This window comes from Pontibacter amylolyticus (assembly GCF_014638845.1).
Classification (GTDB): Bacteria; Bacteroidota; Bacteroidia; order Cytophagales; family Hymenobacteraceae; genus Pontibacter; species Pontibacter amylolyticus.
The window spans coordinates 661,417-718,418 of record NZ_BMFP01000002.1; the positions used below are offsets into that span (position 1 = coordinate 661,417).

Genomic DNA, 57,002 nt, shown 5'->3' on the forward strand with positions numbered 1-57,002 from the left:
ACTACTGAAGTGAAGCTTAACGTAAGCAGCGGTGGCAATGCAATAGGTTCTGAAACATTCAAAGTTCGTCCGGTGCCAAGACCATCATTGCAAACTGTAGTAAATGGCAGACCAGTTGACCAGAAGAGAGGCTTGCCGGCTCAAGGCATCAGATCGGTTGAAATTCAGGCGATCGCTGACGAAGGGTTCAAGCAATTTTTGCCTAACGAAGCTCGTTATAGAGTAACGAAGTGGAGAGCCTTCCTGGTAAGAGGTTCAAACCCGGTAGACCAGGCTGAATTTTCAAGCCCAACCGGCGACTTAACACGTTTTGCAGCAAAAGCTGGCAAAGGCGACCGTGTAACCATCGAGGTACTGGAAGTGAAGCGTTTGAACTACCAGGGATCGCCGGTTGATGCGAAACCTACAGGCGACGGTATCTTCACTATCCCACTTAACTAATTAAGATTAGAAGCTTACAGGAGTATGAAACTTATCAAAGTAATAGGTGTAGCAGCTGGTATGATGCTCTCTTACGGAGCAGTAGCACAGCAAGTGTCTACCACGCAGTCCAGTAATCCATCAGCAAGACCTATTCCGGAGTCTGATGTATTGTTTAAGAAAACGGTTTGGCGTAAGATCGACTTGCGCGAAAAGCAAAACAGACCCTTGTTTTCTGAAAACAGAGAGATCACCAAAGTTTTGATCGACGCTGTAAAGAGCGGCGAGCTGGTGGCCTATAAGACAGACTCTGTAAACGTACCTTTATCCAGAGAGGAATTCCTTGCAAACATGACCGGCAAAGATATGGGCGGCGGTTTGACTGAAGAGGAGATTGCTGCTGGTTTTGGTCAGGAAGAGGAAGATGATGATGCCTGGGGCGCTGCCCTTGGTACAACCGCTACGCAAGAGACTGGCCCTGTAAGCAATGAATTCTTTGCAAAGCAGCTATACCTGCTGGAGCTGAAAGAGAACGTAGTGTTCGACAAGAAGCGTTCCCGTATGTACCACGATATTCAGACGATCAGCATTAAGGTTCCCGCTACGCTTAACCCACTGGGTTTTGAGCAGACAGTAGGCAGCTTTAAAATGAGCGATCTGGTGAAAGTTTTCAGAAACAACCCTGAAACTGCTATCTGGTACAACGCGCAGAACGATGCACAGCACAAGAACCTGGCTGACGCGTTCGATCTGTGGCTGTTCAGCTCTTACATTACCAAAATATCTAACCCGAACGACAGAGCGCTGGGTGATATCTACGGTGGTGGTAAGAAAGGCCTGTTAGCCGCTCAGGAAGCGCTTGAAGCGCTGATTGAGTACGAATACAGCCTGTGGAGCTACTAATTGCAAGACAAGCATATAAAAGGGGGAGATCTGACAAGATCTCCCCCTTTTTTGTTTTAGGGCTATGCCAAAAGCTGGTAGTTAGTGATGAAAGCAAGGTATGGCTGAACGGTTGCTATCTGGTGTAAAAAAGAGTGCAAAAGTTACAAGTATTCGATGCCTAAGTTACAAAAGAGCAAATCAAAACGGGGCTGAGCCAGGGGCGGTTCAGAGATTTGACCACAGTATTAATCTAAGGTATAAGAAAGCATAATCACCAGAACTAAGACGCTCCTTCTGCATTGTGGAAGTAATCGAAAAGAATCTGGGCTTTGCGCTGACCCACTTCCTCTGTTAATTCCGCCAACGTAAGCTCCTTGAGTTTCTTTACGGACCTATACTTCTGAAGAAGCGCATCAGCCGTCGTGGGGCCTATACCTTTCACGTCTGTCAACTCAGTCTTCAGTGTACCCGCATCTCGGCGTGAGCGGTGAAATGTGATGGCAAAGCGGTGTGCCTCATTCCGCAAGCGCTGAATCAGTTTAAGCGACTCCGACTTCTTATCAATGTATAGCGGAAGCTTATCACCCGGGTAAAAGATCTCTTCCAACCGTTTGGCTATACCTACAATCGCGATCTTACCCCACAGGTCAAGGTCTTTCAGCGCCTTAACGGCAAAGCTAAGCTGGCCCTTGCCGCCATCTATGATGATGAGTTGCGGCAACGGTTGATTCTCCTCTATCAGCCGCTTGTAACGTCTTGTCACCACCTCGTACATCGACTCAAAGTCATTGGGGCCAACGACAGACTTGATATGGAAGTGACGGTAGTCCTTTTTGCTTGGCTTGCCGTTTTTAAAACACACCATCGAGGCAACCGGGTTGTCGCCCTGAAAGTTGGAGTTATCGAAGCATTCGATCTGGCGGGGCAGCTCAGTAAGGCGAAGGTCTTTCTTCAGCGTCTCTAGTACACGCATTTCTCGCTGCTCACTTAGGCCCTTGTTCTGCTCCTGACGACCTTCGCGCTCTTTGCGGAGGTACATGGCATTCTTCAACGACAGGTTCAGCAGCTTGCGCTTATCTCCTATCTGGGGTTGGGTGATGGTGATGTTATCCAGCGGGAGGGTGAGCTCAATGTTGGTGATGATCTCACGGGAAGTACTCTCGAACTCGTGTCGCAGCTGCACAATAACCGTAGCAAGTAGTTCTTCGTCGCTTTCATCCAGCTTCTTGTGTAACTCCAACGATTGCGTTTGGATAATGGAGCCGTTCATGACTTTGAGGTAGTTCACAAAAGCGCACTTCTCGTTCGACGTGATCGAAAAGACATCGATATTCGAAAGCGTGTTGCTGACTACTGTGGACTTGGCCTGGTAGTCTTCCAGCAGATCAAGTTTCTGCTTGTAGCGATGTGCCTGCTCATACTGATAATCAGCCGCAGCTTCCGCCATTCGCTCCTTGAAGTAAGTCTTCGCGATAGCCAGGTTACCCGAAAGGATACTTCTTATTTGGGTGATGTACTGGTTGTAGGTTGTCTCGTCTATCAGGTCTTCGCAAGGGCCTTTGCAGTTGCCGATGTGATACTCCAGGCATACCTTGAATTTGCCAGCAGCAATATTCTCCGGGGACAAATTATAGGTACACGTACGCAGAGGATATAGCGTCCGGATAAGATCCAGCACGATGTGCATGGTGGTGCCGCTTGGGTAGGGACCGAAATACCGGGAACCGTCGTTTATCTTGTTGCGTGTGCTGATGACCCGAGAGAAACGCTCGTTCACGATGCAAATATACGGATAGGTTTTCCCGTCCTTGAGCAGAATGTTGTACTTGGGCTGGTACTGTTTGATCAGGTTATTTTCCAGCAAAAAAGCGTCGGCCTCCGTGTCCACAATCGTGAACTCGATGTCCTTGATCCTGGAGATGAGCTTAAGCGTTTTTTTATTATGCTGGGCAGAGCGATTGAAATAGGAGCTGACACGCTTCCTAATATCAATCGCTTTGCCTACATAAATGATGCCCTCGTCATCAAAGAACTTGTAAATGCCCGGTTTATGTGGTAAATGGGAAATCTTCTCCCGCAGCTTCTCGTTTGCAGCCATGCTTAATTTTCATTAGAAAGCATCTAAGTCGATCGGGGCAGGAACCTGGTAAAACTCGTCTTGCTGCGAAGAGTCTACCGGCATGCCATTGTTATACTTAGCGCAATCTAATTCTACCGATAAAGGCGTAGAAGGTTTAGGGAACGGGTCTTTTGATCTTTCCAGTGATTTGTCGGCGTATACCTTTTGCATGAAGTTACCATAGATCGGCATCGCCAGTTTGTTACCCTGACCCAGCGCAATGGTACGGAAGTGGATAGAGCGGTCATCGCCACCCACCCAGGCACCTGCCACCAGATCAGGCGTTATGCCCATGAACCAGGCATCCGAGTAGTTCTGGGTCGTACCCGTTTTACCGCCAATCTCGTTTTTGAGTCCGTTGCGGTGGCGCAGGCCGTAATAGGCAGTACCACCCGGCTCAGCAGCCGCTTTTAGCATATGCACCATCATATAGGCAGTTTCTTCGCTGAGCGCATCTACTGTCTTTGGCACAAACTCATGCAACACGTTACCGTGCTTGTCTTCGATACGGGTAATGAAATTTGGTTCTATCCAGGTTCCGCTGTTCACATATGTGCCGTACGCGCCTACCATGTCATAGAGTGTCACGTCGTTTACACCCAATGCGAGTGATGGATTCGCCTCGAGCGGGGTAGTGATACCCATGCGCCTGGCTGTCTTAACCAGTGTTTCAGCGCCGAGCTTGTTTACCAGGAAAGCAGAGATAGAGTTCACGGACTGGGCCATGGCTTTGCGCAATGTGAACTTTTCGCCGGAGAACTTATTATCGGCATTGTTCGGGCACCACATCGTACCGTCGCCCAAAGGTATACACACCTGCGTGTCGAGCGTTTCGTAGCATGGGTAATAGCCGTTTTCGATGGCAGCGGTGTACAGGAAAGGCTTGAACACAGAACCCGGCTGGCGCGCGCCCTGTTTCACGTGGTCGTACTTGAAGTGCTTGTAGTTGATGCCACCCACCCAAGCCTTGATATGGCCCGTTTGTGGCTCCATGGCCATGAAACCGGTGTGTAGGTAGTGCTTGTAATGCTTAAGCGAGTCAAGAGGACTCATCATCACTTCCTTCTCCCCGTCGTAGGTGAAGATCGTCATTGGGATCTTCTTGTTCAGGTAGAAGTTGATAGAATCCTGGTTGCCATCAAATTGCCTGTTCAGGTTGCGGTAGCGGTCGGTCCGCTTAATGGCTGTCTGCAGAAAGTCCGGGATTTCCTTGCCCTGGCGATCGATCCAGGGGTTGCGGCCTTTCCAGTGGGAGAAGAACTCTTTCTGGCGGTCCTTCATGTGCTCCTCCACAGCCTGCTCGGCATACTGCTGCATGCGCGAGTCGATGGTAGTATAGATCTTCAGGCCGTCGGCATACAGGTCATAGCCGTTCTCGCGGCACCACTTCAGCAAAAACTTGCTGGCTTCGGTACGGAAATAAGGTGCCAGACCTACGTTTTGGTTTTCAACACGGTACTTTAGCGCGATATCAGTTTCTTTCAGGCTGTCATACTCAGCCTGCGTCATATAGCCGTACTTCACCATCTGCGAAAGCACCACATTGCGGCGATGCTTCGAGTTTTCCGGGTTGAATTTCGGGCTATAGAAGTTGGGGTTCTTGAACAGACCTACCAGCACGGCTGACTCCTGCACCTCCAGGTCGCTGGCATTTTTACCAAAAAACGTCTTCGAAGCCGATTGTATGCCAAAGGCGTTGCTGCCAAACTCGAAGATGTTCAGGTACATGGTCATGATCTCCTGCTTCGTATAGGACTGCTCCAGCTTCACGGCCATGATCCACTCCTTTGTTTTGTGGATAAGCGTACGAAAGCCCGGCTTGTCGTTGAGGTAGCCGTTGTTCAGTTCTTCGCCACGGGTACGGAACAGGTTTTTGGCCAGCTGCTGCGTGAGGGTACTGCCACCGCCCTTAGAGGCGCCGATCATCAGGGAGCCGGCCACACGTGCCATCGCCTCCGGGTCTATACCTGAGTGTTCTTCAAAACGGATGTCCTCTGTTGCCATCAGGGCATGCACAAAATTCTCAGGCAGGTCCGAAAACTCGATTGGGGTGCGGTTCTCGCGGAAGTACTTGCCCAGTTCCTTGTTGTCGGCTGAGTAAAGCACCGAGGAAAGGGCGCTTTTCGGGTTCTCGAGGGTACGCATGTTGGGCAGGTCCCCGAACAAATTCAGGAAATTGACGCTGACCGCATAAATGTAAAGTATGAACACAGCCAGGCCACTCAGGAAGAGGAGCCAGAGTGTGGAAATGATCTTAGGGAATACCGTTTTTGGTTTTGGGCGGGTGGTTGTTGCCATGTTAATTATTCGTTCTGAAGTAATTCAGATATTCTTCTACATCCTTCTTCTGCAGCAACTTCTGCCAGTTCGCGGATGATATTGCAAAGGTAATGAATTCTACGCCTCGAATTTTGCCTATCGGGGATTGCGGCGCTTTTTGTTTTATGGTATAAGTCTGTGCCTCTTTCATGTTCGGAAATGCCCGCAACAGCAGTACACCTCTGCCAGCATCAAAAGGCTGCTGCTCCAATGCCAGCTTCTGGTTGCGGAAGTAAGTGTTGTTATACTTCTCATACTTAGCCCCAATGTCCTTGAAAGCGGCATGCTCCGTCGGGTATAGCATTACAAAATAGTAAGCCGAATCAGGGACACCGGTATAGGCCATTGGATCAGCGGCAGGCGGCTGTACTGCTGGTGCCTGAGCCCTTGCGGTGTCTTGTGCTATACCTGTTGTATCCAAAGGCGTGCCAGTCTGGGCAGCGGTAGTGGTTGTATCCTGACGGGCAGGTATAGGATCAGGTATAGCATTCAGGTTGAGCGGGCGCGGCTGCTGTGCTGCTGTGTTGCGTTCGCGTGCCGATGCCATTGCGATACTGTTGCTGACCCGTTGCTCTGGTGTGCGCTCGTCTAGTTTGATGGCGGTAGGCGCCGCCGGTGCTTCCTGACGGAGCTGTTGCTTGCTTTCGAGGTCCTGGTAGCGCTTCAGCAACTCGTCGGCGCGCGGGGCCAGCGGACTGGATGGGTGCTGTTGCTTGAAGGCGAGCAGTTGCTGTCGGAGCAACTCGGGTCTTTCGGAACGGGCTGTGATCATCACATGCAGGAAAGCTGCTTTGTCCGGAATGTCGTTGAGCGGGTATACCTGGCTTAGTTCTGTCAGCAACGTGGTGGCCTGCTGGTATTCGCCCTGTTCGTACTGTGCATAAGCAGAGTCATAGAGGGCGTGCGCCTTGATGTTGTTGAGGGCGTTCTGACTCAGGAAGTTCGGGTCGTCTACCAGTTTGGCATAGATCGTATTCGGAAACTGCTGCTTGATCTTAGCATAGTAAATGTCTTTCTGCTCACTGCCTGCCCGGCTATAAATCAGGTATAGACTATAGTGTGCCTCGGCCGCATGCTCGGATTGCGGGAATCGCTGCAGAAACTTCTCGTAAGTAGCCGTCGCGTCTTCCGGTGAGTTGAGCTTTTGTGCATAAATATTGCCCAGTCGGAACATCGCATCTTCCAGCAGTTTCTCGGATTGCTGTAAAGCCAGCGTGGTGGTCGGGATGTTCTGCAGGTAGGTATCGACCTGTGTCTGCAGTCGGGCGGAGCGGCTTTCTTCGGTTTCAGCTGCTGCGGTGTCGGCAGGAGCGTCCATCGCTACCACTTCTTCCTGACCTCCCACAGTCTCGCCACGGCTCAACAGTCGCCAGTTGTCCTGCAGCGGTCGATCGCCCCAGCGCCGCACGAACTCAGAACGGGCTGTGGCCAGGGCGGCCGGGTTATCAAAATAGAATACGCCTCCTGTATTGCCGTTTCCTGCCGCAGCCGCCGGATTATTACGGCCTCCAACGGTTACAGCTGCTTGTTGCTCCTGTGCGCGTCGGCCCTGGCGCTGTTTTTCCTGCTCCAGTTGTTTGGCCTGCTCCTGTAGGCGCGCTTCCTCTTCCTGCTGTACCAGGTTTTGAACAAAAGCCAGGCGTTCGCCTTCGCTTAGAGACGCCAGTCGCTGCAGACTGTCCTGCAACTGGATCGTGTTGTACTGCTTGGTGAAGTCAGCCAGGACGTTGCGGCGCTCGAGTACCTGCTCATATTCCAGGGCCTGCTGCGGGTATACCTGCACGGCGCTGTCGTAGTAGGCTTGCGCCAGATCATACTTGTTCAGGTTCTCAAAATAGATCTCACCGGCCAGCAAATAGGTATAGGCTTTCTGGTTAGGTATAGTGCCCGGTGTTTTCAGGGACTCCTCTATGTTCTGCAGTGCTTTGTCGTAGTGCTGCTGGCGGCGCTCAAACACAGCCATCTCGTAATAGATCTTGTCGCGGTACTCAGTGTTCTTCTCGTCGCGCAGCATTTTCTGGTAGTAACCCGCAATGCGGTTCAGGTCCTGTGCATCGTCCAGCTCTGACACCTGGCCCAGGTATAGGCGGCTGAAAAAGCCCAGGTCGTAAGGCGGGTTGCGGCGCAGGATGCGGCTGTACTGCTGGTAGGCCTCTTTGCTCTGGCCACGGTCCTGGTACAGCCGCGCCAGCGAAAAGCGCACGCGCGACTGGGCATCCCGATTCGTGAAGTTCGGCAGCGACAGGTCCAGGTTCTCGATTACGGCAGCAGTATCGCCTTGCATGAGGTGGTACTCGGCGCGGGTAAGGTATAGCTCACGGGCATTGTCGCGGTTCAGGCGCTCCTTGCGCAAAAACTCCGATACCTGCCAGGCATTGTCTGTCTCCCCTAGTTTCAGGAAAGAGCGCATCAGCCACACTAGCGCCTCGTGTTTCACGTGGCGGTCTTTGCCTGTGGAGTTTACATACCTAAAAGTCTGGGCGGCCTCCGGAAAGTTGAGTTCATAGAAGCGCACCTTGCCGATGACCAGGTAGCTGTCGTCGATCCATTTGCTGTTCGGGTGGTACTGAATCGGGAAAGAAGCCTTTTTGATGACATCCTCCAGGTCGGCGACGTGCGCCTTATAGGTGGCAGAGTCAATGGGCGGGAAAATGGGCAGAGGCCTGTTGTAATCGTAAACGGTCTGGTCCTGTATGCTTTTTTCGATGGCATCCAGTTTCTCTTTCGCTAAAAAGTAGCCATTGTAGCGTGCCGTGGTGTTATGATAGGCTTTGCTGAGCGGATTGTTGCGCTCAGCAGAACAGCCCGCCAGCAAGAGGCAGGCCAGCACGAAGAGAAGGTATGGTGAGTTTTTGCTCAAAGTATCGATTATGTGCCGCATAAATGGCCCGCCCTGCGCTTATCTTATGATAACGGCCTGGCTATACCTGAAAGTATCCAAGCTGAAACGGCGCGCAAGCTGAAAACCATCTACAAAAATACAATAATATGCCAATTATGTAAGGGCCCGGGAATAAAGCCTGAAGTCCGCTATTGAACTATAGAAAATAAGAAATGGTTTCAGGCCTCAGAAGGCTGCGGAAACGCACCGAAAAGCTGGCGAATTAAAGTGGAATTGCACAGAAGCCCATGAAAAAAGTGTAATTTTGTAAATCATTGATAAACAACCCAGCGCAGATAAACAACCCAGCGCATGTCACAGCCAGACGAACAAAAGCCGAAGGGCGAGGACTCTTTTAAAGGCTACCTGAAGTATTCAGGGCTGGCCTTCCAGATGATCGGGGCGATGGTGCTGGCCGCCTGGGGCGGGTCGAAGCTGGACGATTACATGGGCAACGAGAACCCCTGGATGACGATCGTGCTGCTGGTTTTGGCGGTGGTGGCCTCTATGGTGTTGGTAATAGTATCCTTAAATAAAAAGTAAGCGCATTGAAATTCTTTAAAAACCTCCTCATTTTCACAGGTGTTGTGAGCATCGGCATCGGCCTGCTCTCATTTTATACTGGCACAGCACTCCTTCACCCGCTAATCTGGTATATTTTAGGTTTTATGGTCTTTGTCACAGCCCTGGCCTTTTATGTGTCGCGGCTGGGCGTGGGCTACGACCCGGATAACTTCCAGCTGTACTATTTTGGCTCGATGGGCTTCCGGATGATTCTCAGCATCGCTGTGATATTTGTTTACATCTACATGTACTCCGAGAACGAGCTGCAGTTCGTTTTCAACTTCTTCGCGTTATATTTTCTATTTACCGGGTTTGAAATCTACAGCTTAATAACTAACTTCGCACCGCAATTGAAAAAGCAAAGCTAGAAATAGCTTTTGTAGATTTTAACTTTGCTTCTAAATCTCTCTTAATGAAGAAGTTATTTATTTTACTGTTTTCCTTCCTTACGATCTCTGCCCATGCAGAGGCTGCAGCGGAAGGCGGCGAGTTCAAGCCAGGCGACTTGATCATGCATCACATCGCGGATGATTACACCTGGCATTTTGCTGACGGTGTAACGCTATACCTCCCGGTTATCCTGATTGATAACGGGACGCCAAAGGTGTTTTCATCCAGTAACTTCTATGACGAAAACCATGCGCTGGTGCCTTACGAAGGCTATGTGCTGAACCACGGCCATATCTACCGTGCGGATGCCAATGGACAGCCGGCAGCAGATCAGTCTTCCCTTCTGGACTTCTCTATAACGAAAAACGTGGCGTCTCTTTTTGCCAGTGTTATTCTGCTGTTTGCCGTGTTCCTGACCATTGCCGGAAGCTACAAGAAAAACAGAGGGAAAGCACCGAACGGTATTCAGTCTTTCTTCGAGCCGATCATCATTTTCGTGCGTGACGAAATCGCCAAGGGCAACATCGGTCCGAAGTATGAGCGCTACATGCCATACCTGCTGACGATCTTCTTCTTTATCTGGTTTAACAACCTGCTCGGCCTGATGCCGGGTGGCGCCAACCTGACCGGTAACATCGCGGTAACGCTGGTACTGGCCACACTGACGCTTCTGATCACTGTGTTTAGCGGCAATAAGAGTTACTGGTCGCATATATTTGCTACGCCTGGCGTACCTGCCTGGCTGGCTCCCATCATGATTCCGGTGGAACTGATCGGTATCCTGACAAAGCCATTCTCCCTGATGGTTCGACTTTTCGCCAACATCACGGCCGGTCACATCATCATCCTGTCGCTGTTCAGCCTCATCTTTATCTTTCAAAGTGTTGCGGTAGCACCGATAAGCGTGGCGTTTGCCATCTTCATGTTCTTCCTGGAGTTACTGGTAGCCCTGCTGCAGGCGTACATCTTCACCCTGCTGTCAGCGATGTACTTCGGTGGCGCAGTAGAGGAGCATGACCACGTGGGCGATCACGGCCACGGAGACGGCGCACATTAATCTGTTTTTTATTTTTTAACTATATATAACTATAATTATGTTAGCAATTTTGCTTCAAGCAGTAGCAGCTACAACCGACTTCGGTTTGGCTATCATGGGTGCCGGTATCGGTGCTGGTCTGGTTGCCCTTGGCGCTGGTTTGGGTATCGGTAGAATTGGTGGTTCAGCCATGGAGTCTATCGCGCGTCAGCCAGAAGCTGGTGGTAAAATCCAGACTGCTATGATTATCGCGGCTGCCCTTATCGAAGGTGTTGCACTTTTCGGTGTGGTAGTTTGCTTGCTAATCTCTTTCAAAGGCTAATATCCTTTGTATTTGGTCTCTCGTCCGGACGCATGGTCCGGACGGAGAGGTCAAAATAGTTAAATAGTTAAAAGCCCTGCCGGTGAGAGCCGGTGAACTGATTAAAACCTAATTATTCAAATTCATACACAATGGAATTAGTAACCCCAGGTATAGGTTTAATTTTCTGGCAGACGGTGACGTTCATCGTTGTGCTGTTCCTGCTTTCCAAGTTCGCCTGGAAGCCAATCATGAACGCCCTGCATGAGCGTGAAACTTCTATCGAAAACGCATTGAGCGCCGCTGAAAAAGCAAAGCTGGAGATGCAGGGTCTGAAGGCTGAGAACGAGAAACTGCTGGCCGAGGCCCGCATGGAGCGTGACAAGATCCTGAAGGAAGCTTCTGATGCTGGCAATGCCCTGATCGAGACGGCGAAGCAGAAGGCAAACGAAGAAGGTTCGCGCATGATCGCACAGGCGCGTGAGTCCATCGAAAACGAGAAGCGTGCCGCCATCACGGAAGTGAAGAACATGGCTGCCGTGCTTTCAGTGGACATCGCTGAGCGTATCCTGCGCAAAGAATTGAGTAACCCACAGGCACAGCAGGAGCTTGCCAAGGATTACATCAAAGAAGTAACGCTTAACTAATCGTATCAACATAGCCAGACTGCTGACATAGCAGGAGGGCCATAATAAAGCAATATGTCAGAAATTAGAATTGCTTCGAGATACGCAAAGTCACTGATTGAGCTGGCACAGGAAAGAGGCGTGCTGGAGCAAGTGAAGGAGGACATGGATATGTTCGCCAAAGTACTTGACCAGAGCAGAGACCTGAAGCTCCTGATGCGTAACCCAGTTGTGAAGTCAGACAAGAAGCTGGCTGTGATCAATGCGATATTCAAAGGCAAAGTGAACGACCTTACACTGGCTTTCTTTGAGATCATGGCCCGAAAAAGCCGAGAGTCTGTGCTTGTGTTTATCGCTCCTGAGTTTACGAATCAGTACAATGTGTACAAAGGCATCACAACTGCCAGCGTAACCACGGCAGTGCCGCTTTCAGAAGAGCTTCGCAACGAACTTGGCCAGCGCCTGGTAGCCCAGACTGGACAGCGTGTGGAATTAGAAGAAAAGATTGATCCGACCCTGATCGGTGGCTTCGTGCTCCGCGTGGGTGATCAGCAGATTGACAGCTCTGTGAAGTATAACCTGAACAAGCTGAGAAATAAATTTAAAGACAACCCCTATATCAATAAATTATAACCATGGCAGAAGTAAGACCTGACGAAGTATCAGCCATACTAAGAGAGCAGCTATCTGGCTTCCGTTCTGAGGCAGAATTGGAAGAAGTAGGAACAGTACTGCAAGTGGGTGACGGTGTCGCTCGTATCTATGGCCTTTCCAAAGCACAGTCTGGTGAGCTATTAGAGTTTGAGAACGGACTTCAGGCGCTTGTTCTGAACCTGGAAGAAGACAACGTAGGTGCCGTAATGCTTGGCGACTACAGCGAAATCAAAGAGGGCGCCACTGTAAGAAGAACGAACCGTATTGCCTCTGTAAAAGTAGGTGATGGCATCATCGGCCGTGTGGTTAACACACTGGGTCAGCCAATCGACGGCAGAGGGCCTGTTGCAGGCGAACTGTACGACATGCCACTGGAGCGTAAAGCACCAGGCGTGGTATTCCGTCAGCCGGTAAACGAGCCAATGCAGACGGGTATCAAGGCGATCGACTCTATGATTCCGATCGGCCGTGGCCAGCGTGAGCTGATCATCGGTGACCGTCAGACAGGTAAGTCTGCCGTTGCGATTGACACCATCCTGAACCAGCGCGAGTTCTTCGAAAAAGGACAGCCCGTGTTCTGTATATATGTTGCCGTAGGTCAGAAAGCATCTACAGTAGCCCAGGTTGTAAAGTCACTGACTGAAGGTGGCGCGATGGATTACACAGTGGTTGTTTCGGCTTCTGCTTCTGATCCGGCTCCAATGCAGTTCTTTGCTCCGTTTACTGGTGCGGCTATCGGTGAGTTCTTCCGCGATACCGGCCGTCCTGCCCTGGTTGTTTATGACGACCTTTCCAAGCAGGCCGTGGCTTACCGCGAAGTGTCTCTGCTGCTGCGTCGTCCTCCAGGGCGTGAAGCTTATCCTGGTGACGTATTCTACCTGCACTCCCGTCTTCTGGAGCGTGCCGCTAAGGTAAACGCTTCTGACGAGATCGCTCGTAACATGAACGACTTGCCAGACTCTATCAAGCACCTCGTGAAGGGTGGCGGTTCTTTGACTGCCCTTCCAATCATCGAGACGCAGGCTGGTGACGTTTCCGCCTATATCCCAACGAACGTAATTTCAATTACTGACGGTCAGATCTTCCTCGAGACGAACCTTTTCAACTCAGGTATCCGTCCTGCGATCAACGTAGGTATCTCTGTATCGCGTGTGGGTGGTAACGCTCAGATCAAGGCGATGAAGAAAGTATCTGGTACGCTGAAGCTTGACCAGGCGCAGTTCCGTGAACTGGAAGCGTTTGCGAAATTCGGTTCTGACCTGGATGCTGCGACTAAGCTGACAATCGAGCGTGGTCGTCGTAACCTTGAGATCCTGAAGCAGCCACAGTTCTCTCCGGTATCCGTTGCTGAGCAGGTAGCCATTATCTACTGCGCTACAAACGGTCTGTTGGACAACGTGCCTGTGAACGAAGTTAGAACGTTCGAGAAAGACTTCCTGCGCACCATGCGTGCCCAGCACCAGGACACCCTGAACGCGCTGCTGGCTGGAAAGCTGGACGACGAGACGACAGGTGTTATCAAGCAGGTGGCCAGAGAGCTTTCTGCCCGTTACAAAAAGTAATAGTTGGTTATAAGTTAGAGACTGCTGGTTAAAAGCGGTCTCTAACTTTATGCTCATATCATACATAATATGGCAAGTTTAAAAGAGGTTAGAGGCCGCATTACATCTGTATCGTCTACGCAGCAGATCACCAAAGCCATGAAAATGGTGGCGGCTGCCAAGTTGAGACGTGCTCAAGACAACATTCTGCGTATGCGTCCTTATGCGCAGCGTCTGAGTGGCATCCTGGCCAACCTGTCTCAACTGACAGAAGGCTCTGTGTCGAACATTTACTCTGAAAAGCGTGAAGCGAACAGGGTACTTGTGATCGCGGTGACGTCTGATCGTGGTTTGGCGGGTGCTTTTAACTCAAATATCATTAAAGCAGCCAATGTACTGGCACAAGGCAAGTACCGCAGCCAGTATGAGGCCGGTAACCTTACCTTCCTGACGATTGGCCGTAAAGGTGCTGAGGCTCTGAGCAAGCGTGGTTATAAAGTGATTGGTGACTACACCGGCACATTCGCAAACCTTTCTTTTGACACCGTACGCGTTGCAGCGGAGCGTGCCATGGATGGTTTCATAGCCCGTGAGTTCGATCAGGTGGACATCATCTACAACGAGTTCAAGAACGTGGCGACGCAGATTGTGCGCACGGAGCAGTTTTTACCTATCGAGGATAAGCCAGTAGAGGAAACTGCCAACAGCATGGTATCTGACTATACCTTTGAGCCTTCAAAAGAGCAGATCATCGAGGAGCTTATACCGAAGTCGCTCAAGATTCAGGTATACAAAGCGGTGCTGGAGTCGAATGCCTCCGAGCACGGTGCCCGAATGACTGCCATGGACAAGGCGACAGAAAACGCAGGTGAACTGCTGAAAGAACTGAAGCTTACCTACAACAGGACGCGTCAGGCGGCCATCACGAAGGAGATTCTCGAGATCGTGGGTGGTGCAGAGGCGCTTGCTGCAAAATAAATTGAATTACCAGATAGAAAAGCAACGCCCATCACACCTGGTGGGCGTTTTTTTTTGGGGATATAATACAGTGTGTTATATTTTTGTTAAAACATCGAGTACGGGTAAGTATGCTAGCCGGTTAGTCGGGAAGTGTTGCCTATATTTGAGAAACTCAACAACAAACACATGAAGTTAAGCGGTTTTAGATCCGGCATTCAGACTTTAGTTGCAGCAGTACTATTAATTGCTGTGCAGGCTTGTACTACAACTAATACTGGCAACAGCCCGAGCGTAGCAAAAGAACAGGTAAACCAGTTTGTGACAGGCGTAGAAAGTCGGCCGAAGCTGGTAGTGGGTATCGTGGTGGATCAGATGCGCTACGACTTTCTGTACCGCTACTGGGATAAGTATAGCGAGGGCGGGTTTAAAAGACTGGTCAGACAGGGTTTCAACTTCAAGAACAACCAGTATAGTTATGTGCCAACGTATACCGGTCCGGGACACGCGTCCGTTTATACCGGTAGCGTACCTGCCTTAAACGGTATTATCGGAAATAACTGGTATGACCGCACCACAGGCAAGTCAGTGTATTGTGTGGAAGACAAGACCGTGAAAACGGTAGGCAGCACCTCGGATGCCGGCCTGATGTCGCCGCGGAACCTGCTCACGACCACGATCACAGACGAGCTGCGCCTTTCCAACAACATGCAGTCCAAAGTGATCGGTATAGCCCTGAAAGACAGAGGCTCGATCTTGCCAGCCGGCCATACCGCCAATGGCGCCTTCTGGTTCGATTCACCCTCCGGAAACTGGATCACTAGCACGTTTTACGCGAACAGCCTCCCAAACTGGGTACAGGAGTTCAACAACCAAAAGTATCCGGACAAGCTGCTGGGAGAGGTATGGAACACGCTCCTGCCCATTGAGCAGTACACCGAAAGCACAGCAGACGACATGCCCTGGGAGCGTGCGCTGCCAGGCGAAGAAAAACCCGTGTTTCCGCACAACATCCCTGCCCTCCGTGGCAAAGATTATGAATTGATCCGCTCCATACCTGCCGGCAACACTTTAACAACAGAGTTTGCCAAAGCAGCCCTGCGCGGTGAGAACCTGGGCAAGGGGAAGCATACTGATTTCCTGGCGCTGAGCTACTCTACCCCCGACTATACCGGTCACTCATTCGGCCCCAACTCAATTGAAGTGCAGGATGTATACCTGCGCCTCGACCGTGAGATCGAAGAACTGATCAACCTGCTGGAAAAGGAAATCGGCAAAGACAACATCCTGATCTTCCTGACGGCAGACCACGGTGCGGCACATGTGCCATCTTATATGGAGTCGCTGAAGATACCGGCAGGCACAGCCAACTCCGGCGTGATGCGCGACTCGCTGGAGCAGCACCTGAACAAAACGTTGGGCAAAGGCCGTTGGGTAGAACGCTACACCAATCAGCAGGTATACCTGGACCACAGAACGATTGAGGCCAGAAAGCTGAAGAGAGCAGATGTGCGGGAAGCGGTGGCCAACTATGTGATGCGCTTTGAAGGCGTGGCAAGAGCCATTCCGGCTGAGGCGGTACAGCGTGTAGGTGCGTCTGGCGGACTGATGGCGCGTGTGGAGAGCGGCTACAATGCCCAGCGCTCCGGCGATGTGGTGGTGGTGCTGCAGCCAGGCTGGTTCGAAGGCTACGGAAGCGGCCCGCAGAAAGGAACCACGCACGGCTCGCACAGCAACTACGACACGCACGTGCCGCTGGTATGGTATGGCTGGAAAGTGAAGCCGGGCGAAAGCTCCGTTGAAACCGCCGTGGCAGATATTGCCCCAACCATCGCCTCTTGGCTGTACATTCAGGAGCCAAACGGAAGCGTGGGACGCCCCTTGCAAGAATTAATGAAGTAACAATACCTGTCGGGACAATTGGTTGCGACGATTTTAAGAAAGATTATATGATGGAGAATTTAGAAAAGAATAACCCGTGGCACAGCGTGAGCTACGGCGAGGAGGCCCCGGCAGTCGTTACTGCTATCATTGAAATTCCAAAGGGTTCGAAAGCAAAGTACGAGTTGGACAAAGAGAGCGGCATGCTGAAACTCGACCGCGTACTTTTCTCATCGGTGAACTACCCTGCCAACTATGGCTTTATACCTAAGACGTACTGCGACGACAAGGATCCACTGGACATCCTGGTGATCTGCTCGCTGGACGTGGTGCCGATGTGCCTGATCGACGCGAAGGTGATCGGTGTGATGCGCATGATCGACAACAACGAAGAAGACGACAAGATCATCGCCGTGGCCAACAACGACATGTCGGTACGTCACATCAACGATATTTCTGAGCTGCCTCCGCACACCCTGCTGGAAATGCGTCGCTTCTTTGAGGACTACAAGAAACTGGAGCACAAAGAAGTGATCGTGGAGCAATTCCTGGGCCGTGAGCCGGCTTACGAGATCATCCAGGAGAGCATTAGACTGTATGACGCTACCTTTGGCGAAACCGAACCAAAAAGCACAATCTAAACCTTTACTTTTCCTGTAAAGCCTGATGCGGGGTAAACCTGCGTCAGGCTTTTTTATTTACAGCCGGGCGGGGTTTGAAAGCCGTGCCTGAATTGCGAACTTGCAGGTGAGGATGCTAAAAAAAGAACACAGCGACATAAGACGCCAGCAACCGCTGGCCGATTGGCTTAGAGCAGGTATAGAAGCCTTGCTCTATAGTAGTGTGTTCATTTCGCTGTGCGCTTTCGGATTAACGGTTGAAACCTACCTGCTTACTGGACTGAAGGTGTCGTTGCCGATGGCGGGCTTTGTCTTTCTGGCGACGCTCTTTACCTACAACACCAGCAGTTTGCAGCGCATGTGGCGTGGCTGGTGGGCGGGCAAAGAAGACCAGCCCTGGAGCATCCGGCATCAACGGGAACTGGCAGTGTTGGCTTTGCTTAGCCTGGCAGGAGCTGTTATGCTGTTCTTTCTCTACGAACTGCGGATCAATCTGTGGTTTGTGCTGGCCCTTGCGCTGATCTCGGTGGGCTATACCGTGCCGCTGGCAAGCAGCCGCCTCAAACCATTCCGGAGTGTGCCCTTGCTGAAAGTGTTCCTGATCGCGCTGGTCTGGTCGGCCGTCACCGTGCTGTTTCCTTTGATTGATGCTGCCGTTGCGTTAGACAGCTCCGTGATGCTGATCTGGCTACGGCGCTTCCTGTTTATCCTGGCGCTGGCCCTGCTGTTCGACATCCGCGACTATACATACGACCGCCGCACCCGCACCCTTACCTTCCCTGGCTTGCTGGGCGAGAATTATACCCGGCTCCTGTCGCAGGGGCTGCTGTTGCTATACCTGTTGCTGGTGTTGCTGACGGAAGAGGGCGCTGTTCTGGTCAGCTTAGTGAGCGCTGCTCTGGTGGCTGGCCTGATCGTGTGGAATGCTACGGAAGAAAAGCCCCGCATCTACTATGCGCTGCTGGCCGACGGCGCCATGCTGGTGCATTTTGCGTTCGTATACCTGGCCGTCAGCTAAGAGCGACGCAGCTGCTGAAAAGCCTGTGGCAAGTGCTGTATCACATCCGAGGCGATCAGCGCGATCTCTCCCACCGTTCCTTTGGCCAGATCTCCGGCGAGTCCGTGCAGGTATACGCCCAGCAGGCAAGCTTCTTTTAAGGTATAGCCCTGGGCTACCAGGGCTGTCAGAATGCCAGTGAGCACATCGCCTGTGCCGCCTGTGGCCATCCCTGCATTGCCCGTCGTGTTGAAGTAAATGTCTCCTTCCGGCGTGGCGATGGCTGAATGACTTCCTTTGAGCACCATGTAGCATTGGTATACCCGGCAGAATTCCCGCAGTTCCTCCAGCCTTTCGTATTCATTGTTGCTTTTGCAGACCAGCCGCTCAAACTCTTTGGGGTGCGGTGTGAAGATAACCTTGCCTTTGGGGAGTTGGGCTTTGAGCTTTTCGCTGCTGGCAATCAGGTTGATGGCGTCGGCATCGATAACGAGCGGCAGATCGGTGGTGGCCAGCAGCTGGCCGAGCAGCGTTTTGGTGAGTCGCTCGGTGCCGATGCCCGGGCCTATACCGATGGCGTCGTATTTCTCCATGCTCTCCAGTAGCCTGGACAGGTGCTTGCGGTTGTTGTCAGGTATGAGCATCGCCTCGGGCACAGCCGTTTGCAGCACGTCGTAGCCAATGGCAGGCGTCTGCACGGTGAGCAGACCCACACCGCCGCGCAAACAAGCCCTGGCCGCAAGCACCGCCGCCCCCATTTTGCCATAGCCACCGCAAAGCAGCAGCGCGTGCCCGTAAGTGCCTTTGTGCGAAAACTTGGTACGCGGCTTGAGCAGCCCCTGCATCTCTTTCTGCGTCACATACTGGAAGTTCGACTTTGCCTCTGCCAGGTATGCCGGGCTCAGACCAATGGGTACGGTATGCCATTCGCCCACGTACTGCTCGTGCTGGGGCAGAAAGAAAGCAAGCTTGGGCAGCTCGAAGCTCACCGTATGATGCGCTTGTACAATGGCTCCCTCAGCAGGCGTTTGCTTGTCCGTGTACAAACCCGAGGGGATATCGATGGCGACGGTGCAGGGGCTGTATTCGTTGAGCCAGTTGATCACATCGGCATAGAGTCCGGTGACAGGTCTGGAGAGGCCGGTGCCGAACAGGGCGTCGATCACGCAGGCTTTGTCAGGTATAGCGAGCAGATGGTCTTTGCTCGTGATGTCGTGTGGGGGTACCTCGTGTGGCAGGCGCTCCAGGTTGAGCTGAAAATCCGGGGAGGTCTGGCCGCCGTCGTTGACCAGGTATAGCTGCACATCGAAAAGGCGCTGGTGCAGCAACCGGGCCACTGCCAGCCCGTCGCCGCCGTTGTTGCCGGGCCCGCTAAAGATACAGACCGGGCATTCCGGCGTGAACTTGTTCTCAAACCAACCCACAAAGGCCCGTGCGGCCCGTTCCATCAATTCTTCCGAAGCAATTTTTTCCTCGCTGATGGTCTGCGCATCAGCTTCGCGGGTTTGTGGAGCGGATAGGATTTTCATACGTTGTTTTTATACTTCTGAAACCTGAGATAGTTGTGCGCATTTTTCAGGCGAACACCCAGTTACACTCCTTTGTCAGGTATAGCTACTGTCTTGTGGCAGGTATAGATGAGGTTCTTGAGGTATAGACGGGTGCTTTCAGGCATAGAACAGGTCAGCGCTTACTTGCGCAAACTCCCTCTGTTAAAACGCCAGCGTCGCCGTCAGCTTGATCCGGAGGTTGTCCTTTCCCCGCGGCAGGGCATAGGGGCCGTAGCGGTAAAAAGCGCCCACCCCGACACCCGAAAAAGCCGAGCTGATGACGTTGTTGAGCATCAATCCGGACTCAAAAAAGCCTTTTCGCATGTTGGCATACGCCAGGGGCTGCAGCTCAGGTATAGGCTGGCGCAGGTCGCCGAATCCCATGTTCTGCACGAGCACCAGATCCGGTTTGAAGAGTTTGGTGTTGAGCAGGCGCTTGCCCAGGTCCTGGCGCAGGAACAGCGCCACATAGCGGTCTGAGAAGAACTCATAAGGACGCATCGTCTCGAACCCCTCACCGGCATACACCTTGTAGTGAGAGCTGTAGCTGCCGTAGCCATTGTAAAGACTCACAAAAGGTGCCTCACCCTGCACCCAACCGCTTGCCAGCACAAAGCTGGTTTCGCCGAGGCTGCGCTGCCGGAAGGCCCCTTCCGCACGCAGGTCGACCTTGTTGTAGGTATAGCCATCGCTTTCCAGGGCGTCGATGCCTTGGGTATACTGGAACCAGAGCACGGGATAACGGCTTGGCATGGGTAGCATGCGGTTGAACAGCTGCATGTACTGCTCGCCGTAGGCAAAGCGGAAGCCTGCCGTCACCTCGGCCAGGTTAAATTCCGGCATGCCTATACCTGGCTCGGGCGTGAAAAGTGGCAGTGTCGGGCGGCGCTGCTCTTGCCGTATACCTGCCTGCCACTGCACATAGCGCAGCATGCGCCCGCTCAGGCCGGCGCTTCGCTGGGTGGTATAGTCCAGATTAGGCAAAAGGGCAAGACGCAGATCGCGGAGCAGGGCACGCTCCTGAAAAGGCAGGCGACGGCCACCCGGCTCTGCTACATCTTCGGCGTAAGCGGCCGAAAGCGTGAGTTCAGACGGTTTGTGCAGTTTAACGGCGGCATCAGCCCCGTATTTGTGCTCCTTGTCGCGGAGGCCGTAGCCCCAGTAGCCGCCTACCGTAAAACGCTCCGAAAGCAGGTTGTTGGTATGGGCACCTATACCTAAACGCAAGCCTTCAAAACGACTTACCTTCAGCAGCCGGTTCAGGTCCAGGCTGATGGGGCCGACAGGCAGCTGCTTGGCCATCAGGTATTCCATGGTGCGGATGGTGCGGTCGAGCTTTTGCGCCTGGCCCACGCTGTCGAGGCGCTGGTAGGTGGTCTGCTCTTTGAGCGACAGGGAATCAGGGCGAGACTGCTGCCAGAGTTGCTCTGGTTGTCGCCAGGCATCCGGCCGCTGCTCCAGCGCGATCACCCCAAAATCGCTGCGTTGAAGCGGTGGCTCCAGGTTGACGTTGGTGATATAGGTACGGATGTGCCCATAGGGCTGGTGGCCCCGCATGTAGATTTGCTGCACGGTGATCTCCACGTCCAGCTCCGAAGGGAACCACTGCCGGCCGTCTACTTTCACAAACTGCTGCTGCAGCTTCAGGCCGCGCTTGTCATCGGCGTGCGACTCGGCTACCACGTTCTGCACGGCCCAACCGTCGCTGTTGATGTAAAGGAGTCCTTTCAGTCCGTTGAAATTTTTGCCAGGCTGCGGCGCATACGAGATGATAAAAACGGTATCGGCTCCCACTACGGCTGTTTCCTGCAGCACAAAGTCGTAGCGCCGGATGCTGCCATTGCTCAGGGGGCTCAGGTAGCGTTTGCCAAAGAACACGGGCATGTCATCGTACACCGAGAACACCCGCGCCTCAGCTGCCACCACGCCAAAACTTGGCTGCCGTAGCCCCGACACCCGGGTGGCCAGAATGGTTTCTTTCGAAAGATTGCTGCCCAGCTGCGCAAAGTCGGTGATGCTCTCCATCATGAAAAGGTGCTGTTTGGCAAGCAAGTTTCGCATCCGCAGAGCCGACGAATCCTCCTCCGTCATACGCAGGGTATCGCTCAGGTCGAGGTCGTCGGGGGCGTTGGCCGTCAGGATAAACTTGTTGTAGGTGCGGTAGGTATAGGCCGGAATATTGTCGAGGCGGTGGCGGTCGCGGTTCTGGTTGGCCAGCCGGATGATGCGGTGTGCCGGGTTAATGCCGGAACGAATCACCACTTCCCGCAGTTGAGCCGCCGAAGGGCGCAGGGTAATATCGAGTTGTGATACCGAATCAACCGGAATGGTTTGCGGGGTATAGCCCACGTAGCTGAAACGCAGGCTGGTGATTGGTTGGTTATGCTGGAGCTGGTACTGGCCATTCAGGTTGGAGGTGGTGCCCGTTTCGCCGTTGTTGACCACGATGCTCACGAAGGGCAGCCGTTCACGGGTGTTGGCATCGCGCACCGTGCCCTGCACCTGGTATACCTGTGCCAGGGCAGTGCTGGCGCCCAGGCACAGGTATAGCAGAACAAGGTAAAGGAAGCGTATTGGCATAGGGGTAAAGATATAAAAAGATTGGCGCCCTCCGACATAGCAGAAGGCGCCAATCTATACCTGTGCGCTGCTTAAAAGGTTAGAACCTGACAGAGAGGCCCATTCCCGGCTGGCCGCTGGGCAGCACCACAGGCACAAACGACGTGTTATACCCTTTGTCGTTTTTGAAGATCTTGTCGTGCAGCCAGTACACCGTGTTGGTCGAGAGGATGCCCACACCCGCCCCAGCCAGCACATCGGCCATCCAGTGCTTGTTGTTCATCACCCGCAGCACCCCTGTGGCGCCCGCCAGGGTATAGCTGCCCACACTGATCCAGGGACTTTTGTGGCGAAATTCTTTATCAACCAGGGTCGCAATGGTAAAGGCGTAGGCAGTGTGCCCTGAGGGGAAAGCATGATTCTCTCCGTTGGGTCGGTCTATGTTGGTAAACTTCTTGGAGGGCCAGACGATGGCTGAAGTAAGCACGCCGGAAGCCAGCAGAAGCGCTGTCTGCCGTGGCATCTCGTGACGGTTCTGCGACGAAAAAGCGTTGAAGCCATACATGTAGGCGATGGGCAGGAACATCAGGTAATCGTCAACGCGGGTGCTGAACTCCGGAGCTACCTTGTGGCGCAGGTCGCGGGCATCGTGGCTGCTGTAAAAGCCGTTGTCCTGCATGGTATAGATACCGGTCCCGATCAGAGCGGCGGCTGGAACCACGGCCCGAAGGAGGTAGCGCCGGTTATCGCCTTCCCGCAGCTGCGACTCTGTAAAAGGCTTTTTCTGGCCAGGGTATACGGTGTCGGCAGGTAGGGCTACAATCGTTCTGACAGAGTCGTGCAGCTCAAATGTGGTTTCTGAAAGCGGCAAGGCGCCTGTCGTGCCAGGTGACAGCGAAAAGCGGGTGGGCGAAGCAGGTATAGCGTCGGCTTGACGGAGCTGCGTTTGGGCTACTACGGGTTGAGCCAGCACACTTAGCCAAAGAAAGTGTACTGCCAGGATTTTTGATAGTTTCAAGGTAGTGTCAGGTGGTTTCGTGAATAGTTTAACCGCGCATGCTTGTATAACACCAGTGTTATCGCACAACGGCCCGACAGGACATGGGCTGCCAGAACCGGAAAGCAAATGCGCTCTTCATAAACCCATCAGCTATAAAAATCGTGCCGCTTCCCGCCTGTTTTATTTTAGCGGTCTACTTCGCCGAGCACGATATCCACGGAGCCTACAATGGCAATAAGGTCGGCCACCATGCAGCCACGGCTGATTTCGGGCAGTACGGACAGGTTCACAAAGCTTGGGGCGCGGCCGTGGCAGCGGAAAGGAACGTCGCTGCGGTCGGTGGTGCGGAAGAAGTAGCCCAGCTCGCCACGCGGGGTTTCGCCCCGGAAGTAAAGCTCCTGCGTACCCGTCATGCGCAGCTTCTTCGGGCAGGCCGCCTGCGGGTCGAAGTCCGGGGTGCGCTTGTGCTCGCCCAGTAACCTGTCGAGGCACTGGCTGATGATCTTCACCGACTCGCGGCACTCGAGCGCCCGTACGTAGTTGCGGTCCCAGCAGTCGCCGGTGCTGCCCATCATGCCTTCGCCGATCGGCACGTCGAACTCCAGCTCGGGGTATACGCTGTAGCCATCGACACGGCGCAGGTCGTGGCGCAGGCCGGAGCCACGCAGCATCGGGCCGGAGCAGCCGTAGTTGATGGCCACATCAAGCGGCAGCACGCCTACATTGGCAGTGCGGTCAATAAATATCTTGTTGGTGAGCAGAATCGTGTCCAGTTCATCAAGCTTCGGCTTCAGGTAGTGGATGAACTCCCGGCAGCGCTCCTCAAAGCCGATGGGCAGATCGTAGTACAAGCCGCCCACCCAGATGTAGTTGTACAGCATACGGGCTCCGGAAGTCCACTCGAGCAGGCGCTGGATGTGCTCGCGGTCGCGCAGCAGCCACAGGAAAGGCGTGAAAGCCCCGATGTCGATGGCGTAGGTGCCGATGGCCAAAAAGTGCGAGGCCAGTCGGTTGAGCTCCGCCACCAGCACCCGGATATACTCCACCCGCTTCGGGATCTGGTCGGTAATGCCCAGCAGTTTTTCCACACCCATGCACCAGATGTGCTCCGAGTTCATGGCAGCCAGGTAGTCCATGCGGTCCACGTAAGGGATGGTCTGGTTGTAGGCCATGCTCTCGGCGTGCTTCTCAAAACAGCGGTGCAGGTAACCGATGTGTGGGGCCACCTCCTGCACGATCTCCCCGTCTGTCACTACCTCCAGGCGCAGTACGCCGTGCGTGCTCGGGTGCTGCGGCCCCATGTTCACGATCATTTCACCCGCCTGCAGGTGTTCCAGGCTGAACTTGTTCGGCTCCGACTGCAGCAGGTATTCTTTGTGCGTGGTAGACAAGAGGAGGTAGAAAGTTAAAAAGTTAGAAAAGTAGAAAGTTTAGCAAAGTTCGGAAAAATGGGGGAATTATGAAGGGTCTCTGAAACAGAGATAATTGAGAAAGAAATATATGATTTAGAGGATATTTGGTATATTCGATAGTCCGGTTCGGGTTATCTATTGAAATCGATAAAATCCCGGTTGTTTATTCCGTTTATTAAAGTCGTTACGGTGCGTGCCATAAATACAAACAATGAAAAGAAACCTGCTTCCAATCATCTTACTCTTCCTGTTCACTGCTTGCGAAAAAGAAGAGAGCGTGGATTATGAAGAGTACCTGACAAGACAGGAGTGGGAGCAGGTGACAGGTATAGTTGACAACATGTATTACGGAAATCTCAAGCAATTCCACAGGATCAAATTCCGGACTGATAACACCTTTGAAATTATATTGGATTATGGTGGCGTTTCAGAATTTCCAGATCCGGTGAAGTTAGACACCCTATATGGAAGATACTCTATCGACAAAGGCATTATTGATTTCCATGGGCCGGTAGATACGCTTTATGCAGGTAATGAAAGGATCGAGACTAAGGTCTTCATCAACAGCTGGAAGATCACGACTTTAAACGCAAATACGCTCCGGACAGAACCTTTTGCCGGCTACTCCGCACCAGAACAACCTGGATTTACAATCGGAGTGAATTCCTACTTATTCAAACCTCTTCATCGCATTGGGGAGTGACATTTTAAAAGAGGCCACAGTTGAGGTCGCCAAAGTACATCATAACCCTTATATTAAAGAGGAATACCATGTTCAAAAAGCGGATGAGTCGGTTCGCGAGGGCAGTTACCAGAGTATAGGCTAATGCTGGAAAATAGCAGGATACAGGCTTCAAGCTCAGCCGGGCAGGCAATAAGCACAGGATCACCGTGAACAGAAATGGTCAGAAATCAGCCTAGTGTATAAACCAAGGAGTGAACTCCAATGCAGAAACCATGAACGAAAAGAGATTCTTTAAAATCCGGCTGTATTTCACGGCACTGGTGACGGTTGCGATCTGGTCGCTTCTGGTCTGGAACCATTTTCACGGAGGCGTGCCAAGCCATCACATCGCGGCAGACAAAGACATGCCCGCGATTTCCAATTGGTGGGGCGCTCTGTTGCTTCCCCTGCTGACCTGGCTGCTTCTGCACCGCATCCAAAGAAGGGTATTTGCCAGCCAAGGGGAGACTTCTGCTATACCTGGAGCATTACGGCACGTGGTCTATAGGTTTGTTGGCGCTTTGCTGTTCGGAGTCCTGATTGCCGTATTCTTTACATTTGGGTACAATGATGTGACGGGCTATCTGGTTTTAGGGCTGCTTCCGCTCGCCATCCTGTTTCCGCTTTATCGGGCCGAGTGTCTGCTGGGGTTTGTCCTGGCCATGACCTTTACATTCGGTGCCGTGCTTCCCACGGCTTTTGGGGCATTCCTGATATTGGTGGGCCTGGTGCTCTATCGCTTCGTTCGGCCAGCCCTGCTTTACATCCTTTCGAAAGTTATCCTCCTGGCATCGCTCAGCAAACAGAAACCCCACTCCTAAGCAGATGAAAAACGACATGTCTCCCAACGGCAACATGAAAGCAGCAGTACATACCAGGTATGGCCCTCCAGAAGTGGTCAGCATCAGGGAGGTTCCCAAACCAGATCCGAAAGACAATGAGGTATTGATACGGGTCTACGCCTCGACCGTTAACCGCACCGACAGCGGCTTCCGGAGCGCCGAATATTTCGTTTCAAGGTTCTGGAGCGGCCTGCTTAGGCCAAAGCGCCAAATACTTGGCTGTGAGTTCGCCGGACAGGTGGAGGCGGTGGGCAAGGCGGTGAAAGCAGTAAAGGTTGGGGAAAAGGTATTCGGCTTCAACGACAAGAAATGGGGCGGACACGGTCAGTACATCACGTTGGACGAAAACGACCCCTTCACAACTATACCCGAAGGCCTGACCTACGAAGAGGCCGCCCCCATCACAGAAGGAGCCCACTATGCCTTGGGCCATATCCGGGCAGCAAAAGTCAAAAGCGGGCAGGCGGTGCTGGTGTATGGAGCAACGGGTGCTATCGGCTCGGCCATGGTGCAGCTGCTCAAACACTTCGGGACACACGTAACGGCCGTGTGCCACACCCGGCATGTGCCGCTCGTCAAATCGTTGGGCGCAGATGTGGTTATCGATTACACACAGCAGGATTATGCCCGGCTAGGCCACATGTATAGTGTTGTGTTCGATACCGTCGGGAAAACGTCGTTTGGACACTGCAAACCGGTGCTGACGGAAAAGGGCCTGTACTTCTCCTCCGAGCTCGGCAAAAACTGGGAGAACGTATACCTGGCCCTGCTCACGCCGCTCAGAAAGGGCAAGAAAGTGATGTTCCCGATACCTACCATCAGCAAAGCAGACGTGGAGTTCCTGAAGGAGCTGGTCGAGCGTAAGGAGTTTAAGCCTGTGTTCGACCGACGCTATACCCTGGAGCAGATCGTGGAGGCTTACCGGTATGTGGAGACAGGCCAGAAAACGGGTAATGTGGTATTGACGCTGCCTTGAGAAAGCAAAACCCAGAACCACAGTATAGAGCTCTTTAAGAGCTGATCGGCTCTGCAAAAACATGCTTTAGCCCAATGGCTGCCTGGTAAACAATGCTGAAAATAAATACGGCACCACCAGGCAGCTACGCCACAACCTAGGTTAGAAAAAAATACTTGTTTAATTTTCGGTTGCTGAACGGACGTCCTGATAGCCTTCTTTGCAAAAAGAAACGTTATGACTTTCAGACAACTACACGAGCAACCTGAGCCTCTCCTGATCTGCAATGTTTGGGATGCGGCCAGCGCCACGATAGCCGAACAGCAAGGTTTTCAGGCGATCGGAACATCCAGCGCCGCCATGGCCAGAATGCTGGGCTACGAGGATGGCGAAAAAATGGAATTCGCTGACCTGGTATACCTGGTCAAGAGAATTGCTGCCGGCAACAGCCTGCCCTTCACAGTAGATGTTGAAGCAGGCTTCGGCAGAACTCCTTCCGCCATCCTGGAAAACATCAAAGTGTTAGCCAACATGGGCGTCGCAGGCATCAACCTGGAAGACAGCGTAGTAGACCAAGAGAGAAGCCTCTGCGACAGTTACAGTTTTGCCAGAACACTTGAGACGATCAGGGAGGCACTCATCAAAGATGGAACGGACCTGTTTCTAAATGCCCGGACAGATACCTTCCTGCTTGGGCACCCTGACCAGTTGCAGGAAACCATCAGACGGGTTCGACTTTACGAGGCAGCAGGTGCAGACGGTGTTTTTGTGCCGTGCATGACATGAGAAGAAGACATCAGTGCCGTAACGCAATGCACCCGGTTGCCACTCAATGTGATGTGTATGCCCAACCTTCCGGCATTTGAGCGCCTGCAGGCCTTGGGGGTGAAGCGCATAAGCATGGGTAATTTTCTTTTTGAGGGGATGTATGGCCAGTTTGCGCATGTGCTGCAGAACGTAAAAAGGAAGGGAAACTTTAACGCCGTGTTTGAGCCATGTTAGTGACAGATTCAGACAAAATAGAAACCTATTACAGAGCCCTGGTTGATCGGGATCAGGGCTTTGTGGGCATCTTCTTCGTTGGCGTGAAAACCACGTCCGTCTTCTGCATTGCCACCTGCCGTGCCCGCAAACCGAAAGCGACGAACGTGGAGTTTTTCACCACTTTCAAAGACGCGCTGAACCATGGCTACCGCCCCTGCAAAATTTGCAGGCCAACCGAAAACGCCAACCTGGCCCCCGATCAGGTGAATACCGCGATCGAGCTGGTCAGAAGCAATCCCAAAGGAAAAATCTCCGACTATACCTTGCGGCAGATGCAGATCTGCCCGGTGTTGGTGCGCAGGTGGTTCAAGCAGCATTACGGTATCACCTTTCAGGCTTTTCAGCGGATGTACAGGATAAACCAGGCCATGCTGGAGCTGAAAGGGGGGAGAAGTGCCACTGATACCGCCTTCGACTCAGGTTACGAATCGCTCAGCGGCTTTGGCTATACCTACAAAAAGGTGATGGGGAGTTCTCCCAAACAGGGTAAATCGAAGCGCGTGATCCTGTTGAACCGGCTGACGACTCCTCTGGGACCTATGATCGTTTGTGCGACCGAAAAAGGCGTATGCCTGCTTGAGTTTGTTGACAGGAGGATGCTTGAAACAGAGTTCAAGGACTTGCAAAGGCTATTGGGTGCCCCCATTGTGGCGGGGGAGAACGAGCATATCCGGCAGGCCGGCGTTGAGGTAGACGAATACTTTGCGGGCAGCAGAAAGACCTTTGCCCTTAGTTTAGACACACCGGGAACAGCGTTCCAGAACCTGGTTTGGGAGTTCCTGAAGCAGATTCCGTATGGGCAGACACGCTCCTACCAGCAGCAGGCCGAGTTGCTTGGAACCCCTGTCGCCGTGCGGGCAGTCGCCTCGGCCAACGGATTCAACAGAGTAGCCCTCGTAATACCTTGCCACCGGGTTATCGGCAAAAACGGCAAACTGGTGGGGTATGGCGGTGGTTTAGAGCGGAAGCAATGGCTGCTGGAGCATGAAAAACAGTATGCCAGCCAATAGTAAGTATATCACACTGATCTTATGCTATACCTGAAAAGAACCGATTCGGACGACCCTGACTTTGTATCCCTGGTCAGATTGCTGGATGCAGACCTGGCCGTGCGCGACGGTGAAGAACATGCCTTTTATGCACAGTACAACAAGATCGACAAGATAAAGCATGTGGTGCTGGCCTGCGAGGGCGAAAAGGCGCTGGGCTGCGGGGCGATAAAGCAATACGAACCGGGCACCATGGAGGTAAAGCGCATGTACGTGCTGCCTGAGGGAAGGCACAAAGGTATAGCAACCCAAATACTGGCTGAACTGGAGGTATGGGCGCGTGAGCTTTCCTTTGAAAGATGCATCCTGGAAACCGGCAAAAAGCAGCCCGAAGCGGTTGCGCTCTACCAAAAGAACGGTTACCAGCCCATACCTAACTATGGACAGTATGCCGGGGTGGAGAACAGTGTGTGCTTTGAGAAGGTGCTGAACTAGATCACTTTCTACGCCTCCGGTTTCTCCCGCTTATCAGTAAACGGATCTTCGTGTGAGGTCAACTTAACCGGCTCACCCCGGAAGCCGCTGTTCTCGTTGTGCTGGTCGTAGGGCACCTTGATGCCGTGGTAGTAGTCCTGTAACTGGTAGTCTTTGCGGAGGGGGTGACCTTCCCAGTCGGCGGCGCAGAGGATGCGGCGCATGTCGGGGTGGTCTTTGAAAAGGATGCCCACCAGGTCGAATATCTCACGCTCCTGCCAGTCGGCGGTGCGCCAGATGTGGCTCACAGTTGGCACGACAGGTATAGGCTTCCCGGTAGTGTTGTTACGCGGTACAATCACTTTGAGCATCAGGTGGTGGTCGTACGGTATAGAGTAGAGGTTATACACCACTTCCATGGTGCCGGCTTCCGGACCATTGTCTATACCTGTCACGCTGGAGAGAAAGTCGAAATAGGTCGCTTCGTTGTCGTGCAGTTCGAGGCATACCTCCGCCAGGCGCTCCGTCTGAAGGACCAGGTAGGGTTGCAGGTTGTCAGTGTTCTCCGAAACGATTACCTCCGGACCGAACTGTGACGCTATAAAATCCTTTATCTCCCCGAAGGTCATGTTAAATTAGTGATGGAGTGGATGAGTGATTTCTTTAATGTGTAATGACGAATGAATAATGACTGACTGCGACTTCAAACTACCGGGTTTTGCTCCCTGCCGGACTCGGATGTTGTCGGGCCCTCACTGAATTTTTCATTTGCTGCTTCTGGTGCCTCTTCAGTTGTCTTAGATTCCGCATTATTCATTACTAACTCTTCATTTGTCATTCCTTTTCCCATTCTTTTCGCCATGATCTGCTGCACGGCTCTTGGTTCGCGGATGGTTTCCTGGCGGATAATCTCCTGCAGGCGCAAAAAGCCGCCGATCAGTGCCTCCGGCCTGGGCGGACAGCCAGGCACGTACACATCCACTGGTATGATGCGGTCCACGCCCTTCACCACATGGTAGCCATGCTCCCAGTAGGGGCCGCCGCAGTTGGAGCAGCTGCCCATCGAGATCACGTAGCGTGGCTCTGGCATCTGTTCGTAGAGGCGGCGCACGCGGTCAGCCATTTTAAAGGTCACGGTACCGGCCACGATCATCACATCCGACTGACGAGGCGAGGCACGGGGTATAATGCCGAAGCGGTCAAGGTCGTAGCCGGAGGCGTAGGCTCCCATCATCTCGATGGCGCAGCAGGCCAAACCAAAACCCATCGGGAACAGCGAGGTGAGTCGCGCCCAGTTGAGCAGGTCGTCCAGTTTGGTGATGATCACACCGCCTTCTCCCGTCTTGTCCTGTGGAATGTTCAATGGATATTGATTAATGAGTATTGAATAATGATTAATGCCGGAGGTTCCTAAAATCGACTCCTGTCTATACCTTCCGTTATCCTCTTTTGTCCTTTGTCACAACGTCTTTTGTCAAGAACTACTTTCTCACTTCGTACTTCCGCTCATTCACCTGCTGGTATAATTCCTTAGGTATACGGGAGCGGCTTTGCGGCACCACAGGTTTGGGTCTGATCCAGTCGAGGTGGCCTTTTACCCAGGCATACGCCAGGCCGAGCGCCAGCACACCAATAAAGATGAACATCTCGATCAGGGCGAACCAGCCCCATACGCCGTCAGTGGCTTCGATCAGGTCGCGGCGGCCGAACACCGTTGCCCACGGAAACAGGAAGGCGAGCTCCACATCAAAAATGATGAAGATGAGCGCCACCACGTAAAAGCGCGGGTTGAACTGCACCCACGAGTTACCGATCGGCTCCTCGCCCGACTCGTAGGTGGTCAGCTTCTCAGGGTTGGGTCGGCTGGGGCGGATGAGCCGGGCGGTAAACAGACCGATCACCACGAAGATGGCTCCCCCGATCAGGAAGAGCAGGATGGTTCCGAAGTCTGAAAGGTAAGTTTCCTCCATAGCGCCGCAGCAGTTTTACACAAATTTACGATAAAATAACTTCTTGGCATCATACCTGTGCACTGTCCCGCTCGAGGCAGGGCACGCGTTAAGTTGAACAAGGAAGAATCAAATGGGTCCGTTGAAAGTGGGTGACCACCTCGTCGGCCGACGCACAAACCGACGCAGGCTGGCTTATACCTGAACACAATGCACGGCCGTTATACAAACAACCTTTCCCGGTCTATACCTGTACGAGATAATCCACACTAAACGAAACCGAAAATGCTCACCGGACGCGTCAACGCACCAGAGATCAACACCCCGCACGGCTGGCTCAACACCGACCGGAACTGGTCTATCAAAGACTTCAGAGGCAAGATCGTATTGCTGGACTTCTGGACGCTGGGCTGCATCAACTGTCAGCACATTGTGCCGGACCTGAACCGGCTCGAGGAGGAGTTTGCCGATGTGCTGGTCGTGATTGGCATACACTCCGCCAAGTTCGATGCCGAGAAGCAGATCGAAACCATCCGGCAGGCCATTCAGAAATTCGGGATAGCGCATCCTGTGGTGAACGATGCCGACTTTGCCATCTGGAACCAGTACGGCGTGCGGGCCTGGCCAACGACCGTGCTCATCGACCCGAACGGAAAAGTGGTGGGGCAACATGCCGGCGAGAATGTGTACAACACCGTGCGGCCCTACATCCAGCGCATGAAAGAGGAGTTTAAGGACGCGCTCAACCAGACGCCTATATCTGTGCAGCCGGAGAAGCCAGAGGCCGATGTCCTGTCCTTCCCCTCCAAGCTGATCAGCGACCCCGAAGGCAACCTATACCTGTCTGACAGCGGGCACAACCGCATCCTGAAGCTGAGCCAGCAGGGGCAGGTGCTGGAGGTGATCGGCAGTGGCGAGCGGGGCTTTAACAATGGCGGTTATGCTGATACTACCTTTAACGAACCACACGGACTGGCCCTGCTCGGCGATGTGCTGTATGTGGCCGATGCCAAGAACAACGCCATCCGCAAAGTAGACCTGCAGCACCGGATGGTCAGTACAGCGGCCGGCACCGGCGAACTGGAGTACTACTTCCACGACGACAAGCGCAGCGAACCCGTGAACCCCAACAGTCCCTGGGACCTGCTAATACACGGCAAAAGTATGTTCATCGCCAACGCCGGCAACCACCAGATCCTGCGCATGGATCTGGAGACCGAGCAGGTATACCGTTTTGCCGGAAGCGGTCGCGAAGCCCTCACCGACGGCCTGCTGGACGAAGCCGCCTTCAACCAGCCCAGCGGACTCTCCCTCCGGGGCGAAGTGCTCTACGTAGCCGACGCCGAAGCCAGCGCCATCCGTACCGTCAACCTCAAAACAGGCATGGTGCTCACCCCACTCGGCCGCGGCCTCTTCGACTTTGGCGACGTGGACGGCCACGTGGACGACGCCCTGCTGCAGCACTGCGTCGGGCTGGAGGTAATTGACAGCGACGTGTACATCGCCGATACCTACAACGGCAAGATCAAAGTGCTCGACATGGAGCGCCACCGCGTGCGCACCCTCACGGCTGGCCTGCACGAACCCAACGACCTGCTATACCTGAACGGCCGCCTCTGCGTCACCAGCACCAACAGCCACCAGCTCTTCCGGATCGACCTGCATACAGGAGAGAAGGAAGAAGTGAAAGCGAGGGAGTCTGGGAGTTGAAGAATTTGGGAGTTTAGGAGTTAAAATGTAGCGGCGTTATACAGTAACGTCGTTCATGTGTTGTGGCGTTTCACCGTCCCACCTTCGTCCTCGCTCGCGTCCCGCGAGTGTGAGCCATCAGGCGGACTCTGGCCGCTTTTCCAAATGCTCTTTCGGATATCTATTGCTCTTTCGGACATCCGTGTCCGAAAGCCACCTGTTGGGGATGTCCACATCCCCGTATTCCGATCTTGTTTACAGGTATAGGGGACACGGATGTCCCCGGCAGAAATACTTTCGGACACGGATGTCCGAAAGAGCGCCAAAACCTACACACGGGGATTAGGAAATTCCTTACTGTTTGCTTCGGGATTGATAAATCCCGAAGAGCCTTTTAGAAGATTCTAATGTAGCGATGTTACACTGTAACGTCGTTTCCTGTTTGGGAGCATTTGTAGAGACAGGTCGCGACCTGTCCGAATCGTGCATGAATAGCATCGTGCATGAACAGCTATACCTTTACCGGCACTTTCGCCTCGATCAGGTTGTTGCGCATTCTTTGGAAGAAGCGGAGTGTGACCTGGAAAATCGGGCTCATGATGAAGGTATAGAAGAAGGTGGCGATAAAGATCGGGCCGCCCAGCAGATAACCTATACCCAGGATCGCGCACTCCACCACCATGCGGGTGCGGCTCACAGAGGTGTTCAATCGCTCCGACAAAGCCAGCATAAACCCATCGCGGGGCCCAGCGCCCACTCCGCCCGCCACGTACAATCCGCCGGCTATACCTCCTATAATAACAGAAGCAGCCAGGTTCAGGTAGTCGAGCGAGGTGTTGGTGGCCGACGGCAGGAAGTCAAGCCAGAGGAACAGATCCATGAAGGGGCCGATGAGCAGCGCATTGAGGAAAGTGCCCACGTTGATGTATTTGCGGTTAACGAACCAGGAAATGACGACGAAGAGCAAGCCCACCAGCACGCTCCAGGTTCCGATCGTAAAGCCCATGTGTTGAAACAGGGCCACGTTCAGCACCTCCCAGGGGTGCAGGCCCAGGTACTTCACCTTCACGGCAATGGCGTTGGCAAAGCCGAATAAGAGTAATCCAAGAAAGAAGAAACTATAACTAACTATTTTTTCGCGCATGGTAGGGCAGTCCGGTTTACTGAGGGACTGAAGAGGAAGAACAAAATTCGGCGCAAGAAAGTTAAATTTGGCCGCATTAGGAAAAAGGTCAGAACGGCCGAGAGATTATTCCACAGGCCCGATTGCGATTATTCACAAGAAAGTCTTATATTCATCCACTGTTAGCTTCTGTTTCCCCTGGTATGGCAAAGCGGGTGGTGTTGTATTTCTTTGTAAAAGAATAATTTAAATAAAATCTTGCGGTATATGAAAACAGTTGTTTTACGCTTTAGCCTGGCTATGCTGGCCATCTGCCTTTTCAGTGCAAACGCAGTGGCGCAGTTTACGCATACCAACGACATGGAGGCCCGTCCGGTGCACGAGTACAACACCATCACCATGACAGGCTCGCCATACGTGCACAAAGAATGGGCGAAAGGCTCCCTGACACTCAAAAACGGCACCGTGTACCAGGGCATCGACCTGATGTACGACCAGGTGAAGGACGCGATCATCTTCAAGACTAAGAACGGAGACGTGAAGGAGCTGCTGGAGCCGGTGCAGGAGTTTAAGATAGGGTATGTCGAGAACAACAAACCGGTAGAGCGCACCTTCCGCTCAGGGTATACCGGCGATGGGGTGCAGCCTAATGCCTTTTTGGAAGTGCTGGCCGACGGGCAGGTGGTGCTCCTGAAGCGTACCTCCAAAAAGATATTTGACCGCAAGCACTACAGCTCGGCCACCATCGACAGAGAGGTGCAGGCAAGCGAGGACTACTACATCGCCAAGGGCGACCAGGCGGTGAAAGTGAAAAAATCGAAGAGCTCCCTGCTGGCTGCCATACCGGATAAAAAAGACTACCTCGAGACCTACATCAAGTCCAATGCGCTGAACCTGCGTGAAGACAGCGACTTGGCCAAACTCGTGGCCTACTACAACTCGCTGTAGGGTATAGCAAAGTTTAGAGACAGTATTTTAAGCAGCTGCCTGGTTAACAGGTAGCTGCTTTTTTACGTTCAGGGCTTGCTGCAAATGCCGCTCCTGGTGCAGTGCCACAAACTCCAGCGTCTCCCCGATGCGCAGCTTCAGCAGCTTGAAGAACTCAACAGGTATAGCCTTCTTGTTCAGGTTGGCGCCCTTAGCTTTGTCGAGAAGTTGCAGCAGCTCGGTCTGATGGTCCAGGAACTCCTCCAGCGTCTGGCGGCCCAGCTGGCTGTTGTTGGGGTTCATGTGCTTTACGGTTTTGCTCTTTTTGCCATTCTCCGGCCGCACCATGTCCAGCGATTTTTTACCAAGCCAGGTATAGCTGATGGTTTGATCGGTGTTGCCACCAGCGTTAGCGGCGATAGCCTTTGCCAAAACCGGGTTGTAGTAGCGGCTGTAGCGGTTGAGGTGCTCCAGGCACTCGAGAATGCTCCAACTGTCGGGGGCGGGTTTGGAATTGAGGAGGGAAAGCTCGAGCGGCACAAAAGCGGCTATAGCGGTGTGCTTCTGGTTTTCGACGGTGCGGGAGATTTGGTCTAAGGTGTTCATAGCGTTCATCGTTTTATGTTGTACGCACCAAAGGTATAGCAGGGCCTGACTCCAATCCTTGACGGGCATCAAGATTTACGAAGCGCTTACCTGATCCGGCTCAGCGTTTCGGGCGACATGCGCAGGTAGGAGGCGATGTACTTTTTGGGGATGTGCTGAAACAGATGCGGGCTCCGCTGCATGACGCGCTGCAGCCGCTGCTCCGGTTCGGGAAGCAGCAGGTCCACTTCCCGCTCTATCTTGCCGACCAGCGCCTTCTCGAGCTGCTCGTACCAGAAACGCCGGATGTTTGGCCGCTGCTCTATCAGCTGCATCAGATCGGCTTTGCTTATACCTAGCAGCTCACTTTTTTTGAGGGCCTGTATGTAGTAGTCGGAGGGTTTGCCATCCACAAAGGATGGGAACGACACCAGCAAGGTATGCGGGTAGCCGAAGCCCACACAGATCTCCTCTTCAGGCAGTGGGTAGTAAATGCGCAGCGCCCCACTCGTCACCAGGTATAGCCCCTGCTCCACCTGCCCCTGCCGTATCAGAAAATCATACCTGTTCAGCTGCACCTTCTTCTTCCACAGCGGCAGGAAAGCAGCTATGTCATCGGGGGTGAGGTATGGGATTTGGTTGAGGAGGGAGAGGGGCATGGGGGGCTATGCTTTACGAATCTCCTTTAGTATTTGTGGGATCTCACTATAATCACTAACCCATATAGTCTTTACTCCGAATGAAGACATGTCATTTTCTTCGAATGATTCAATAGTCTTAACCAGTGTTTTAGCAGTTTCATCTAAACTAAGATTTGCTTTCGTTTTTTCATCCAGTAAATCTGAGTTTTGATTAAGCAAAATATTTAGCGTACTCTTAATGTTAGCTTCTTTATACTTTGTTTTAAAGATATAGTGATACCTCTCGCTGTCACCTTTTTGCTGATTTGCTATATCAAGAAGTCTCCTTGTATTAGGATCAGTTAATGATGTTCCCACAAATAGGCAGTTATAATCCCTAAACTTGTTAATTTGAACGATATTGTTCCAGCTGTATATATCAACATACTGTTTGTGGTAAACATATTCACCAAAGGTAATTTGGTTAAGTCCATTTAACTTCTCTTTCTGTGGGAGATAGCCATGTACATGATAGATGGGCAGAGAACTGTTTTCCGCATTGATACCTACGCCATATATAGACTTATATGGAATATCGATTGTCAACTTATCTAATCGTTGCTCTAAAATGTTATCAAAGTTATAAGTTATAATACTGTTAAGGTTAGGACTCTTACCCGGAGAAGCACATAACTTTACAATCTCGTCCATTAATGGAGATTTTGCGCTAATGCTAAACCCATCATAAAGAATTTTTCTAACTTCTTCTTCAAAAGACTTGTTTTGGTTTTCATAATACTTTTGGAGGTATCGCCCAGCAATTAATGATGATGGTGTGAAGATTTTGGAGAATAACCGACTTAATACATTAGAAACCTCTTTATCCTTATCTAATGTCTTCATCATTAATTTCTGTAGTAAAGTTTCCCAATTTGGTAAACCGAAACTCATAGAAATGCCAGCTCCTAATACAAGTACAAGGTTCTCTTTCCGATAAGCTTCATGAATAGAATCTAAAAGGCTTCCCTGATTCGCTCTAGAAAACCGTTTTTCTAGGGTATCGCTAAAGTGCTCTAAACCTAAATTAAACTTGGGATTAGCCAAACTAGCAATAACTGCAGGATCAATCTGAGGATAGAAACTTAGATTCGAATTCGATAATAGTTCACCAATGCTTTTTAAAATAGAATCATCTATCTTATAAAGATTATGAAGATAATTTTTATGGTCGTTGTTCGTGTCTGCCATCTATGTTATTTGATCTCCGAGTTCTGAGTGGAGGGTAATATGAAAATCTAGATCTGTTTATATAGGATAAAGTTAATGTATAATTATACACCATCCAATACCCTACCTCCTCTGCTCAAACCGATCAAACTCTTTCAGCCCTTCCTTCTCCTCTACTTCCACTTTCTCAACCTGCGCACGGTCGGGGCCTTTTTGCGCCCATTCTTCCAGTTGTTTCAGCGCTTCGGGTTTACCTTCGGCTTCCAGGTATACGGTGCCGTTGGGCTCGTTCTGCACGAAACCGTACAGGCCTAGTTCCAATGCTTTGCCTTGGGTGCTAGCTCTGAAAAATACGCCTTGCACCCGGCCATGTATGCGCATGGCCACTCGTTTTTTGTCTTTGTTTTCCATCAGGTATAGGTATAGCTCGTCTACTCAAAAACGGACGCGGCAGGTATAAGTTAAGGTAAACAGAAGCGCCAGCCGAAACAGAACGTTTAACCCCGAAAGCCGTGTTATCAAATGGAGCGGGAGTTTAGCTGATTCCTGAAATTTAGATTAACTTTAACACGTCCCTGCGCCAAGGCTGCAGGGCAGGTATACCCCATACGATATGTCATTACTATTCAACGATTTTAAGAGCTGGGAAAAGCATTGCGCTGAAACCGGCGAACCACTATACCAGCCCGTGCTGGAGTACGAAATAGAGCAGAAGGGCCGCACCGAGGAGTTTATCTGGGAGAACATCGCCAAGGCCTACGAGGTGATGAAGGACGCCGTGCAGACGGGCCTCACCGAAGACATGACCTCCCGCTCCGGTATGGTGAACAACAGCGCCAAGAAAGTGGCCAACTCACCGGTAACGGTGCTGTCGCCGGAGTTTCAGATGCTGGTGTCGCGTGCGCTGGGTGCCAAGGAGGTGAACTCCTGCATGGGCCGCGTAGTGGCTGCTCCCACAGCCGGTGCTTCCGGTATACTGCCCGGCACGCTCACGACGCTGCAGGAACTGCACGGACTCGATGACCGCAAGATTCACGAAGCGCTGTTGGTAGCGGCAGGTATAGCGCTCATCATTGAACAGAACGCCTCACTCGCTGGAGCCGTGGGCGGTTGCCAGGCCGAAACGGGCAGCGCAGCGGCTATGGCGGCTGGTGGCATCGTGTACTGCCTGGGCGGCAACGTGGACCAGGTGTTCACGGCGGTGGCCATTACGATCCAGTGTATGCTCGGGCTGGTATGCGACCCGGTGGCGGGCTTGGTAGAAGTGCCTTGCATTGTGCGCAATGCCAGTGCGGCCGCTATCGCCTATTCTTCTTCGCAGCTGGCCATTGCCGGTGTCAACGCCGTTATCCCTGTCGACCAGTGTGTGGCGGCCCTCGGCGAAGTAGGCGAGAGCATGGAGCGCAAGTACAAAGAAACAGCCCTCGGCGGACTGGCCAATACTCCAAGAGCTCGCGAAATAGAGAAATTCGTGCTGGTGCAGGACGTGGAGATCCTTCCGGATGAAGACGAGAACAGCTGATTTAAGTTAGAAAGGTAGAAAAGTATAATTTAGAAAGTTTTCTGGCTAATAGGTATGGAAAGGCCGTGACTGGAGAAGTCGCTGCCTTTCTTTTTCTACCTATACCTATACCTATACCTAATGCCGCGTCTCCCTATATCCTGTCCACGATTCCTATACCTGTGAACTCTTTGACCTGCGCTCTTATCGGATAATTATGTCGAAAGTCTCTGTGTCTATATTCTCCTCCTAAAATCGCGTAAGACAGTGCGTAAATCGGTTGAACTTAGACAGCTACAGTTGCTGTTGCCGATTGAGAGCCGGTGTTCGTCACATTTTAGGGGCGGTTCGTCACATTTTAAAGGATAAAAGTATTAAAGCCAGTAAGTTAGGCGTTGTTATTGCATGCTGTCTTTGCATCAGTTTTAACCTGTACAGGGAATATACATGAAGAAATTTTTTTGGTGGTGCGCCGGTGCCGACGACACTATTCTTGAGAAATGCTCTAAGTCGGAGCATATAAAGTATGCCGGTGTCGGTGCGACCGTTCTGTTTACAGGCGTGCTGGCCAGCTTATCGGGCGGGTATGCCCTTTACACGGTGTTCGATTCCGTACCGATGGCCGTGGGCTTTGGTTTGCTGTGGGGTGCTGTTATCTTCAACCTCGACCGCTTTATTGTATCCACCATTCGCAAAGAAGGCAGGTTCTGGAAAGAGCTGCTAATGGTAACGCCGCGTATCCTGCTGGCGCTGGTGCTGGCCGTGGTTATTTCCAAGCCGCTGGAGCTGAAGATATTCGACAAAGAGATACAAGCCGTCCTGAAAGAAAAGCAGGCCGAGCTCGCCATTCAGCACAAAACATTGGTGAACAAGCAGTTTGCCGAGGTGGACTCTGTCAAGTCAGAGATTGCAGGTATACGGGCCGAAATAGAAGCCAAAACACAGGAGCGCAACAAGCTCTACGAACAGGTGGCAGCTGAAGCAGACGGAACAGGCGGTACCGGCAAAATAGGCCGAGGCCCCATCTACGAAGAGAAAAAGCGCCAGTACGACAAGGTAGACGAAGAACTCAAACTGCTGCAGGCGAGTGCCGCCGACCGGATTCTGGTAAAAGAGCAGCGCATCGCCGACCTGATGAAGCAGTACGACAGCACCGTGGCCGAAGGGCAGGAAAGTTTCTCGAACTACGACGGCCTGATGGCCCGGATCGATGCCCTGAACCAGTTGCCGTGGCTACCGGTGTTCTTTATTACGCTGCTGTTCATCTGTCTGGAAACAGCTCCGATCTTCACCAAACTGATCACGAGCAAAGGTCCTTACGACGACATCCTGAAAGGACTGGAGCATGAGCGCACGACGCAGGAAATGCACCGGGTGCAGGAGCGCCAGAAACAGTACGATACCCGCCAGGCGGTAGCCGAAGCCAAATTTGCCGCCCGCCAGGAGTTCGAGATCGAAGCCAAGCGCGAAGAAGAGCGCCTGAAGTCAGATGCCCACCTCGACGTAGTGCGTGAATCAGCAGCTGTGTGGCGCGAGCGCAAACTGGCTGACATCAGCCGCAGTCCCAATACCGCTGCCGATATTTTGAATGATGGGGAGGAGAGCAGTTATTATAAGTGGTAAGTTTATTCGGACGAAGTAACACTTTAAAATTTTAGTACTTCGTTCTACGCATAATTCTTGTTTTCAGAAGTGCCTGCAAGGTATAGAAATCTTGCAGGCACTTTTTTGTGTACGTTTTAGGTATGGCAGCATAGCAATGATGGCGATGGCGCGAGCGTCCACGCTCGTGTCTACTATGATGGGGCCTCTGGCCCAGGTATAGGTATAGCAAGTGTGCTATTGCATAGCTGGCTTTTCGCCTGTGCGGCGGGCACTCACTTTTTTCCTTGATGAAAAAAGTAAGCAAAAAAATCAAGACGCTCCAAACTCGCTGAACGCTCGAACAGTGGAGCGCCATTTCGTGCACCGGGCAAAGGCTATACCTTCGTAGTAGGCGTGCAAGTTATCCTTGCTATACCTGCCAGCAATCATTTCTGTCATGTAAATAGCGTAAGACTGAGCTAGGCATTCCTGTATACTTGAGACTGTCTAGCCAGTAATCAGACCTAATTATTAGCTTTTTGTACTGCGTTTGGGCCATACTTTTTCCAGAAGTTAGTATCTTGTTGCGTACTAACTTACTGGCGCATGACCGTTTCAAAAATGGCGCAAAACCTCATCGGCTCCGAGATCATCAAGCTCGCCGGTGAAGTCAACGCAATGATTGCCAAAGGCGAGCAAATCTGCAACCTTACCATCGGCGACTTCGACCCCAAAATATTTCCTATACCTGGCGAACTGCGGGCTGGCATTGCCGAAGCCTATGCCGAGGGGCATACCAATTATCCACCCGCCAACGGCGTGGCCGTGCTGCGCAAAGCCGTAGCCGATTTCACCCGCGACCGGCTCGGCCTGACCTACCCTGAAAACGACATCCTGGTAGCAGGTGGCTCCCGTCCGCTTATCTACGCCACCTACCTGGCCCTGGTAGACCCGGGCGACAAAGTGGTTTTCCCGACGCCATCGTGGAACAACAACCACTACTGCCACCTCTCCAGCGCGACGCCCGTGATGGTGGAGACCAGCCCCAAAAACAACTTCATGCCGACTGCAGCTGATGTGGCTTCCCAATTGAAAGGTGCAACGCTACTGGCTTTGTGTTCGCCGCTCAACCCGACGGGCACCATGTTCTCCAAAAAAGACCTCGAGGACATCTGCGACCTGGTGATAGCCGAAAACAAAAGCCGCGGAGCAGGCGAGAAGCCACTCTACATTCTGTATGACCAGATTTACTGGATGTTGACCTTTGGCGAACACCAGCACTACGACCCGGTAAACCTGCGCCCCGAACTGCGCGACTACACCATTTACATCGACGGCACTTCCAAATGCTTCGCCGCCACGGGTGTGCGGGTTGGCTATGCTTTCGGTCCAACCGTGGTGATCGACAAAATGAAAGCCATACTGGGCCACGTAGGTGCCTGGGCACCGAAAGCAGAGCAAGTGGCAACCGCCCGGTTCCTGCACCAGACCGATGCCGTGGATGTGTTCCTGGATGAGTTCAAGCACAACGTGCGCGAGAGCCTGGACATGCTCTACCACGCTTTCAAAGATCTGAAAAACGAAGGGTATAGCGTGGACGCCATCGAGCCGATGGGTGCCATATACCTCTCCGCCAAACTCGACCTGGCCGGCAAAACCACGCCATCAGGTCAGGTGCTGCAAACCAGTAAAGACATCAGCTTTTACATACTTGAAGAGGCCAAGCTGGCCGTGGTGCCTTTCTCTGCCTTCGGTTCATCTCCCGAGCTGGGCTGGTTCCGCCTGTCGGTAGGAGGCGCTTCGCTGGAAAGCATCAAAGACTCGCTGGGCAGGTTGAGAGAAGCACTGCAGAAGTTGAAGTAAGGTATAGCTGAATACGATAGTAGCATAACATAAAACCCAGGTATAGCAAAGCCGCTTTGGACCAGTCCGGAGCGGCTTTGCTATACCTACTCAATCCCCACCGAAATCTGCCGCGAGATACTCTCCTCCAGTGAGATGAACGTTTCGGTGCGGTGCACGCCCGCTATACCTTGCATTTTCTCGTTGAGCACTTCGCGCAGGTGTTGCGTGTCGCGGCAGATGATCTTGACGAACATACTGTATTCGCCGGTAGTATAGTGCAGCTCGACAATCTCCGGTATAAGGCGCATCTTCTCCACCACTTCCTTGTAGGCTGAGCCCTTCTCCAGAAACACCCCGATAAAGGCGCAGATATCGTAGCCGATGGCCGCAGGATTGATCAGCAGTTGAGCTCCCTGCACAATGCCCATCTCCGTCATTTTCTTGAGGCGCACGTGGATCGTGCCGCCCGAAACGCCTAGTTCTTTGGCAATGTCGGTATAGGCGCGGTTCACATTCTGCATCAACAGGTGCAGAATCTGGCGGTCGAGTTTATCAATTTGTGAATCCATTCCCGATTTGTATCCTGTGTTTTAAAAATTAAGCAACAATAGGTGTCTTGTGTTGATCATATTTCAACAAAAGTAATTAAATGTTAAATAACTTTCAATATATACTGCTGATAATTAAGTTTGTAATACATCAATTCGTTAAAATATAAGATAGAATGGAATTGCAGACACTCACAGAACCGACGGCACTGGAAGCTACCATGAAGCACCTGAGCCGCCCGTCCCTGCCCAAAGTACTGAAGGTACAGCAGGGTATTATCCGTGCCACGCACGACTTTATGTTCAAAAAAGGCCTGACGCAACTGATGCCGCTCATGCTTTCGCCCATCACCGACCCGCTCAACCACGGCGTGGTAGATGCCTCGATCGGATACGCCGACCAGCACTGGAGCCTCACCAAGTCCATGATTTTCCACAAGCAACTGGCTTTGGTAAACCCCGAACTGGACAGCCTCTACATCGTGTCGCCCAACGTGCGCCTGGAGTTCTCCGACCGTGCCGAGACAGGCCGCCATTTGTTCGAGTTCACCCAGGTAGACTTCGAGTTTCGTGGCAAGGATCGATTTTTTGTGATGGAGTTTATGGAGGAACTGGTCAACTATATCTTCGCCAGCCTCAACAAAGAGATACCAGAACTTTTGATAGAGTTGCGGGGTGAGCTGCTGCCACAGTACGAAAAGTGGCCGGTATACCGCACCGAAAAGCTGGAAGCCGCCCTTGGCCCGGACTATGAAGCGATTAAATCAGAGGAGGCGACAGAGCCGTTCTGGCTGCTCAACCACAAGCGCGAGTTCTACGACAAAGAGGACCCAAGCCGCCGCGGCACTTACCTGAACTACGACGTGATCTGGCCGGAGGGATTTGGCGAAGGTCTATCTGGTGCCGAGCGTGAGCACGAGTACAAGCAGATCCTGAAGCGGATGGAAGAAGTGGGAACCAACAAAGAGACGTTCAGGCACTATCTGCAGGTTGCAAAAGCGGGCTTGTTGCCTAAAACTGCCGGTGCCGGTTTCGGTGTGGAGCGTCTGACGCGCTTTATCTGCCGCCTGAAAGACGTGAATGAAGCCACGGTGTTCTCCCGTAAGCCATGTACTCCCGCTATTTTCTAAAGGTATAAGGTATGGACGACGGTAATAATTGCCTGGGAGACCAGGCGGAGAAGAAGACATAAAAGGCCTGCAATTTGATTTTGCAGGCCTTTTATGTTTTAGAAGTATCCTGGAACAGCTTTGCTGAAGCAGCGGAGTTTGCAGGTATAGCAACCTAACTTGTTTCATTGCTTCGCCTGTGCGGCGGGCACTTACTTTTTTCCTTGATGAAAAAAGTAAGCAAAAAAATCAAGACGCTCCAAACTTGCTGAACGCTCGAACAGTGGAGCGTCGAAAAGTGCACCGGGCTCAAGTAATCTGCTTCATAGCCCCCGTGCAAGTTAGTCTTGTTATACTTGCCAGCGGTGTGTGCCACAACCCTTATACTTCGAAATGGCAGAAACAGACTCCCCTCCTTGGACAAGGAGGGGCAGGGGTGGTTGGACCCGGTATAGCGAAAGAACTACTATATCTACGAAGCCTATACCCTGATATGGTTAAAGGCAGAAAATCCCCCTCCTGTTTTGGGGGTAGGGGCCCTCGAAAAAAGGAGGGGCTAGGGGAGGTGATTCCCCGCCTGGGGGTTGGGGCCCTCTTTGAGGAGAGGGACAGGTGTGTTATAGCAACTGCCTGTCCTCCCTTCTACCAAGATTCTTTCAGGATGACAGAAAGAATAAGGTATAGCAGAGTCCCCCTTCGAAGGGGGTAGGGGGATGACAATCGTGCGCGAGAATCCTGAAAAAGCATGGCAGTAGAGGTCCTCTTAAATCCTAGAAATCCTGATTCAGACTACTTCCCCTCCCGCTCCTTCCAAAGCTGGTTAAATGACTTCGGCGCTACCTGCAATGGTTCTCTGCGTTTGCTCCAGGTATCTTTCAGCACTTGCTTCAGCACAAAGTTCTTCACTCCGGCAGGTGCCATGTTCAACAGCTTGCGGCTCTTCATGGCTTTTAACCACAGCTTGAAGGTAGTGCGCTCGCTCTTTTCGGTATAGCCCTGCTCCACACTCTGGCGGCGGTTGAGCAACAGCAGGTTATGGATGTTGATCTTCACTGGGCAAACTGAGGTGCAGGCGCCACAAAGCGAACTGGCAAAGCTCAGGTGCTTGTTTTCGGCCATTCCGTTGTAATGCGGCGTGATCACCGAACCGATCGGGCCGCTGTAAGTGCTCTCGTAGGTATGACCGCCGATGTTCTTGTATACCGGGCACACGTTGAGGCAGGCACCGCATCGGATGCAGTTGAGTGCCTCCCGCTTCTCTGGCAAAGCCAGCAAGTCTGTGCGTCCGTTGTCGAGTAGCACGACATACATTTCCTCCGGACCGTCCTTCTCGTTTGCCTGGCGCGGACCCGTGAAGATGGTATTGTAGATCGTCACTTGCTGGCCGGTGCCGCTGGTGCTGAGCAGTGGCCAGAACAGGTCCAGGTCCATCACGGAAGGCAGGATCTTCTCGATACCTACAATGGCAATGTGCGTTTTTGGGAAAGCGGTGGACAAGCGGCCGTTGCCTTCGTTTTCGGTAATGGCTACGCCTCCGATATCAGCCAGCAGGAAGTTGCCGCCGGTTATACCTACTTCGGCCTCGGTATACTTGGCGCGAAGCAAACGGCGGGCGGTAGCCACCAGTTCTTCGGCGCTGTCGGTTGGGGCAATGTTGAGTTTCTTGACAAAGAGGTCAGCGATATCTTTCTTGGACATGTGCATGGCCGGCGTCACGATGTGATAGGGCCGCTGCTCGGCCAACTGCACAATGTACTCGCCCAGGTCCGTCTCCACGGTTTCGATGCCGTTCTTCTCCAGGAAATTGTTCAAATGGATCTCCTCCGTCGTCATCGATTTGGACTTCACTACCGAACGGGCACGCTTGCGCTTCATGATCTGTCCGATTTCCTTCAATGCCTCCTCGGCGTTGCGGGCCCAGATCACTTTGCCACCGCGGGCCGTGAAGTTCGACTCAAATTCCATCAGGTACTTGTCTAAGTTGTTGATGGCGTTCGTTTTTATAAAAGAAGCCCTTTCGCGGGCAAGTTCGTGATCACTGTATTGGGTAAGGCCACGCTGCACAGCGGCATTGTACTTACCGATGTTGAACTTGATGGTGGAGCGGTGGCCCAGGTCAAATGATTTCGTTTCGGCATCCTGCAGAAACTGTTTAAGTCTACTCATAAGTTAAACCCTATGGTCTTTCCCGAAAATGGCTGGTCTCAGGAAGTGCTGTAAAAAGAAAAACACCCTTAAAGTTAGGGTGTTTTCCTCAAAGCTAATAAAAGCGGATTGTTTTTATGTTAAACGGCCGCGGGTGCGGGTTTAGTGTATTACTTTTTATTGCTGTCCACTACGATGCGGTTATCGCGGTTGGCCAGTTCCCAGGTCACGTGGAACGCCAGACGCGCAGCCTTCTCAGCTTTTTCGAAAAGGATCTTGTCTACTGTGTCGGTTGCTTTGTGGTAGTCAGCGTGCACACCGTTGAAGTAGAACACGATTGGAATACCGTTTTTGGCGAAGTTGTAGTGGTCAGAGCGGTAGTAGAAACGGTTCGGGTCGTTCTCGTCATTGAACTTGTAGTCGAGGCGCAGCCCTACGTGCTTCTGGTTCATCTCCTCGTTGATCTGGTGCAGCTCAGAAGAAAGCTTGTCAGCACCGATCACGTAGATGTAGTTCTGGTCGTTGGTCTTCTCCGCGTCGAAGTCCATGCGGCCGATCATGTCAATGTTGATGTTGGCTACCGTGTTCTCCAGCGGGAAAATCGGGTTATTGGCGTAGTATTCAGAACCCAACAGGCCTTTTTCCTCGGCTGTCACGAGCATGAATAGGATGCTGCGGCGTGGGCCGAAGCCGTCTTTCTTGGCCTGCGCAAAAGCCTCGGCCAGTTCTACAACAGCCACTGTGCCAGAACCGTCGTCGTTGGCACCGTTGAAAATTTCGCCGTCCTCTATACCTACGTGGTCGTAATGTGCGGTTACCACAATCACTTCGTCTTTCTTGTCAGTGCCCTCGATGTAACCCAACACGTTTTCAGACGGAAGCGCCGTGCTGTTACGCTCGGTCTTCACTTTTACGTCTTTCACGGCAGTGAACGTACCTGCAGTTGGTTTGCCCGCTTTGGCTACCTGGTTGGCGTAAGCCAGCATTTTCTCAGGCGTAGTACCCAGCAAAGCGGCGCCTACCTGTGGCGACACCATCATGGCGGCCGTTGCGCCACCCTGGGCGCCGTTACCTTTCAAACCGATGGACGGACGCGTCAGGAAATTGCGGTAGCGCTGTGTCATCGTCGTAAACTCACCGGCGTTAGTGCCAGTTACTACCAGCACGCTCTTGGCTCCGCGCTTGGTCGCGGCATTGCGCTTGGTGCGGAAATCGTTGCCCCAGTCAGAAGCCTTGTCAGTACCGCTCACCAGGAACTTGCCGTCGGCGCTTTTCGGCTCACCGCCCAGCACCACAACCATTTTGCCGGTCACGTCAAGGTTAGCATAGTCAGAGTAGTTGTCCGCGTCGATGCCGTAGCCTGCAAAAACTACTTCAGCAGTTTGCTCGGTCTGGTATGGCGAAGCGCCCAGCACGAAGAAGTCCTGCCCCATCATGAACTTCTGTTTGCCGACCATCAGGTAGCCTTCGCCCCACTGGCTGCGCTCCAGGTTAACTGGCTGGTAGTAAGGGTTGCTGTTGGTTTTCACTGGACCCACCAAGCCGTCTTCCTTGAATTCGCGGGAGATGTACTCGGCCGCCATCTGCAGACCTTTGGAGCCTGTGTCGCGACCTTCGTACTCGTCTGAAGCGATAATGTGGAGGTGCTTGGACAGGTCGGCGGCAGTGATAGTAGCCGCATACTTTGGAGCCGCTTCGCGGAGGCGATCGGCGTCTGCAACCGGGGCTTCAGCAGTGGTGCTGGTTGTGGTGGTAGGCGTCGTGGCGCAACCCGTGGTCAGGAAGGCAGCCAGCGCATACACATAAAACTTGTTATACTTCATGTTTGTGTAAGGTGAAGAAAAGGGTTAGTGATTGTTATTGTTTATAGATGAGTACAGTGGCAAAAGCGGCCACGCCTTCTTTTTTGCCCACAAAGCCCAGGTGCTCGGTGGTGGTGGCCTTGATGGAAATGTCGTGCTCCGGTATACCCATCACTTTGGCCAGGCAGGCCTTCATATCAGGTATATGCGGGTTCACTTTCGGCTCCTGCAGACAGATAGTCGAGTCGATGTTGCCGATTTCGTAGCCTTCGCGGGAGAGCAGGTGCACCACTTCCTTGAGCAGGATCTTGCTGTCGATGCCCTTGTATTGCGGGTCTTTGTCGGAGAAGTGGAAGCCGATGTCGCGCATGTTGGCGGCACCCAGCAGGGCGTCGCAGATGACGTGGGTCAGCACATCGGCGTCGGAATGGCCCAGTGCCCCGTGCGTGTGCGGAATCTTGATGCCACCGAGCCAGAAGTCCAGCCCTTCCTGCAGTTGGTGCACATCGTAGCCGAAGCCCGTTCGTATTTTAAATTTCATAGTGCGTGTTGAAGGTATAGCGCCTGCCTTGTACGGCAGGTATAAAAAGTAAATATAGTTTCTTTTACGCTTTTGTCATGAATGGGCAGGCGCATTTTTCAAGGGTATAGACTGAAAGCAGAGAGAAAGGTTTAAAAAGCAAGCGCCAGCCACCGGTTAGGGTAGCTGGCGCTTGCCTGTGCTGATTTTAAAAAGGACTTAGGCTTCCACCTCTGCCAATGTCGGGTAATCCACGTAGCCTTCCGGACCGGGAGCGTAGAACTTGCTTGGGTCTGGCTGCTGCAGCTCAGCGTTCTGGGCAAAGCGCTCCACCAGATCCGGGTTGCCAATGAACGGCACTCCGAAGGCCACCATGTCAGCGTCGCCATCGGCAATTACCTGGTTACCTGTCTCCTGTTTAAAGCCTCCGTTGATGATCAGGTTGCCGCTGTACTTCGCGCGGTAGCGCTTGGCCACTTGCGGCTCAATGTGCGGCACATCCTTGTTGGCCGGCGATGCCTCCGTCAAGTGCACGTAGGCCAGGCTATACCTGTTCAGCTGCTCTACAATGTAGTCGAAGGTCGGAATGGTGTCCTCGTTTACGGTGATGCCGAAGCCGCCGTGCATGCTGGGGTTCAGGCGTACACCGATACGGTGCTGCGGCACTACTTCCTTAATGGCATCCAAAACTTCGAACAGGATGCGGGCACGGTTCTTGGCAGAGCCACCGTACTCATCGGTGCGCACGTTGGCAGTGCTCACAAAGAACTGGTGCAACAGGTAGCCATTGGAGGCGTGCACTTCCACCCCGTCAAAACCGGCATCGATGGCGTTACGGGCGGCCAGCTTAAAGTCCTGCACAATCTGCTTTATCTCCGGGATGGTCAGCTCATGCGGCGTAACGGTATCTTTGAAGCCCTCTGGCGTGTAAGCCTTGTCGTTCGGGTTAATGGGCGATGGGGCAACGGGCAGTTTTCCGCCGTGGAAGTCGGGATGCGACATGCGGCCTACGTGCCACAGCTGCGCGAAAATCTTGCCTCCTTCTGCGTGTACAGCCTTGGTTACTTTCTTCCAGCCGGCTACCTGCTCAGCGCTGTGAATGCCGGGCGTGTTGATATACCCTACGGCCTGCTCCGAGATCTGCGTTCCCTCACTGATGATCAACCCGGCGCTGGCACGCTGGGCATAGTAAGTGGCCATCAGGTCGTTGGCAGCGTTGTCTTCGTTATCGGCACGGCTGCGCGTCATAGGCGCCATGATCACACGGTTCTTCAGTTCTAAATCGTGAAGCTTTATGGGTTTTAAAAGTGGTTGTGACATTTTATATGAATTGTTGATTTTTAAATAAATTGTTGATTGTTAAATTGTTAAATGGTTGGATGCACGATTTGAGGCAAATCGGGATTTGCTCTTGCATATCTTTTCAGAATCAGGATCTATAAAATCTTCAAGATTTCCGAAAAGGCTGGGCTAATCCGCTGCCCTCGCTCGCGTCCGGCGAATGTGCGTGATTCAGTGGCGTCCCGCCACTTGTGCCGGAGGCACAAATTACAGCGGCCAGCGTCCGCCATATACCTCACACTCGCGGGACGCGAACGAGGGCTATAATTTTACCTTTCTACCTTTCTAACTTTCTACCTTTCTACCTTTCTACCTTTCTGCCTTCTAAACTTTCTAACTTACCGTATCCCAGTCCGGAGCGAAGGACGGATTGACCACCCGCTGGTTATCCTTTTTCAGCTGATCGATCTGGGCGACGTCTTCTGCTGACAGCTCAAAGTCGAAAATGTTCAGGTTGTCTTTCAATCGCTCCGTTTTGGAAGTTCTGGGTATAGCCATCACACTGTCCTGCTGCACGAGCCAGCGCAGCGATACCTGCACCTCATTCTTGCCGTACTTTTCGCCTATACCTTTCAGGACGGGGTTGCCCAGCACCTTGCCTTGCGCGATCGGGCTGTAGGCCGTCAGCGAAATGCCATGCCCGCGCAGGTAGGTATAGAGCTTCGTCTGGTTGATGAGCGGATGATATTCTACCTGGTTGGTGATGATATCGGCACCGGTGGCCAGCACCTGGTCCAGGAGGGCAGTGGGGTGGTTGCTGACGCCGATGTGTTTGGTGTAGCCTTTGCGCTGGGCTTCCATCAACTGGTCCATGTACTCTGTCACGGGCACATTTGGGTTCGGCCAGTGGATCAGCAACAGGTCCACGCAATCGGTTTTGAGCTGGCGCAGGCTTTCCTTTACTGAGGGCATAAAATCCTTCTTTGAGAGATGCTCCCGGAAAACCTTCGTGGTCAGGAAAATATCGTCGCGGTCTATACCTGAATCCTTGATAGCCGCGCCAACACCCGACTCGTTCTTGTATGCCTGCGCCGTATCAATGTGGCGATAGCCCTCCGAAAGGGCAGCGACCGTTATCTTGCGGGCCAGGTCGTTCTCTAACTGGAAAGTACCCAGGCCTAAAGCAGGTATAGTGGCGCCTTTTATAGTGATATGCTTCATAGTTTTTGTTTCGGTGTGTACATTATTTGTGTATACAAATATCTGAGTAAATTTTTTTTAGCCCCTGAGTTTGTCCAGCAACTTGCTTACCAAGACGGCTTCTTCCTGCGTCAGGCTATGAAAGCGCTGAAAGAAAGCGGGCATTTGCTCGTCTATCTGGTTTAGCAAGTCCATACCTTTGGGGGTCAGTCTTAACTCGATCATGCGGCGGTTGGCCTGGCAGATGTCGCGGGTCACGTAACCTTTCTCGATCAGCTTATCCACCAATCGGGTTACGTTGGAGTTGCGGTCCACCATGCGTTCCTGTACCTCGCCAAAGCAAACAGGCTTCGGCTGCTGCCCACGCACAATGCTGAGCACGTTGTGCTGCTGCAGTGTGAGCCCAAACTGCTTGAAGAAAGGTATAAACTGCTGGTTCAGCCAATTGTTTGTGAACAGCAGATTGACCACCATCCGACGGTGATCGTCCTTAAAGTCTTTCTGCTGTATTTCGTCTTCTATCCGCATAGGCTGGTTGTTGGTGCAAAGTTAAACACGTTGTTTGTATATACAAATGTTATGCCCAAAAAGTTGCCTCGACAGGTTATTTGACTCAAGAACAGAAAGAGAATTTCCCTAGTCCCAGTAAGGTTGCCGGAGTTGCTGGCCGTCTGCTGAGTAAACAACCTCAACCTCTGTGGATTTGCTTTTGAGTATTACCTGATAGGACGTGATGTGGTCTTTTACGAATGCTTCTGCCTCCTCAAGCTGATAGTTTGGGTAGTTTCTGGCGATAGAATGAGCAACGGCTTCGGGTAGTTCTGATGCAGGTATAGCACGTTTGTACTGCGCCAGCTTTCCTGATTGCTGGAAGAGGGCGCTATGCTCAGCGGCATGCACGGTAAAGTCCGCTTCGTAGTCCTGGCCGCTTTTCTCCCAGGCAATATCGAAGGCAAGAGGAAAGGTGGCCAGCAAATTCTGACGCACCTCCAACGGCACCTTTTCGGGTATGACGTCATCATCACAGGAAGTCAGAAGTCCGGCAGAAAGTATGGCGACGATGAGTTGCTGCTTCATAAAAGGCTATAGAGGACAAGTAAGTAATCAAGGCCTAAGATTACAAATTAATTCTGAAGACAATTTGTAGAAGACCTCAATTGTTGTATTCGGTTGTTGATGAGGTCACTAGCCCCAGGTATAAGGGGCGTCGTGGAGAAGGAGGAAATGAAAATAAACTGTTCTTAAGCTACCAGAAATAAAGTAGCCCGGAACGTGTTGCTCCGGGCTTATTTTGTGGGTGTTCATCACAGGTACTTAATCCCAGTAGGCCTGGTCTACCTTTTGGCCGTCGGCCGAGAAGACGAGTTTTTCATCCATGCTGGTCATATGGTCCAGTTCCACCTGATACAAAGTGTCGCCGTTCTGCACGAGCACTTCCGGGTCGTCTATTTTATGGTCAGCGTAGTTCTGGCTGATGGTCGCCCGGATGGCCTCGGGGAGATCAGTTTCAGGTATATCGTACTTATGTTTCAGCACAGTGCCCGATGCGTTGAGCATGGCGTTGTGGTCCACTCTGTCTACATCAAAATCGGCTTCGTAGTCCTCTCCCTTTTTCTCCCAGTCTATACCTGTTGCCTCCGGGAAGCTGCTCAGCAGGGCTTCGCGCACCGTGGCAGGCACGTCCTCGATCTTCATGTCATCATCGTTGCTATCACAGGATAGGAAGGTGCCGGTCATTAAAAGGAATGCAAAAGCGGTTGCTCTCATGGTATTAAGTTTTATGTTTTAAAAAATTACTTATACCTAGTTACTGAGCGATTTTGAAGGAAATCTGGAGGAACGGTGTTTTTACAAATTAATGGGAATAAAAAAGCGACTACTGGTCACCCGCTAGTCGCTTTTTTAATATTTTGAGAGGGGCTATACCTTGCCTAGGCCTCCTGCTCCACTGCTTGCTCCTTCTTCTCAGCCTTGTAAAGCAAAGTAGAGCAATTGTTCGGGTCGAGCACCTGCTTGGCGCAGCGCAGGATGTCCTGCGGGGTGACGGCCTGTATCTTTTCGCCCTCGGTGTTCACGAAGTTCGCGTCGCCGAGCAGTTTACCATAGGCCAGGTTCATGGCGCGGTTCAGGAGCTCGATCTCGGAGAACACAATGGAGGTCTCAGCCTGGTTCTTCACCTTGTTCAGCTCTTCCTCGTCCACCAGCTGCTCCATCAACTCTTTATTAATGGCCTCGATGGCGTCGTTTGCTTCCTGCAGGTCCACCCCTTCGTTGAGTTTGCCCTGAATGATCAGCAGACCCGGTTCGATGGAGCCCGTCACGGAGGCGGAGATGGAGTTGAACAGTTTCTGCTCTTTCACCAGTTGCTCATACAGGCGTGAGGATTTGCCACGGCCCAGAATATCGCTGATCAGGTCGACGGCATAGTAGGCTTCGTGATTGCGGTGCGGCATGTGGTAGGCCTTGTAGATGGCGCTCAACGGCACGTCGGCGCTGGTCTCCAGCACACGCGGTGCCTGCTGCTTCGGCTCATGAGGTATCGCGCGCTCGTATTTCTCGCCGGCAGGTATAGGGCCGAACCATTTTTCGGTCAGCTCCTTCGCTTTTTCGAAGGTCACGTTGCCGGCCACCACCAGGATGGCGTTGCTTGGGGAGTAGTGTTTCCTGTGGAACGCTTTCACGATGTCCATGGTCGCGTCCTCGATGTGCGCGATCTCCTTGCCGATGGTCGCCCACTTGTAAGGGTGCTGTTCGTAGGCCAGCGGGCGCAGCTTGAGCCACACATCGCCATAAGGCTGGTTGAGGTAATTCTGCTTGAACTCCTCTACCACCACCTTGCGCTGCACCTCCAAACCGTGCTCGCTGAAAGCCAGGTCCAGCATGCGGTCCGATTCCAGCCAGAAGCCCGTCTCGATGTTCTGGGCTGGCAGCGAGAGGTAATAGTTGGTGATGTCGGGGCTGGTGAAGGCGTTGTTTTCGCCGCCCACGCGCTGCAGGGGCTCGTCGTATACCGGTATGTTTTTAGAGCCGCTGAACATCAGGTGCTCAAACAGGTGCGCAAAGCCGGTGTGCTGCTCTACCTCGTCGCGGGAGCCCACGTCGTAGAGCACGTTCAGCACGGCCATGGGAGAGGTATGGTCTTCGTGCACGATCACACGCAGGCCGTTATCCAGCGTAAATTCCTCGAAATGTATCATAATCTTCTTCTCTTTAAAGGAAGGCAACCCTTGTTACCTTTGCCTGATTTCTTTCCTGTCATTTCTTTTTCAACAGCTATACCTTGTGCGCTGTTCAATCAAAACCGGCAAACACTTGCAGGCCTGACAGGTTTTCTGTAGCTTTTGCTCTCTTTACGGGCTTTCGGTTGCCGCTTGTTGCGTATGCCGGGGCCGGTAAGGCACGAAGTACCGAACAAATTTATAAATTAGCACCATAATCGGCGGCCTAAGCAAACGTTATGCTGCCATACCACAACGAATTTTTCGCATCACAAGATGAACTATAACCGCAAAGAATACTCCGACGACGAACTGATCGCCTTATATAAAGGTATACTGAAACCCCGCATGATTGAGGAGCGCATGCTCGTGCTGCTGCGCCAGGGCAAAGTGAGCAAGTGGTTTTCAGGTATAGGCCAGGAGGCTATCTCCGTAGGTTCGGCCATGGCCTTGGAGTCAGACGAGTACATTCTGCCGCTGCACCGCAACCTGGGTGTGTTCACGAGCCGCGAAGTGCCGTTGGATAGACTCTTTGCGCAGTTCCAGGGCAAAAAAACGGGCTTCACAAAAGGCCGCGACCGCTCTTTCCACTTCGGCTCTAACGAGCACCACATCGTGGGCATGATCTCGCACCTTGGTCCGCAGCTAGCCGTAGCCGATGGTATAGCCCTGGCAGATTTGCTGGATAACAAGGAGAAGGTGGCGCTGGTGTTCAGCGGCGACGGCGGTGCCTCAGAAGGTGATTTCCACGAAGCGCTGAACGTAGCGGCTGTCTGGAACCTGCCGGTTATTTTCATGATCGAGAACAACGGTTACGGCCTTTCCACGCCGAGCAACGAGCAGTTCAAGTTCAAGCATTTTACTGACAAAGGTCCGGCCTACGGCATAGACGCCCTGCAAATCGACGGCAACAACATCATCGAGGTATACGACACCGTGCGTCAGGCTGCCTACAGCATGCGCAAGAACCCGCGTCCGATGCTGATCGAGGCCATCACCTTCCGCATGCGCGGACACGAAGAGGCCAGTGGTACCAAGTATGTGCCGCAGGAGCTGTTCGAGAAGTGGGCGAAAAAAGACCCGGTGGAGAACTTCGAAAAGTACCTGCTCGACGAAGTGATCCTGACGCCAAAAGCCATCGAAGGTATACGCGAAGAGATCAAAGCCGAGATCGAAGAAGGTCTGCAGACCGCCTTTGCGACACCAATGCCGGAAGCCAACCGCGAAGAGGAACTGGAGGACATGTACCGTCCTTTTGAGCAAGAAGTGATCAAACCTGCTTCAGATGCCAAAACTGAGCGGCGCTATGTAGACGCCATTTCGGACGGACTGCGCCAGAGCATGGAGCGCTATCCGGAACTGGTGCTGATGGGGCAGGACATTGCCGAGTACGGCGGTGTGTTCAAAATAACAGAGGGCTTTGTAGACAAGTTCGGCAAGGACCGTGTGCGCAACACGCCGCTTTGCGAGTCTGCTATACTAGGTATAGGTTTGGGTATGTCGGTGAAGGGCAAGAAGAGCATGGTGGAAATGCAGTTTGCCGACTTTGTGAGTGCTGGTTTCAGCCAGATCGTGAACAACCTGGCCAAGAGCCACTACCGTTGGGGCCAGAACGCCGATGTGGTGGTGCGCATGCCAACAGGCGCCGGCACGGCCGCTGGTCCGTTCCACTCCCAGAGCAACGAGGCCTGGTTCTTCCATACCCCTGGTCTGAAGATCGTGTATCCGTCTTCGCCTTACGATGCCAAGGGTCTGCTGAACGCCGCCATTGAAGACCCGAACCCGGTGATGTACTTTGAGCACAAGCTGCTCTACCGCTCCATCTCGCAGGAGATTCCGGACGATTACTATACTGTCGAGATCGGCAAAGCCAGGCTGGTAGCTGAAGGATCGGATATTTCCATCATCACTTATGGCATGGGCGTGCACTGGGCCAAGCAGCTACAGCAGGAGATGACGGACATCAGCTTCGACATACTCGACCTGCGTTCGCTGCTGCCCTGGGACAAAGAAGCCGTGCGTGATACCGTGGCCCGCACCGGCCGCGTGATTGTACTGCACGAAGACACCATGACGGGCGGTATAGGCGGCGAAATAGCGGCCTGGATCGGCGAGCATTGCTTCGAGCTGCTGGACGGACCGGTGACACGGGTTGCCAGTCTGGACACCGCCGTGCCGTTTGCGCCGCCGCTGGAGCAGGAGTTCCTGCCAAAGCAGCGCCTGCGCGAGAAGGTGGAGAGCATCATGGCGTTTTAGCGGAAATTAAGGGGATTAAGTGTATATTGCTTGTGATGCAGAAAAGTAGATATTGGGTAATGGGCCTGCTGTGCATGGCACTGCTGTTCGGAACGGGCTGCCAGCGCAAGGGTATACCTTGCCCGAAACCTGG

52 protein-coding genes and 1 pseudogene (2 of these 53 only partly in view) are annotated in these 57,002 nt (G+C 52.6%); 27 read left to right on the forward strand and 26 right to left on the reverse strand.

The features are described 5' to 3' along the window. Both porM and porN read left to right on the forward strand, forming a co-directional pair. A protein-coding gene (porM, locus tag IEV97_RS07830; RefSeq protein ID WP_188500937.1) for a type IX secretion system motor protein PorM/GldM crosses the window boundary here: on the forward strand, positions 1 to 441 show its 3' portion. It extends 1,158 nt beyond the left edge of the window; only the last 441 of its 1,599 coding nucleotides appear in the window; its start codon lies off the left edge, out of view; the stop codon is at positions 439 to 441. A 24-nt stretch (positions 442 to 465) separates the two neighbouring features. Beyond that, entirely contained in the window at positions 466 to 1,323 is an 858-nt protein-coding gene (porN, locus tag IEV97_RS07835; protein WP_101444630.1) for a type IX secretion system ring subunit PorN/GldN, read from the forward strand. A 262-nt stretch (positions 1,324 to 1,585) separates the two neighbouring features. Here porN and uvrC read toward each other — a convergent pair whose 3' ends face one another. From uvrC to porW, 3 genes are read right to left on the reverse strand one after another with little or no spacing between them, the layout of a single operon-like run. Further along, positions 1,586 to 3,403: an excinuclease ABC subunit UvrC gene (gene uvrC, locus IEV97_RS07840; RefSeq protein ID WP_188500938.1), complete on the reverse strand. Its 1,818-nt coding sequence runs from the start codon at positions 3,401 to 3,403 to the stop codon at positions 1,586 to 1,588. Positions 3,404 to 3,415: 12 nt separating this feature from the next. Next, the gene (locus tag IEV97_RS07845; protein ID WP_188500939.1) at positions 3,416 to 5,722 is read right to left on the reverse strand and encodes a penicillin-binding protein 1A; all 2,307 of its coding nucleotides are present in this window, start codon (positions 5,720 to 5,722) and stop codon (positions 3,416 to 3,418) included. Between the two features lies 1 nt (position 5,723). Beyond that, positions 5,724 to 8,603 (reverse strand): type IX secretion system periplasmic lipoprotein PorW/SprE, encoded by a 2,880-nt coding sequence (gene porW / locus IEV97_RS07850; protein ID WP_229733845.1) that lies wholly within the window; start codon positions 8,601 to 8,603, stop codon positions 5,724 to 5,726. Between the two features lie 333 nt (positions 8,604 to 8,936). Between porW and IEV97_RS07855 the strand changes: the two genes are divergently transcribed. From IEV97_RS07855 to IEV97_RS07905, 11 genes are all read left to right on the forward strand, one after another. Beyond that, the gene (locus tag IEV97_RS07855; protein ID WP_188500941.1) at positions 8,937 to 9,167 is read left to right on the forward strand and encodes an AtpZ/AtpI family protein; all 231 of its coding nucleotides are present in this window, start codon (positions 8,937 to 8,939) and stop codon (positions 9,165 to 9,167) included. 5 nt (positions 9,168 to 9,172) lie between these two features. Continuing rightward, complete coding sequence (locus IEV97_RS07860; protein ID WP_188500942.1) at positions 9,173 to 9,556, forward strand: hypothetical protein; 384 nt, start codon at positions 9,173 to 9,175, stop codon at positions 9,554 to 9,556. A 44-nt stretch (positions 9,557 to 9,600) separates the two neighbouring features. Next, positions 9,601 to 10,635 (forward strand): F0F1 ATP synthase subunit A, encoded by a 1,035-nt coding sequence (atpB, locus tag IEV97_RS07865; protein ID WP_188500943.1) that lies wholly within the window; start codon positions 9,601 to 9,603, stop codon positions 10,633 to 10,635. 37 nt (positions 10,636 to 10,672) lie between these two features. Continuing rightward, positions 10,673 to 10,936, forward strand: coding sequence for an ATP synthase F0 subunit C (gene atpE, locus IEV97_RS07870; protein WP_007653345.1), 264 nt, complete (start codon positions 10,673 to 10,675; stop codon positions 10,934 to 10,936). A gap of 131 nt (positions 10,937 to 11,067) precedes the next feature. After that, positions 11,068 to 11,562: a F0F1 ATP synthase subunit B gene (locus IEV97_RS07875; protein WP_188500944.1), complete on the forward strand. Its 495-nt coding sequence runs from the start codon at positions 11,068 to 11,070 to the stop codon at positions 11,560 to 11,562. 54 nt (positions 11,563 to 11,616) lie between these two features. After that, positions 11,617 to 12,174, forward strand: coding sequence for an ATP synthase F1 subunit delta (gene atpH / locus IEV97_RS07880; RefSeq protein ID WP_188500945.1), 558 nt, complete (start codon positions 11,617 to 11,619; stop codon positions 12,172 to 12,174). Positions 12,175 to 12,176: 2 nt separating this feature from the next. Further along, positions 12,177 to 13,757, forward strand: a complete 1,581-nt coding sequence (gene atpA / locus IEV97_RS07885) for a F0F1 ATP synthase subunit alpha (protein WP_188500946.1) — start codon at positions 12,177 to 12,179, stop codon at positions 13,755 to 13,757. A 69-nt stretch (positions 13,758 to 13,826) separates the two neighbouring features. Then, positions 13,827 to 14,714: an ATP synthase F1 subunit gamma gene (gene atpG, locus IEV97_RS07890; RefSeq protein WP_188500947.1), complete on the forward strand. Its 888-nt coding sequence runs from the start codon at positions 13,827 to 13,829 to the stop codon at positions 14,712 to 14,714. Between the two features lie 168 nt (positions 14,715 to 14,882). Next, complete coding sequence (gene pafA / locus IEV97_RS07895) at positions 14,883 to 16,595, forward strand: alkaline phosphatase PafA (RefSeq protein ID WP_188500948.1); 1,713 nt, start codon at positions 14,883 to 14,885, stop codon at positions 16,593 to 16,595. Positions 16,596 to 16,642: 47 nt separating this feature from the next. Beyond that, positions 16,643 to 17,215 (forward strand): inorganic diphosphatase, encoded by a 573-nt coding sequence (locus tag IEV97_RS07900; protein ID WP_188500949.1) that lies wholly within the window; start codon positions 16,643 to 16,645, stop codon positions 17,213 to 17,215. A 112-nt stretch (positions 17,216 to 17,327) separates the two neighbouring features. Then, a complete protein-coding gene (locus IEV97_RS07905) occupies positions 17,328 to 18,212 on the forward strand; it encodes a UbiA prenyltransferase family protein (RefSeq protein ID WP_188500950.1) in 885 nt (294 codons plus the stop codon). Here the strand turns inward: IEV97_RS07905 and IEV97_RS07910 are convergent. From IEV97_RS07910 to IEV97_RS07925, 4 genes are all read right to left on the reverse strand, one after another. Next, positions 18,209 to 19,720 carry an NAD(P)H-hydrate dehydratase gene (locus IEV97_RS07910; RefSeq protein ID WP_188500951.1) on the reverse strand — a complete coding sequence of 504 codons (1,512 nt, stop codon included), beginning with the start codon at positions 19,718 to 19,720 and terminating at the stop codon, positions 18,209 to 18,211. The genes IEV97_RS07905 and IEV97_RS07910 overlap by 4 nt on opposite strands. Before the next feature lie 183 nt (positions 19,721 to 19,903). Next, entirely contained in the window at positions 19,904 to 22,321 is a 2,418-nt protein-coding gene (locus tag IEV97_RS07915; RefSeq protein WP_188500952.1) for a DUF5686 and carboxypeptidase-like regulatory domain-containing protein, read from the reverse strand. A gap of 79 nt (positions 22,322 to 22,400) precedes the next feature. Continuing rightward, positions 22,401 to 23,318 carry a phosphatase PAP2 family protein gene (locus IEV97_RS07920; protein ID WP_188500953.1) on the reverse strand — a complete coding sequence of 306 codons (918 nt, stop codon included), beginning with the start codon at positions 23,316 to 23,318 and terminating at the stop codon, positions 22,401 to 22,403. A 167-nt stretch (positions 23,319 to 23,485) separates the two neighbouring features. After that, positions 23,486 to 24,691: an NADH-quinone oxidoreductase subunit D gene (locus IEV97_RS07925; RefSeq protein ID WP_188500954.1), complete on the reverse strand. Its 1,206-nt coding sequence runs from the start codon at positions 24,689 to 24,691 to the stop codon at positions 23,486 to 23,488. A gap of 232 nt (positions 24,692 to 24,923) precedes the next feature. Between IEV97_RS07925 and IEV97_RS07930 the strand changes: the two genes are divergently transcribed. The 6 genes and pseudogenes from IEV97_RS07930 (at position 24,924) to IEV97_RS07955 (ending at position 29,761) form a co-directional block, all read left to right on the forward strand. Beyond that, a complete protein-coding gene (locus tag IEV97_RS07930; protein ID WP_188500955.1) occupies positions 24,924 to 25,415 on the forward strand; it encodes a hypothetical protein in 492 nt (163 codons plus the stop codon). A 254-nt stretch (positions 25,416 to 25,669) separates the two neighbouring features. Further along, entirely contained in the window at positions 25,670 to 26,257 is a 588-nt protein-coding gene (locus IEV97_RS07935; protein WP_188500956.1) for a hypothetical protein, read from the forward strand. Positions 26,258 to 26,261: 4 nt separating this feature from the next. Next, complete coding sequence (locus tag IEV97_RS07940) at positions 26,262 to 27,254, forward strand: NAD(P)-dependent alcohol dehydrogenase (RefSeq protein ID WP_229733846.1); 993 nt, start codon at positions 26,262 to 26,264, stop codon at positions 27,252 to 27,254. Positions 27,255 to 27,470: 216 nt separating this feature from the next. Further along, positions 27,471 to 28,235: pseudogene (locus IEV97_RS07945) on the forward strand (isocitrate lyase/PEP mutase family protein). Further along, entirely contained in the window at positions 28,229 to 29,287 is a 1,059-nt protein-coding gene (locus tag IEV97_RS07950) for a bifunctional transcriptional activator/DNA repair enzyme AdaA (protein ID WP_188500957.1), read from the forward strand. Before IEV97_RS07945 ends, IEV97_RS07950 begins: the two are co-directional and overlap by 7 nt. A gap of 21 nt (positions 29,288 to 29,308) precedes the next feature. Further along, the gene (locus tag IEV97_RS07955; protein ID WP_188500958.1) at positions 29,309 to 29,761 is read left to right on the forward strand and encodes a GNAT family N-acetyltransferase; all 453 of its coding nucleotides are present in this window, start codon (positions 29,309 to 29,311) and stop codon (positions 29,759 to 29,761) included. 8 nt (positions 29,762 to 29,769) lie between these two features. On the opposite strand, the gene IEV97_RS07960 is transcribed toward IEV97_RS07955, so the two are convergent. From IEV97_RS07960 to IEV97_RS07970, 3 genes are all read right to left on the reverse strand, one after another. Beyond that, a complete protein-coding gene (locus IEV97_RS07960; protein WP_188500959.1) occupies positions 29,770 to 30,369 on the reverse strand; it encodes an NADH-quinone oxidoreductase subunit C in 600 nt (199 codons plus the stop codon). 74 nt (positions 30,370 to 30,443) lie between these two features. Further along, a complete protein-coding gene (gene nuoB / locus IEV97_RS07965; protein ID WP_229733847.1) occupies positions 30,444 to 31,103 on the reverse strand; it encodes an NADH-quinone oxidoreductase subunit NuoB in 660 nt (219 codons plus the stop codon). Positions 31,104 to 31,221: 118 nt separating this feature from the next. Beyond that, positions 31,222 to 31,710, reverse strand: a complete 489-nt coding sequence (locus IEV97_RS07970; protein WP_188500960.1) for an NADH-quinone oxidoreductase subunit A — start codon at positions 31,708 to 31,710, stop codon at positions 31,222 to 31,224. A gap of 264 nt (positions 31,711 to 31,974) precedes the next feature. On the opposite strand from IEV97_RS07970, the gene IEV97_RS07975 reads away from it, so the two are divergent. After that, positions 31,975 to 33,399, forward strand: coding sequence for a thioredoxin-like domain-containing protein (locus IEV97_RS07975; protein WP_188500961.1), 1,425 nt, complete (start codon positions 31,975 to 31,977; stop codon positions 33,397 to 33,399). A gap of 490 nt (positions 33,400 to 33,889) precedes the next feature. Here IEV97_RS07975 and IEV97_RS07980 read toward each other — a convergent pair whose 3' ends face one another. Then, positions 33,890 to 34,522, reverse strand: coding sequence for a YczE/YyaS/YitT family protein (locus IEV97_RS07980; protein ID WP_188500962.1), 633 nt, complete (start codon positions 34,520 to 34,522; stop codon positions 33,890 to 33,892). A gap of 246 nt (positions 34,523 to 34,768) precedes the next feature. Between IEV97_RS07980 and IEV97_RS07985 the strand changes: the two genes are divergently transcribed. Further along, positions 34,769 to 35,449, forward strand: a complete 681-nt coding sequence (locus IEV97_RS07985; RefSeq protein ID WP_188500963.1) for a hypothetical protein — start codon at positions 34,769 to 34,771, stop codon at positions 35,447 to 35,449. 27 nt (positions 35,450 to 35,476) lie between these two features. Here IEV97_RS07985 and IEV97_RS07990 read toward each other — a convergent pair whose 3' ends face one another. From IEV97_RS07990 to IEV97_RS08005, 4 genes are all read right to left on the reverse strand, one after another. After that, positions 35,477 to 36,034 (reverse strand): DinB family protein, encoded by a 558-nt coding sequence (locus IEV97_RS07990; RefSeq protein ID WP_229733848.1) that lies wholly within the window; start codon positions 36,032 to 36,034, stop codon positions 35,477 to 35,479. A gap of 86 nt (positions 36,035 to 36,120) precedes the next feature. Continuing rightward, the gene (locus IEV97_RS07995; protein WP_188500965.1) at positions 36,121 to 36,672 is read right to left on the reverse strand and encodes a Crp/Fnr family transcriptional regulator; all 552 of its coding nucleotides are present in this window, start codon (positions 36,670 to 36,672) and stop codon (positions 36,121 to 36,123) included. Positions 36,673 to 36,678: 6 nt separating this feature from the next. Further along, positions 36,679 to 37,881: an SIR2 family protein gene (locus IEV97_RS08000; RefSeq protein ID WP_188500966.1), complete on the reverse strand. Its 1,203-nt coding sequence runs from the start codon at positions 37,879 to 37,881 to the stop codon at positions 36,679 to 36,681. 102 nt (positions 37,882 to 37,983) lie between these two features. Continuing rightward, entirely contained in the window at positions 37,984 to 38,271 is a 288-nt protein-coding gene (locus tag IEV97_RS08005) for an acylphosphatase (RefSeq protein ID WP_188500967.1), read from the reverse strand. A gap of 202 nt (positions 38,272 to 38,473) precedes the next feature. Between IEV97_RS08005 and sdaAA the strand changes: the two genes are divergently transcribed. Then, the gene (sdaAA, locus tag IEV97_RS08010) at positions 38,474 to 39,382 is read left to right on the forward strand and encodes an L-serine ammonia-lyase, iron-sulfur-dependent, subunit alpha (protein ID WP_188500968.1); all 909 of its coding nucleotides are present in this window, start codon (positions 38,474 to 38,476) and stop codon (positions 39,380 to 39,382) included. Between the two features lie 426 nt (positions 39,383 to 39,808). After that, on the forward strand, positions 39,809 to 40,984 hold the full coding sequence (locus IEV97_RS08015; RefSeq protein WP_188500969.1) for a DUF4407 domain-containing protein: 1,176 nt from the start codon (positions 39,809 to 39,811) through the stop codon (positions 40,982 to 40,984). 291 nt (positions 40,985 to 41,275) lie between these two features. Here the strand turns inward: IEV97_RS08015 and IEV97_RS20130 are convergent, their stop codons facing one another. After that, the gene (locus IEV97_RS20130) at positions 41,276 to 41,404 is read right to left on the reverse strand and encodes a hypothetical protein (protein ID WP_262890284.1); all 129 of its coding nucleotides are present in this window, start codon (positions 41,402 to 41,404) and stop codon (positions 41,276 to 41,278) included. 147 nt (positions 41,405 to 41,551) lie between these two features. Here IEV97_RS20130 and IEV97_RS08020 point away from each other — a divergent pair, with 147 nt between their 5' ends. Further along, a complete protein-coding gene (locus IEV97_RS08020) occupies positions 41,552 to 42,808 on the forward strand; it encodes a pyridoxal phosphate-dependent aminotransferase (protein WP_188500970.1) in 1,257 nt (418 codons plus the stop codon). An 86-nt stretch (positions 42,809 to 42,894) separates the two neighbouring features. Here the strand turns inward: IEV97_RS08020 and IEV97_RS08025 are convergent, their stop codons facing one another. After that, positions 42,895 to 43,359, reverse strand: coding sequence for an Lrp/AsnC ligand binding domain-containing protein (locus IEV97_RS08025; RefSeq protein ID WP_188500971.1), 465 nt, complete (start codon positions 43,357 to 43,359; stop codon positions 42,895 to 42,897). Positions 43,360 to 43,514: 155 nt separating this feature from the next. On the opposite strand from IEV97_RS08025, the gene IEV97_RS08030 reads away from it, so the two are divergent. Beyond that, the gene (locus IEV97_RS08030; protein ID WP_188500972.1) at positions 43,515 to 44,468 is read left to right on the forward strand and encodes an asparagine synthetase A; all 954 of its coding nucleotides are present in this window, start codon (positions 43,515 to 43,517) and stop codon (positions 44,466 to 44,468) included. 768 nt (positions 44,469 to 45,236) lie between these two features. Here the strand turns inward: IEV97_RS08030 and IEV97_RS08035 are convergent. The 9 genes from IEV97_RS08035 to IEV97_RS08075 form a co-directional block, all read right to left on the reverse strand. After that, the gene (locus tag IEV97_RS08035; protein ID WP_188500973.1) at positions 45,237 to 46,613 is read right to left on the reverse strand and encodes a LutB/LldF family L-lactate oxidation iron-sulfur protein; all 1,377 of its coding nucleotides are present in this window, start codon (positions 46,611 to 46,613) and stop codon (positions 45,237 to 45,239) included. 149 nt (positions 46,614 to 46,762) lie between these two features. Then, positions 46,763 to 48,415, reverse strand: coding sequence for a M28 family peptidase (locus IEV97_RS08040; protein WP_188500974.1), 1,653 nt, complete (start codon positions 48,413 to 48,415; stop codon positions 46,763 to 46,765). A gap of 34 nt (positions 48,416 to 48,449) precedes the next feature. Next, on the reverse strand, positions 48,450 to 48,935 hold the full coding sequence (ispF, locus tag IEV97_RS08045) for a 2-C-methyl-D-erythritol 2,4-cyclodiphosphate synthase (RefSeq protein ID WP_188500975.1): 486 nt from the start codon (positions 48,933 to 48,935) through the stop codon (positions 48,450 to 48,452). Between the two features lie 198 nt (positions 48,936 to 49,133). After that, positions 49,134 to 50,234, reverse strand: a complete 1,101-nt coding sequence (locus IEV97_RS08050) for an alkene reductase (RefSeq protein WP_188500976.1) — start codon at positions 50,232 to 50,234, stop codon at positions 49,134 to 49,136. Between the two features lie 354 nt (positions 50,235 to 50,588). Beyond that, complete coding sequence (locus IEV97_RS08055; RefSeq protein ID WP_188500977.1) at positions 50,589 to 51,416, reverse strand: aldo/keto reductase; 828 nt, start codon at positions 51,414 to 51,416, stop codon at positions 50,589 to 50,591. Positions 51,417 to 51,473: 57 nt separating this feature from the next. Further along, a complete protein-coding gene (locus IEV97_RS08060; protein ID WP_188500978.1) occupies positions 51,474 to 51,923 on the reverse strand; it encodes a MarR family winged helix-turn-helix transcriptional regulator in 450 nt (149 codons plus the stop codon). A 108-nt stretch (positions 51,924 to 52,031) separates the two neighbouring features. Beyond that, positions 52,032 to 52,472 (reverse strand): PepSY-like domain-containing protein, encoded by a 441-nt coding sequence (locus IEV97_RS08065; RefSeq protein WP_188500979.1) that lies wholly within the window; start codon positions 52,470 to 52,472, stop codon positions 52,032 to 52,034. A gap of 237 nt (positions 52,473 to 52,709) precedes the next feature. Continuing rightward, positions 52,710 to 53,162, reverse strand: a complete 453-nt coding sequence (locus tag IEV97_RS08070) for a PepSY-like domain-containing protein (RefSeq protein WP_229733849.1) — start codon at positions 53,160 to 53,162, stop codon at positions 52,710 to 52,712. A 164-nt stretch (positions 53,163 to 53,326) separates the two neighbouring features. Beyond that, a complete protein-coding gene (locus IEV97_RS08075) occupies positions 53,327 to 54,592 on the reverse strand; it encodes a M16 family metallopeptidase (protein ID WP_188500980.1) in 1,266 nt (421 codons plus the stop codon). Between the two features lie 297 nt (positions 54,593 to 54,889). Here IEV97_RS08075 and IEV97_RS08080 point away from each other — a divergent pair, with 297 nt between their 5' ends. Both IEV97_RS08080 and IEV97_RS08085 read left to right on the forward strand, forming a co-directional pair. Beyond that, positions 54,890 to 56,869: an alpha-ketoacid dehydrogenase subunit alpha/beta gene (locus tag IEV97_RS08080; protein ID WP_188500981.1), complete on the forward strand. Its 1,980-nt coding sequence runs from the start codon at positions 54,890 to 54,892 to the stop codon at positions 56,867 to 56,869. Positions 56,870 to 56,904: 35 nt separating this feature from the next. Next, positions 56,905 to 57,002: the start of a hypothetical protein gene (locus IEV97_RS08085; protein WP_188500982.1), read on the forward strand. It continues 106 nt past the right edge of the window; 98 of the gene's 204 nt are visible here — the first part of the coding sequence; it begins with the start codon at positions 56,905 to 56,907; the stop codon falls past the right edge of the window.

Excerpts from the sequence above, each read along its gene's own strand:
- porN (WP_101444630.1), top strand. The coding sequence starts at position 466 with ATGAAACTTATCAAAGTAATAGGTGTAGCAGCTGGTATGATGCTCTCT.
- uvrC (WP_188500938.1), bottom strand. The coding sequence starts at position 3,403 with ATGGCTGCAAACGAGAAGCTGCGGGAGAAGATTTCCCATTTACCACAT.
- IEV97_RS07845 (WP_188500939.1), bottom strand. The coding sequence starts at position 5,722 with ATGGCAACAACCACCCGCCCAAAACCAAAAACGGTATTCCCTAAGATC.
- IEV97_RS07855 (WP_188500941.1), top strand. The coding sequence starts at position 8,937 with ATGTCACAGCCAGACGAACAAAAGCCGAAGGGCGAGGACTCTTTTAAA.
- atpB (WP_188500943.1), top strand. The coding sequence starts at position 9,601 with ATGAAGAAGTTATTTATTTTACTGTTTTCCTTCCTTACGATCTCTGCC.
- atpE (WP_007653345.1), top strand. The coding sequence starts at position 10,673 with ATGTTAGCAATTTTGCTTCAAGCAGTAGCAGCTACAACCGACTTCGGT.
- IEV97_RS07875 (WP_188500944.1), top strand. The coding sequence starts at position 11,068 with ATGGAATTAGTAACCCCAGGTATAGGTTTAATTTTCTGGCAGACGGTG.
- atpH (WP_188500945.1), top strand. The coding sequence starts at position 11,617 with ATGTCAGAAATTAGAATTGCTTCGAGATACGCAAAGTCACTGATTGAG.
- atpA (WP_188500946.1), top strand. The coding sequence starts at position 12,177 with ATGGCAGAAGTAAGACCTGACGAAGTATCAGCCATACTAAGAGAGCAG.
- atpG (WP_188500947.1), top strand. The coding sequence starts at position 13,827 with ATGGCAAGTTTAAAAGAGGTTAGAGGCCGCATTACATCTGTATCGTCT.
- pafA (WP_188500948.1), top strand. The coding sequence starts at position 14,883 with ATGAAGTTAAGCGGTTTTAGATCCGGCATTCAGACTTTAGTTGCAGCA.
- IEV97_RS07900 (WP_188500949.1), top strand. The coding sequence starts at position 16,643 with ATGATGGAGAATTTAGAAAAGAATAACCCGTGGCACAGCGTGAGCTAC.
- IEV97_RS07905 (WP_188500950.1), top strand. The coding sequence starts at position 17,328 with ATGCTAAAAAAAGAACACAGCGACATAAGACGCCAGCAACCGCTGGCC.
- IEV97_RS07910 (WP_188500951.1), bottom strand. The coding sequence starts at position 19,720 with ATGAAAATCCTATCCGCTCCACAAACCCGCGAAGCTGATGCGCAGACC.
- IEV97_RS07915 (WP_188500952.1), bottom strand. The coding sequence starts at position 22,321 with ATGCCAATACGCTTCCTTTACCTTGTTCTGCTATACCTGTGCCTGGGC.
- IEV97_RS07930 (WP_188500955.1), top strand. The coding sequence starts at position 24,924 with ATGAAAAGAAACCTGCTTCCAATCATCTTACTCTTCCTGTTCACTGCT.
- IEV97_RS07935 (WP_188500956.1), top strand. The coding sequence starts at position 25,670 with ATGAACGAAAAGAGATTCTTTAAAATCCGGCTGTATTTCACGGCACTG.
- IEV97_RS07940 (WP_229733846.1), top strand. The coding sequence starts at position 26,262 with ATGAAAAACGACATGTCTCCCAACGGCAACATGAAAGCAGCAGTACAT.
- IEV97_RS07950 (WP_188500957.1), top strand. The coding sequence starts at position 28,229 with ATGTTAGTGACAGATTCAGACAAAATAGAAACCTATTACAGAGCCCTG.
- IEV97_RS07955 (WP_188500958.1), top strand. The coding sequence starts at position 29,309 with ATGCTATACCTGAAAAGAACCGATTCGGACGACCCTGACTTTGTATCC.
- IEV97_RS07960 (WP_188500959.1), bottom strand. The coding sequence starts at position 30,369 with ATGACCTTCGGGGAGATAAAGGATTTTATAGCGTCACAGTTCGGTCCG.
- IEV97_RS07970 (WP_188500960.1), bottom strand. The coding sequence starts at position 31,710 with ATGGAGGAAACTTACCTTTCAGACTTCGGAACCATCCTGCTCTTCCTG.
- IEV97_RS07975 (WP_188500961.1), top strand. The coding sequence starts at position 31,975 with ATGCTCACCGGACGCGTCAACGCACCAGAGATCAACACCCCGCACGGC.
- IEV97_RS07980 (WP_188500962.1), bottom strand. The coding sequence starts at position 34,522 with ATGCGCGAAAAAATAGTTAGTTATAGTTTCTTCTTTCTTGGATTACTC.
- IEV97_RS07985 (WP_188500963.1), top strand. The coding sequence starts at position 34,769 with ATGAAAACAGTTGTTTTACGCTTTAGCCTGGCTATGCTGGCCATCTGC.
- IEV97_RS07990 (WP_229733848.1), bottom strand. The coding sequence starts at position 36,034 with ATGAACACCTTAGACCAAATCTCCCGCACCGTCGAAAACCAGAAGCAC.
- IEV97_RS07995 (WP_188500965.1), bottom strand. The coding sequence starts at position 36,672 with ATGCCCCTCTCCCTCCTCAACCAAATCCCATACCTCACCCCCGATGAC.
- IEV97_RS08000 (WP_188500966.1), bottom strand. The coding sequence starts at position 37,881 with ATGGCAGACACGAACAACGACCATAAAAATTATCTTCATAATCTTTAT.
- IEV97_RS08005 (WP_188500967.1), bottom strand. The coding sequence starts at position 38,271 with ATGGAAAACAAAGACAAAAAACGAGTGGCCATGCGCATACATGGCCGG.
- sdaAA (WP_188500968.1), top strand. The coding sequence starts at position 38,474 with ATGTCATTACTATTCAACGATTTTAAGAGCTGGGAAAAGCATTGCGCT.
- IEV97_RS08015 (WP_188500969.1), top strand. The coding sequence starts at position 39,809 with ATGAAGAAATTTTTTTGGTGGTGCGCCGGTGCCGACGACACTATTCTT.
- IEV97_RS20130 (WP_262890284.1), bottom strand. The coding sequence starts at position 41,404 with ATGACAGAAATGATTGCTGGCAGGTATAGCAAGGATAACTTGCACGCC.
- IEV97_RS08020 (WP_188500970.1), top strand. The coding sequence starts at position 41,552 with ATGACCGTTTCAAAAATGGCGCAAAACCTCATCGGCTCCGAGATCATC.
- IEV97_RS08025 (WP_188500971.1), bottom strand. The coding sequence starts at position 43,359 with ATGGATTCACAAATTGATAAACTCGACCGCCAGATTCTGCACCTGTTG.
- IEV97_RS08030 (WP_188500972.1), top strand. The coding sequence starts at position 43,515 with ATGGAATTGCAGACACTCACAGAACCGACGGCACTGGAAGCTACCATG.
- IEV97_RS08035 (WP_188500973.1), bottom strand. The coding sequence starts at position 46,613 with ATGAGTAGACTTAAACAGTTTCTGCAGGATGCCGAAACGAAATCATTT.
- IEV97_RS08040 (WP_188500974.1), bottom strand. The coding sequence starts at position 48,415 with ATGAAGTATAACAAGTTTTATGTGTATGCGCTGGCTGCCTTCCTGACC.
- ispF (WP_188500975.1), bottom strand. The coding sequence starts at position 48,935 with ATGAAATTTAAAATACGAACGGGCTTCGGCTACGATGTGCACCAACTG.
- IEV97_RS08050 (WP_188500976.1), bottom strand. The coding sequence starts at position 50,234 with ATGTCACAACCACTTTTAAAACCCATAAAGCTTCACGATTTAGAACTG.
- IEV97_RS08055 (WP_188500977.1), bottom strand. The coding sequence starts at position 51,416 with ATGAAGCATATCACTATAAAAGGCGCCACTATACCTGCTTTAGGCCTG.
- IEV97_RS08060 (WP_188500978.1), bottom strand. The coding sequence starts at position 51,923 with ATGCGGATAGAAGACGAAATACAGCAGAAAGACTTTAAGGACGATCAC.
- IEV97_RS08065 (WP_188500979.1), bottom strand. The coding sequence starts at position 52,472 with ATGAAGCAGCAACTCATCGTCGCCATACTTTCTGCCGGACTTCTGACT.
- IEV97_RS08070 (WP_229733849.1), bottom strand. The coding sequence starts at position 53,162 with ATGAGAGCAACCGCTTTTGCATTCCTTTTAATGACCGGCACCTTCCTA.
- IEV97_RS08075 (WP_188500980.1), bottom strand. The coding sequence starts at position 54,592 with ATGATACATTTCGAGGAATTTACGCTGGATAACGGCCTGCGTGTGATC.
- IEV97_RS08080 (WP_188500981.1), top strand. The coding sequence starts at position 54,890 with ATGAACTATAACCGCAAAGAATACTCCGACGACGAACTGATCGCCTTA.